General features: G+C 72.1%; 51 protein-coding genes and 1 tRNA gene (1 of these 52 cut by a window edge). 33 read left to right on the forward strand and 19 right to left on the reverse strand.

Features of this window, described 5'->3' with window-relative positions; translation table 11 throughout:
- Nucleotides 1–125 carry the beginning of a hypothetical protein gene (locus tag OUY22_RS00885; RefSeq protein ID WP_270152705.1) on the reverse strand. The gene continues 319 nt to the left of window position 1, outside the view, so only the first 125 of its 444 coding nucleotides appear in the window; it begins with the start codon at nucleotides 123–125; its stop codon lies beyond the left edge, outside the window.
- A 139-nt stretch (nucleotides 126–264) separates the two neighbouring features.
- Here OUY22_RS00885 and qcrB point away from each other — a divergent pair, with 139 nt between their 5' ends.
- Complete coding sequence (gene qcrB / locus OUY22_RS00890; RefSeq protein WP_270152706.1) at nucleotides 265–1,806, forward strand: cytochrome bc1 complex cytochrome b subunit; 1,542 nt, start codon at nucleotides 265–267, stop codon at nucleotides 1,804–1,806.
- A gap of 96 nt (nucleotides 1,807–1,902) precedes the next feature.
- Nucleotides 1,903–3,060, forward strand: coding sequence for an NAD(P)/FAD-dependent oxidoreductase (locus tag OUY22_RS00895; RefSeq protein WP_270152707.1), 1,158 nt, complete (start codon nucleotides 1,903–1,905; stop codon nucleotides 3,058–3,060).
- Between the two features lie 10 nt (nucleotides 3,061–3,070).
- Here OUY22_RS00895 and OUY22_RS00900 read toward each other — a convergent pair whose 3' ends face one another.
- Both OUY22_RS00900 and OUY22_RS00905 read right to left on the reverse strand, forming a co-directional pair.
- Nucleotides 3,071–3,460, reverse strand: coding sequence for a DUF6204 family protein (locus OUY22_RS00900; protein WP_270152709.1), 390 nt, complete (start codon nucleotides 3,458–3,460; stop codon nucleotides 3,071–3,073).
- Nucleotides 3,448–3,693, reverse strand: a complete 246-nt coding sequence (locus tag OUY22_RS00905; protein ID WP_270152710.1) for a hypothetical protein — start codon at nucleotides 3,691–3,693, stop codon at nucleotides 3,448–3,450. The genes OUY22_RS00900 and OUY22_RS00905 overlap by 13 nt, the downstream gene beginning before the upstream one ends.
- Nucleotides 3,694–3,867: 174 nt before the next feature.
- On the opposite strand from OUY22_RS00905, the gene OUY22_RS00910 reads away from it, so the two are divergent.
- The 6 genes from OUY22_RS00910 to OUY22_RS00935 all read left to right on the forward strand — a co-directional run bounded on the left by OUY22_RS00910 (nucleotide 3,868) and on the right by OUY22_RS00935 (nucleotide 9,685).
- A complete protein-coding gene (locus tag OUY22_RS00910) occupies nucleotides 3,868–4,920 on the forward strand; it encodes an SMI1/KNR4 family protein (RefSeq protein WP_270152712.1) in 1,053 nt (350 codons plus the stop codon).
- 81 nt (nucleotides 4,921–5,001) lie between these two features.
- Complete coding sequence (argG, locus tag OUY22_RS00915) at nucleotides 5,002–6,444, forward strand: argininosuccinate synthase (protein ID WP_270152713.1); 1,443 nt, start codon at nucleotides 5,002–5,004, stop codon at nucleotides 6,442–6,444.
- Between the two features lie 54 nt (nucleotides 6,445–6,498).
- Nucleotides 6,499–7,452: a helix-turn-helix domain-containing protein gene (locus OUY22_RS00920; RefSeq protein WP_270152714.1), complete on the forward strand. Its 954-nt coding sequence runs from the start codon at nucleotides 6,499–6,501 to the stop codon at nucleotides 7,450–7,452.
- A 53-nt stretch (nucleotides 7,453–7,505) separates the two neighbouring features.
- On the forward strand, nucleotides 7,506–8,081 hold the full coding sequence (locus tag OUY22_RS00925; protein WP_270152715.1) for a dienelactone hydrolase family protein: 576 nt from the start codon (nucleotides 7,506–7,508) through the stop codon (nucleotides 8,079–8,081).
- Nucleotides 8,082–8,162: 81 nt separating this feature from the next.
- Nucleotides 8,163–8,642 carry a DoxX family protein gene (locus tag OUY22_RS00930; RefSeq protein WP_270152716.1) on the forward strand — a complete coding sequence of 160 codons (480 nt, stop codon included), beginning with the start codon at nucleotides 8,163–8,165 and terminating at the stop codon, nucleotides 8,640–8,642.
- A gap of 53 nt (nucleotides 8,643–8,695) precedes the next feature.
- Nucleotides 8,696–9,685: a hypothetical protein gene (locus OUY22_RS00935; RefSeq protein WP_270152718.1), complete on the forward strand. Its 990-nt coding sequence runs from the start codon at nucleotides 8,696–8,698 to the stop codon at nucleotides 9,683–9,685.
- 33 nt (nucleotides 9,686–9,718) lie between these two features.
- On the opposite strand, the gene OUY22_RS00940 is transcribed toward OUY22_RS00935, so the two are convergent.
- Nucleotides 9,719–10,294, reverse strand: coding sequence for a TetR/AcrR family transcriptional regulator (locus OUY22_RS00940; RefSeq protein WP_270152719.1), 576 nt, complete (start codon nucleotides 10,292–10,294; stop codon nucleotides 9,719–9,721).
- Between the two features lie 72 nt (nucleotides 10,295–10,366).
- Between OUY22_RS00940 and OUY22_RS00945 the strand changes: the two genes are divergently transcribed.
- The gene (locus tag OUY22_RS00945; RefSeq protein ID WP_270152720.1) at nucleotides 10,367–11,392 is read left to right on the forward strand and encodes an FAD-dependent oxidoreductase; all 1,026 of its coding nucleotides are present in this window, start codon (nucleotides 10,367–10,369) and stop codon (nucleotides 11,390–11,392) included.
- 7 nt (nucleotides 11,393–11,399) lie between these two features.
- Here the strand turns inward: OUY22_RS00945 and OUY22_RS00950 are convergent, their stop codons facing one another.
- The 3 genes from OUY22_RS00950 to OUY22_RS00960 all read right to left on the reverse strand — a co-directional run bounded on the left by OUY22_RS00950 (nucleotide 11,400) and on the right by OUY22_RS00960 (nucleotide 15,180).
- Nucleotides 11,400–12,206, reverse strand: coding sequence for an NAD(P)H-binding protein (locus tag OUY22_RS00950; protein ID WP_270152722.1), 807 nt, complete (start codon nucleotides 12,204–12,206; stop codon nucleotides 11,400–11,402).
- 47 nt (nucleotides 12,207–12,253) lie between these two features.
- Nucleotides 12,254–13,435 carry a hypothetical protein gene (locus OUY22_RS00955; protein ID WP_270152724.1) on the reverse strand — a complete coding sequence of 394 codons (1,182 nt, stop codon included), beginning with the start codon at nucleotides 13,433–13,435 and terminating at the stop codon, nucleotides 12,254–12,256.
- A 113-nt stretch (nucleotides 13,436–13,548) separates the two neighbouring features.
- Nucleotides 13,549–15,180: a dolichyl-phosphate-mannose--protein mannosyltransferase gene (locus OUY22_RS00960; protein WP_270152726.1), complete on the reverse strand. Its 1,632-nt coding sequence runs from the start codon at nucleotides 15,178–15,180 to the stop codon at nucleotides 13,549–13,551.
- Between the two features lie 83 nt (nucleotides 15,181–15,263).
- On the opposite strand from OUY22_RS00960, the gene rsmI reads away from it, so the two are divergent.
- On the forward strand, nucleotides 15,264–16,112 hold the full coding sequence (rsmI, locus tag OUY22_RS00965; RefSeq protein WP_270152728.1) for a 16S rRNA (cytidine(1402)-2'-O)-methyltransferase: 849 nt from the start codon (nucleotides 15,264–15,266) through the stop codon (nucleotides 16,110–16,112).
- A 10-nt stretch (nucleotides 16,113–16,122) separates the two neighbouring features.
- Nucleotides 16,123–17,709, forward strand: a complete 1,587-nt coding sequence (locus OUY22_RS00970; protein WP_270152730.1) for a dolichyl-phosphate-mannose--protein mannosyltransferase — start codon at nucleotides 16,123–16,125, stop codon at nucleotides 17,707–17,709.
- On the opposite strand, the gene OUY22_RS00975 is transcribed toward OUY22_RS00970, so the two are convergent.
- Nucleotides 17,603–19,138: a hypothetical protein gene (locus tag OUY22_RS00975; protein ID WP_270152732.1), complete on the reverse strand. Its 1,536-nt coding sequence runs from the start codon at nucleotides 19,136–19,138 to the stop codon at nucleotides 17,603–17,605. The two genes, OUY22_RS00970 and OUY22_RS00975, sit on opposite strands and share 107 nt — an antisense overlap.
- 151 nt (nucleotides 19,139–19,289) lie before the next feature.
- Between OUY22_RS00975 and OUY22_RS00980 the strand changes: the two genes are divergently transcribed.
- The 3 genes from OUY22_RS00980 to OUY22_RS00990 are packed head-to-tail and all read left to right on the forward strand — an operon-like array spanning nucleotide 19,290 to nucleotide 23,199.
- A complete protein-coding gene (locus OUY22_RS00980) occupies nucleotides 19,290–20,519 on the forward strand; it encodes a glycosyltransferase family 2 protein (protein ID WP_270152734.1) in 1,230 nt (409 codons plus the stop codon).
- Between the two features lie 39 nt (nucleotides 20,520–20,558).
- Nucleotides 20,559–22,340 (forward strand): methionine--tRNA ligase, encoded by a 1,782-nt coding sequence (gene metG, locus OUY22_RS00985; protein WP_270152736.1) that lies wholly within the window; start codon nucleotides 20,559–20,561, stop codon nucleotides 22,338–22,340.
- Between the two features lie 4 nt (nucleotides 22,341–22,344).
- Entirely contained in the window at nucleotides 22,345–23,199 is an 855-nt protein-coding gene (locus OUY22_RS00990; protein ID WP_270152738.1) for a TatD family hydrolase, read from the forward strand.
- A 66-nt stretch (nucleotides 23,200–23,265) separates the two neighbouring features.
- On the opposite strand, the gene OUY22_RS00995 is transcribed toward OUY22_RS00990, so the two are convergent.
- Nucleotides 23,266–24,459: a hypothetical protein gene (locus tag OUY22_RS00995; protein WP_270152740.1), complete on the reverse strand. Its 1,194-nt coding sequence runs from the start codon at nucleotides 24,457–24,459 to the stop codon at nucleotides 23,266–23,268.
- Nucleotides 24,456–26,384 carry a protein kinase domain-containing protein gene (locus OUY22_RS01000; RefSeq protein WP_270152742.1) on the reverse strand — a complete coding sequence of 643 codons (1,929 nt, stop codon included), beginning with the start codon at nucleotides 26,382–26,384 and terminating at the stop codon, nucleotides 24,456–24,458. Before OUY22_RS01000 ends, OUY22_RS00995 begins: the two co-directional genes overlap by 4 nt.
- Before the next feature lie 90 nt (nucleotides 26,385–26,474).
- On the opposite strand from OUY22_RS01000, the gene rsmA reads away from it, so the two are divergent.
- Entirely contained in the window at nucleotides 26,475–27,314 is an 840-nt protein-coding gene (gene rsmA, locus OUY22_RS01005) for a 16S rRNA (adenine(1518)-N(6)/adenine(1519)-N(6))-dimethyltransferase RsmA (protein WP_270152781.1), read from the forward strand.
- A gap of 9 nt (nucleotides 27,315–27,323) precedes the next feature.
- Here rsmA and OUY22_RS01010 read toward each other — a convergent pair whose 3' ends face one another.
- Entirely contained in the window at nucleotides 27,324–27,545 is a 222-nt protein-coding gene (locus OUY22_RS01010) for a DUF397 domain-containing protein (protein ID WP_270152744.1), read from the reverse strand.
- Nucleotides 27,538–28,347, reverse strand: a complete 810-nt coding sequence (locus OUY22_RS01015) for a helix-turn-helix domain-containing protein (RefSeq protein WP_270152745.1) — start codon at nucleotides 28,345–28,347, stop codon at nucleotides 27,538–27,540. Before OUY22_RS01015 ends, OUY22_RS01010 begins: the two co-directional genes overlap by 8 nt.
- Before the next feature lie 193 nt (nucleotides 28,348–28,540).
- On the opposite strand from OUY22_RS01015, the gene OUY22_RS01020 reads away from it, so the two are divergent.
- Complete coding sequence (locus tag OUY22_RS01020; protein WP_270152747.1) at nucleotides 28,541–28,960, forward strand: ATP-binding protein; 420 nt, start codon at nucleotides 28,541–28,543, stop codon at nucleotides 28,958–28,960.
- Between the two features lie 152 nt (nucleotides 28,961–29,112).
- On the forward strand, nucleotides 29,113–29,871 hold the full coding sequence (locus OUY22_RS01025; RefSeq protein WP_270152748.1) for an NlpC/P60 family protein: 759 nt from the start codon (nucleotides 29,113–29,115) through the stop codon (nucleotides 29,869–29,871).
- On the opposite strand, the gene OUY22_RS01030 is transcribed toward OUY22_RS01025, so the two are convergent.
- A complete protein-coding gene (locus OUY22_RS01030; protein WP_270152749.1) occupies nucleotides 29,844–30,668 on the reverse strand; it encodes an arginase family protein in 825 nt (274 codons plus the stop codon). The genes OUY22_RS01025 and OUY22_RS01030 overlap by 28 nt on opposite strands.
- Nucleotides 30,669–30,904: 236 nt before the next feature.
- Here OUY22_RS01030 and OUY22_RS01035 point away from each other — a divergent pair, with 236 nt between their 5' ends.
- The 3 genes from OUY22_RS01035 to OUY22_RS01045 all read left to right on the forward strand — a co-directional run bounded on the left by OUY22_RS01035 (nucleotide 30,905) and on the right by OUY22_RS01045 (nucleotide 34,692).
- The gene (locus OUY22_RS01035) at nucleotides 30,905–31,801 is read left to right on the forward strand and encodes a 4-(cytidine 5'-diphospho)-2-C-methyl-D-erythritol kinase (protein WP_270152751.1); all 897 of its coding nucleotides are present in this window, start codon (nucleotides 30,905–30,907) and stop codon (nucleotides 31,799–31,801) included.
- Between the two features lie 269 nt (nucleotides 31,802–32,070).
- Nucleotides 32,071–33,867 carry an ABC-F family ATP-binding cassette domain-containing protein gene (locus OUY22_RS01040; RefSeq protein ID WP_270152753.1) on the forward strand — a complete coding sequence of 599 codons (1,797 nt, stop codon included), beginning with the start codon at nucleotides 32,071–32,073 and terminating at the stop codon, nucleotides 33,865–33,867.
- 33 nt (nucleotides 33,868–33,900) lie between these two features.
- Nucleotides 33,901–34,692, forward strand: a complete 792-nt coding sequence (locus tag OUY22_RS01045; protein ID WP_270152755.1) for an inositol monophosphatase family protein — start codon at nucleotides 33,901–33,903, stop codon at nucleotides 34,690–34,692.
- A gap of 22 nt (nucleotides 34,693–34,714) precedes the next feature.
- On the opposite strand, the gene OUY22_RS01050 is transcribed toward OUY22_RS01045, so the two are convergent.
- Nucleotides 34,715–35,425 carry a TetR/AcrR family transcriptional regulator gene (locus tag OUY22_RS01050; protein ID WP_270152756.1) on the reverse strand — a complete coding sequence of 237 codons (711 nt, stop codon included), beginning with the start codon at nucleotides 35,423–35,425 and terminating at the stop codon, nucleotides 34,715–34,717.
- 82 nt (nucleotides 35,426–35,507) lie between these two features.
- Here OUY22_RS01050 and atpB point away from each other — a divergent pair, with 82 nt between their 5' ends.
- The gene (atpB, locus tag OUY22_RS01055) at nucleotides 35,508–36,287 is read left to right on the forward strand and encodes a F0F1 ATP synthase subunit A (RefSeq protein WP_270152758.1); all 780 of its coding nucleotides are present in this window, start codon (nucleotides 35,508–35,510) and stop codon (nucleotides 36,285–36,287) included.
- 6 nt (nucleotides 36,288–36,293) lie between these two features.
- Here atpB and OUY22_RS01060 read toward each other — a convergent pair whose 3' ends face one another.
- Nucleotides 36,294–37,472 (reverse strand): MFS transporter, encoded by a 1,179-nt coding sequence (locus OUY22_RS01060; protein ID WP_270152760.1) that lies wholly within the window; start codon nucleotides 37,470–37,472, stop codon nucleotides 36,294–36,296.
- 39 nt (nucleotides 37,473–37,511) lie between these two features.
- Complete coding sequence (locus OUY22_RS01065) at nucleotides 37,512–38,009, reverse strand: MarR family winged helix-turn-helix transcriptional regulator (protein ID WP_270152762.1); 498 nt, start codon at nucleotides 38,007–38,009, stop codon at nucleotides 37,512–37,514.
- A 68-nt stretch (nucleotides 38,010–38,077) separates the two neighbouring features.
- On the opposite strand from OUY22_RS01065, the gene OUY22_RS01070 reads away from it, so the two are divergent.
- Nucleotides 38,078–38,836, forward strand: coding sequence for a trans-aconitate 2-methyltransferase (locus tag OUY22_RS01070; protein ID WP_270152764.1), 759 nt, complete (start codon nucleotides 38,078–38,080; stop codon nucleotides 38,834–38,836).
- Here OUY22_RS01070 and OUY22_RS36830 read toward each other — a convergent pair whose 3' ends face one another.
- The 3 genes from OUY22_RS36830 to OUY22_RS01085 are packed head-to-tail and all read right to left on the reverse strand — an operon-like array spanning nucleotide 38,837 to nucleotide 41,291.
- Nucleotides 38,837–39,355 (reverse strand): hypothetical protein, encoded by a 519-nt coding sequence (locus OUY22_RS36830; protein WP_408638085.1) that lies wholly within the window; start codon nucleotides 39,353–39,355, stop codon nucleotides 38,837–38,839.
- 6 nt (nucleotides 39,356–39,361) lie between these two features.
- Nucleotides 39,362–40,309 carry a TetR/AcrR family transcriptional regulator gene (locus OUY22_RS01080; protein ID WP_270152765.1) on the reverse strand — a complete coding sequence of 316 codons (948 nt, stop codon included), beginning with the start codon at nucleotides 40,307–40,309 and terminating at the stop codon, nucleotides 39,362–39,364.
- Between the two features lie 43 nt (nucleotides 40,310–40,352).
- On the reverse strand, nucleotides 40,353–41,291 hold the full coding sequence (locus OUY22_RS01085; protein ID WP_270152767.1) for an acyl-CoA desaturase: 939 nt from the start codon (nucleotides 41,289–41,291) through the stop codon (nucleotides 40,353–40,355).
- Between the two features lie 191 nt (nucleotides 41,292–41,482).
- On the opposite strand from OUY22_RS01085, the gene OUY22_RS01090 reads away from it, so the two are divergent.
- The 11 genes from OUY22_RS01090 to OUY22_RS01140 form a co-directional block, all read left to right on the forward strand.
- Nucleotides 41,483–41,554 (forward strand) — tRNA-Gln (locus tag OUY22_RS01090).
- Between the two features lie 124 nt (nucleotides 41,555–41,678).
- Nucleotides 41,679–43,130 carry a bifunctional UDP-N-acetylglucosamine diphosphorylase/glucosamine-1-phosphate N-acetyltransferase GlmU gene (glmU, locus tag OUY22_RS01095; protein ID WP_270152769.1) on the forward strand — a complete coding sequence of 484 codons (1,452 nt, stop codon included), beginning with the start codon at nucleotides 41,679–41,681 and terminating at the stop codon, nucleotides 43,128–43,130.
- The gene (locus OUY22_RS01100) at nucleotides 43,127–44,104 is read left to right on the forward strand and encodes a ribose-phosphate diphosphokinase (protein ID WP_270152771.1); all 978 of its coding nucleotides are present in this window, start codon (nucleotides 43,127–43,129) and stop codon (nucleotides 44,102–44,104) included. The genes glmU and OUY22_RS01100 overlap by 4 nt, the downstream gene beginning before the upstream one ends.
- Before the next feature lie 179 nt (nucleotides 44,105–44,283).
- On the forward strand, nucleotides 44,284–44,910 hold the full coding sequence (locus OUY22_RS01105) for a 50S ribosomal protein L25/general stress protein Ctc (RefSeq protein ID WP_270152772.1): 627 nt from the start codon (nucleotides 44,284–44,286) through the stop codon (nucleotides 44,908–44,910).
- Between the two features lie 57 nt (nucleotides 44,911–44,967).
- A complete protein-coding gene (gene pth / locus OUY22_RS01110) occupies nucleotides 44,968–45,552 on the forward strand; it encodes an aminoacyl-tRNA hydrolase (RefSeq protein WP_270152773.1) in 585 nt (194 codons plus the stop codon).
- A gap of 91 nt (nucleotides 45,553–45,643) precedes the next feature.
- On the forward strand, nucleotides 45,644–47,113 hold the full coding sequence (locus OUY22_RS01115) for a sugar transferase (protein WP_408638086.1): 1,470 nt from the start codon (nucleotides 45,644–45,646) through the stop codon (nucleotides 47,111–47,113).
- Nucleotides 47,113–47,916 carry a 3'(2'),5'-bisphosphate nucleotidase CysQ gene (locus tag OUY22_RS01120; protein WP_270152774.1) on the forward strand — a complete coding sequence of 268 codons (804 nt, stop codon included), beginning with the start codon at nucleotides 47,113–47,115 and terminating at the stop codon, nucleotides 47,914–47,916. The genes OUY22_RS01115 and OUY22_RS01120 overlap by 1 nt, the downstream gene beginning before the upstream one ends.
- A gap of 20 nt (nucleotides 47,917–47,936) precedes the next feature.
- Nucleotides 47,937–48,851, forward strand: a complete 915-nt coding sequence (gene cysD / locus OUY22_RS01125; protein WP_270152775.1) for a sulfate adenylyltransferase subunit CysD — start codon at nucleotides 47,937–47,939, stop codon at nucleotides 48,849–48,851.
- A complete protein-coding gene (gene cysN / locus OUY22_RS01130) occupies nucleotides 48,851–50,113 on the forward strand; it encodes a sulfate adenylyltransferase subunit CysN (protein WP_270152776.1) in 1,263 nt (420 codons plus the stop codon). The genes cysD and cysN overlap by 1 nt, the downstream gene beginning before the upstream one ends.
- A 142-nt stretch (nucleotides 50,114–50,255) precedes the next feature.
- The gene (locus OUY22_RS01135; protein ID WP_270152777.1) at nucleotides 50,256–51,146 is read left to right on the forward strand and encodes a sulfotransferase family protein; all 891 of its coding nucleotides are present in this window, start codon (nucleotides 50,256–50,258) and stop codon (nucleotides 51,144–51,146) included.
- A partial coding sequence (locus OUY22_RS01140) for a glycosyltransferase family 2 protein (protein ID WP_270152778.1) occupies nucleotides 51,143–51,850 on the forward strand: 708 nt, incomplete at its 3' end. The genes OUY22_RS01135 and OUY22_RS01140, both read left to right, overlap by 4 nt.

Below are 51,850 nucleotides of genomic sequence, written 5' to 3' on the forward strand. Positions count from 1 at the left end.
GAGCCGCCGACGCGGGGCGCGTACCGGAGCCGGACGCCTCCGCGCCCGCTCGTCGTCAGCCTCGCCTGGGTCGCCTCCAGGACGATCCGCCAGGAGCCGGGCCCGAGGTGTGAGGACGTGGCCATGGATCACCTCGCGTGCTCGTACGTACGGGGTCTCTCTCTAGGACGCCTGCGCTCCCGTACCTGTGACATTCCCGCCTGATGTCACAATCTCCCGCTTCTGCCCGTCTTGATGATGACGCGGACATACAGGGAGAGAAGCATGCGAACCGGCGCCATCGCCCGGACATCCTCGTGGTTCGACGAACGCCTGGGAGCGGCTCGGTTCGTGAACCGCAACCTGCGCAAGATCTTCCCCGATCACTGGTCGTTCCTGCTGGGTGAGATCGCGCTGTACTCGTTCGTCATCCTCCTGCTCACCGGCACGTTCCTGACGTTCTGGTTCCAGCCGTCGATGGAGCACGTGATCTATGACGGCTCGTACGCGCCCTTGCGGGGCGTGCGGATGTCGCAGGCGTACGCCTCCACGCTGGAGATCAGCTTCGAGGTGCGCGGCGGGCTGCTCATCAGGCAGATCCATCACTGGTCGGCCCTGATGTTCATCGCGGGCATGATGGCCCACATGCTGCGGGTGTTCTTCACCGGCGCCTATCGCAAGCCGCGCGAGCTCACCTGGGTCATCGGGGTCACCATGTTCGCGCTGGCGCTGCTGGCGGGACTGACGGGGTACTCGCTGCCGGACGACCTGCTGTCGGGCGCCGGTCTGCGGGTGACCGAGGGCGTGCTCATGTCGGTGCCGGTGGTCGGCACGTACCTGACGTTCCTGCTGTTCGGCGGGGAGTATCCGGGGGAGGACGTCGTCTCCCGGTTCTACGCGCTGCACATCCTGTTGATCCCCGGGGTGCTGCTGGCGCTGATATCCGTGCATCTGGTGCTCATGTGGGTGCAGAAGCACACGCAGATGCCCGGAAAGGGCCGTACCCGCACGAACGTGGTGGGCGCTCCGCTGTATCCGGCGTTCATGGCGAAGACCGCCGCGTTCTTCCTGTTCATCCTGGCGGTGGTGGCCGGTCTGGGCACCTTCGCGCAGATCAACCCCGTGTGGCTGTACGGCCCCTACAATCCGGCGGACATCTCGGCCGGTTCGCAGCCCGACTTCTACCTGGGGTTCCTGGAAGGGGCGCTGCGGCTGATGCCCGCCTGGGAGGTCAACCTCCTCGGCGGCGCGCACGCGGGCACGGTGCCGTTGAGCGTGGTCGTCCCCGCGCTGGTGCCGCTGGGCCTGGTCCTGACCGGGATGCTGCTCTACCCGTTCGCCGAACGGTGGATCACCGGGGACAACCGTGAGCACCACGTCCTGGAGCGTCCCCGCAACCACCCGCACCGCACCTCGATCGGCATGACCGCCGTCGTCTTCTACGGCGTGCTGTGGCTGCTGGGCGCCAACGACGAGCTCGCGGCCGCCTTCCACGTCAGCCTGAACGCCATCACCCTCGCCGGACGCGTCCTGGTGATCGCCGGGCCGGTGCTCGCCTACGCCGTCACCTACCGGATCTGCCTCGGGCTGCAGCGCGCCGACGCGCGGCTCGTCGGGCACGGGGTGCCCAGCGGAGTGATCGTCCGCATGCCGGGCGGCGCGTTCACCGAGCGGCACACGCCGCTGTCGGAGGACGCCGAGGCGCACCTGCGCGGCAAGGAGCCCGTCCCGGTGCTCACCACGGGAGCGATCCGCGCCCGGCTGTCCGCCGCGTACGGGGGCGAGAAGGTGCCCCTGGACGAGGACGGCCGATCGCTGCCGCGCTGACGCCGGCCGGGGGAATGTGGCGGCGGTGTCGAGGTATGCGGCGGATAGCGTGCAACCCGTCGAAAAGGCGGGGAATCGCGCCTAACGTCGCGGAGCATGCAAACAGTGGACGTGCTCGTCGTGGGCGCGGGCCTGGCCGGCCTGCACACCGCCCGGCTGCTCGCGTTGCGGGGCCTCGACGTGATCGTGGTCGACCGCCGCAGGTCGCTGACGACCGGCATCCGCACGACGGGGATCTTCGTACGGCGCACCCTCGACGACTTCGACCTGCCGGACGAGCTGCTCGGGCCCGGCATCCGCGACGTGCTGCTGTACCCGCCGTCGCGGCGGTCCCCGATCCGGCTCACCAGCGACCGGGACGAGTACCGGGTGGCCGACATGGCGGCCGTCTACGGGCACGCGCGCGAAGCCGCGGAGTCGGCCGGGGCGCGGGTTCTCCTGGGCGTACGGTACGCCGGCGTGTCGGCGGGGCCGGTGCGGCACGCCGGCGTGTCGGCGAGCCTGGTGCGGTTCGCGGGCGCTGAGCCGGTGGCGGCCAGGTTCGTCGTCGGCGCGGACGGCGCGCGCTCCCGGGTGGCCCGCGATCTCGGCCTCGACGTCAACCGGCGGTTCCTGGTCGGGGCGGAGCTCGTCCACCCGATCGCGCCGGGGGCGGACGCCCCGGCGTTCCACTGCGTGCTGGATCCCCGGATCGCCCCGGGGTACCTGGGGTGGGTCGTCGACGACGGCCGGCACGCGCACGTCGGCGTCGCCGGCCATCCGGGGGCGATGCTCCCCGGCGTGCGCCGGACGCTGGACGCCTTCGCCGCGGACGCGCCCGGCCGCCCCGCTCCGGCCGGTCCGGTCGAGCGCAGGGGCGGGCCGATCCCGGTCGGCGGCGTGCTGCGGCGGCTCGCGTGTCCCGCCGGGCTGCTCGTCGGGGACGCGGCTGGCGCGGTCTCCCCGCTGACGGCCGGCGGGCTGGACCCGTGCCTGCGCCTGTCCGAACTGGCCGCGGCGGTGACCGCCGACTACCTGCGTACGGGCGACGAGAGCGTGCTCGGCCGGTACGACGGGGGCGCGCTGCGGAGCCGGTTCCGGGGACGGCTGCTGCTGCGCCGCGCGTTCGCCGGCATCCGCTCACCGGTGTTGGCCGAGGCGGCGGTGGCGGCGCTGCGCGGACGCGCCGGTCGTGCCGCGGCGGCACGCATCCTGTTCGGCGACGGCTCCTTCCCCGACGTGCCCCGACTGGCGGACTCGACCCGGAGCGCGTGACGGGCAGGAGTCAGTGTCCTCTGGACATGAGGGAAGATCTGGCTGAAATCTTGGGAGGCGAGCCGGGCGTCGTCGGGGCGCCCGCCCGTTCCAGCGCTGAGCCCGCGCGGCCTTTGCGGCGGACGCGGATCGTGCGCAGGTCCGTGACGGCGATCTTCAGCACCTCGTACGGGCACCCGTACGCTTCCAGCGCGGCCAGCGCCCGCAGGGCGGCGGCGTCCTCGTCGTCCTCGTCGTCCGGTCCGGCGGGCACCTGGCAGCGGAAGGTGAAGACCGAGACGGTCGCGTCGTGGGTGAACGTGCCGGCGTCGGTGTAGGCGGTGCCGCCCGCCGCCAGCACGGCGGCCCGCGCGGCGGCGTCCAGGCCCTGGAACTTGCCCCTGACCGTCACTCTCCACATGGCGTCTCCTCCCGTACGGCATAGCGCAGGACCCGGTCGCCGAGCAGGCTCTCGACGACGTCCAGCAGGGTCAGCACGGCGTCGGCGATCGCGTCGGGGGGCTCGCCCGCCGCCGACTCGCCCGGCCGGCGCCGCCGGACGATCTCGGCCAGCCGTTGTGATGAGGCCTCGTCCGGCGGCAGGACCAGGTCCTCCTTGGCGTCGAAGTAGTTGTAGACCGTGTTGACCGACACCTCGGCCGCCGCCGCGACCTCGGCGAACGTCGCGGAGATCGGGCAGCTCAGGCTGCTGCGCGCCGCGGGCCGCTGAGCCGATCGGTCGCCGGGGTGAGGACTGCAGTTCGATCACCGTACGGGCTGATTCCGGATACTCTGCCGGGCGTGCGGCGATTAATCAGGTCTCGTGGGGTGTGGCTTGCGCTTGTCGCCGCCGTCGCGGCGGCGGTGGGGATCGCGCTGCTCGCACGGTCGCGCCGCGCTGAGCCGTCCGGCGTGCCGGCTCCTCCCGAGGAGCAGCCGGCCGTGGCGTCGTGGCCGCCCGCGCCGATCCTGGGCACTCCCACCGCCGAGGACCTCCGGCGGTACGCGCACCGGCCCTCCGTGCTCGACCGTCCCGCGGTCTCGCGGTTCCTGGAGCCCCGGGAGCCGCGGGAGCCGCTCGACCGGGCCACCCGCCGCCTGGTGATCCGCTGGGGCGTCGCCGCGCTCGCGCTCGTCGTGCTGGCGGGCGGCACCCACCTGCTGGAGTCCAGGGTCTTCCCCGAGGGCGACGGGGTCACGCAGGCGATGACCAGCGACGTCTCGTGCGGTGCTCCCGGTGTCAGGTGCGAGGTCGAGACCGAGGAGGTCCACGCGCCGCCTCCCGACGCCGACTGCCGGCCGGGAGGCGCCGCCCCGCGCGTGCGCAGGCCCGACCCGAAGGTGACCAGGGCCGTGAACCGGCAGTGGCGGCGGATCGAGACCTGGCTGAGGACCAACGCGCCCAGGAGCCACCGCGCGCTCGGCAGACCCGCCGAGGCCGGGACCATCGCGGTGGCGGAGGCGCAGATGGGCCTGCGCTTCCCCGACGACCTCAAGGCCTCGCTGCTGCGTCACGACGGCGGGCTGGCCCTGCTGGGTCACTGGACCCAGGGCGTCAGGGACATCCGCGACACCTGGCGGATGCTCTGTGAGAGCGACGACATGGACATGGCCGAGGACCCGCGGGGCGACTGGTGGGACGGGCGGATGATCCCCTTCGGCGCCGACGGGAGCGGCAACCATCTGGTGGTCGACTCGGTGCGGCGTGACGTCGGTGAGACCGATCACGAGGGCGGTATGGGGTTCCGGCCCGCCGAGACCCGGATCCGCTCGTACCACGCCCTGCTCAAGGCCACCGCGGACGCGCTGGAGAGCGGCGGCTCGATCGGTTACTGGAAGCCCGGGGCGGTCTCCGGCTCCCTGGACTGGCAGATCCTTTAGAACCGTCACGCGGGACGGATGAAGGGTCACTTGGGAGGCTGACTTTGCATGACCATGCGTCTCAATGCATACTCTTCTCTTATGTCCAAGGTTCTCACCTCTCTGCCCATCGGCGAGCGGGTCGGCATCGCCTTCTCGGGTGGTCTCGACACCTCCGTCGCGGTCGCGTGGATGCGTGACAAGGGCGCGATCCCCTGCGCCTACACGGCCGACATCGGCCAGTACGACGAGCCTGACATCGCCTCGGTGCCTGGGCGTGCGCTGGCGTACGGCGCCGAGATCGCCCGGGTCGTCGACTGCCGCGCGGTGCTGGTGGAGGAGGGGCTGGCCGCGCTCGCGTGCGGTGCGTTCCACATCCGCTCCGGCGGGCGGGCCTACTTCAACACCACGCCGCTCGGCCGCGCCGTGACCGGGACCCTCCTGGTGCGGGCGATGCTCGAGGACGAGGTGCAGATCTGGGGCGACGGGTCGACGTTCAAGGGCAACGACATCGAGCGGTTCTACCGCTACGGGCTGCTCGCCAACCCGCACCTGCGGGTCTACAAGCCCTGGCTCGACGCCGCCTTCGTGTCCGAGCTGGGTGGCCGCAAGGAGATGTCGGAGTGGCTGCTCGCGCACGACCTGCCCTACCGCGACAGCACCGAGAAGGCGTACTCGACCGACGCCAACATCTGGGGCGCCACCCATGAGGCCAAGACGCTGGAGCACCTCGACACCGGCATCGAGACCGTCGACCCGATCATGGGCGTGCGGTTCTGGGACCCCGAGGTCGAGGTCCCGGCCGAGGACGTGACCATCGCCTTCGAGCAGGGCCGTCCGGTGACGATCAACGGCAAGGAGTTCGCCACCGCGGTCGACCTGGTGATGGAGGCCAACGCCATCGGCGGCCGGCACGGCCTGGGCATGTCCGACCAGATCGAGAACCGGATCATCGAGGCCAAGAGCCGTGGCATCTACGAGGCGCCCGGCATGGCGTTGCTGCACGCGGCGTACGAGCGGCTGGTCAACGCGATTCACAACGAGGACACGCTGGCGTACTACCACACCGAGGGCCGGCGGCTCGGCCGGCTGATGTACGAGGGCCGCTGGCTCGACCCCCAGTCGCTCATGCTGCGCGAGTCGCTGCAGCGCTGGGTCGGCACGGCGGTCAGCGGCGAGGTCACGCTGCGCCTGCGGCGCGGTGAGGACTACTCGATCCTGGACACCTCCGGCCCGGCCTTCAGCTACCACCCGGACAAGCTGTCCATGGAGCGCACGGAGGACTCGGCGTTCGGCCCGGTCGACCGGATCGGCCAGCTCACCATGCGCAACCTCGACATCGCCGACTCGCGCACCAGGCTGGAGCAGTATGCGAGCCTCGGCATGGTCGGCACCTCCCACTCCGCGCTCATCGCGCCCCCGGCGCCCGCGACCGAGCTGATCGGTGACATGCCGGAGGGCGGCGCCGAAGCCATCGCCTCGCGCGGCGACGTCGCGGACGACGAGCTGCTCGACCGCGCCGCGATGGAGTTCGGCACCGACTGAACCCGCGCCTCGGGGGCGGGCGTCCGTAAGAGCGGTATGCGTACACTTCCGGACATGCACACCGTGGCGCTCGCCCTGTACGAGGGGGCCATGCTCTTCGAGGCCGCCGCGGCCTGCGAGGTGTTCGGGGTCGACCGGTCCGAGCTGGCCGATCCGCCCGACCCGTGGTACGAGTTCCGCGTGTGCGGGCCCGGCCAGGGCCGGGTGGGCGACTGGCTGCGGGTCGACACGCCGTACGGGCTGGACGCGGTCGCGGACGCCGACACGGTGGTGGTGGCCGCCTGCGACGTGGAGACGGGGCCGCCGGGCGACGTGGTGGAGGCCGTGCGCGCCGCCCACGGGCGCGGGGCCAGGATCGTGGCGCTGTGCACGGGCGCGTTCGTGCTCGCCGCGGCCGGGCTCCTGGACGGGCGGCGGGCGACCACCCACTGGATGCACGCCGAACTGCTCGCCACCCGGTACCCCCGCGTCCGGGTCGACCCCGACGTCCTCTACATCGACGAGGGGTCCGTCCTGACCTCGGCGGGCAAGGGGGCCGGGCTCGACCTGTGCCTGCACGTCGTCAGGAAGGACCGGGGCGCCGCGGTGGCCAACGCGCTGGCCCGCCGCCTCGTCGTGCCGCCGCACCGGGCAGGCGGGCAGGCGCAGTACGTGACGGCGCCGGTGCCGGACGACGCGGGACGGTACGGGCTCGCCGACGTCCTCCAGTGGGCGCTGGCCCGGCTGCACGAACCGCTGACCGTGGCCGACCTGGCCGGCCGCGCCGGGATGAGCCCCCGCAACCTGGCCCGCCACTTCAACCGCGCGCTGGGCATGACCCCGCTGCACTGGCTGCACGCCCAGCGGGTGCACCGGGCCCAGGAACTGCTGGAGACCACCGACGCCGGCATGGAGCAGATCGCGGCCCGTACCGGCATGGGCACGGCGGCGACGCTGCGCAGGCACTTCACCCGTGCCGTCGGCGTGGCCCCCGACACCTACCGGCGGACCTTCCGCGGCTCCCGCTGACTCCCGGAACTGTCTGTGCCGCAGGGCATGCTGGGGGCGGCGAAAGGGGAGACATGGCTGAGGTGCTGATGTTCCACCACGCTCACGGGCTGACGTCCGGGGTGCGGGAGTTCGCGGAGGAGCTGAGGCGGGCGGGCCACACCGTCCACGTGCCCGACCTGTACGAGGGGCAGGTCTTCGCCTCGCTCGACGAGGGCCTGGGCTACGCGCGGGAGGCGGGGTTCGGCGCGATCGTCGAGCGGGCCCGGTCGTTCACCGCGTGGCTGCCGGGCGAGGTGGTCTACGCCGGGTTCTCGCTCGGCGTGCTGGCGGCGCAGCAGCTGGCCCAGACCCGGGCCGGGGCCAGGGGAGCGCTGCTCTACCACGCCTGCGTGCCGGTCACCGAGTTCGGCGACTCCTGGCCGGAGGGCGTGCCGGTGCAGGTCCACGGCATGGCGGGCGACCCGTTCTTCGCGGGCGAGGGCGACCTGGAGGCGGCCCGCGCCCTCGTGGAGTCGGCTCAGGACGCGGAGCTGTTCCTCTACCCGGGCGAGGAGCACCTGTTCACCGACCGGAGCCTGCCCTCCTACGACGAGCGGGCGGCCGGGCTCCTCCTGGAGCGGACCCTGGGGTTCCTCGCCAAGGTCTGACGTCAGGGCGCGGTTGACGCTTCATTGAAGATAGTGGCACTATCTAATCACTGGATAGCTCCACTATCTAAAGGAGTCCGCATGTCACTCGTTCTGATCATCGCCACGCTCGTGTTCCGGCTACTGGGCGCGTTCGGGGTGCGGCGGTTCGCGACCTGGCGGGTCAGCGCGGCGCACGGGCTCGCGCTGTTCCTCGTGGTGACGGCGAGCGCCCACTTCGCCCCCGAAGGCAGCGCCTTCACCACCACCCACGCCGACCTGGTGGCGATGGTGCCGCCGTTCGTGCCGTTCCCGGCCCTGATGGTGTACGCGACCGGCGTGCTGGAGCTCCTCGGCGCGGCCGGGCTGGTCCTGGCCCGCACCCGCCAGGCCGCCGGGCTGTCGCTGGCGGTGCTGTTCGTGCTGCTCCTGCCCGCCAACGTGTACGCCGCGCTGGCCGGTCAGGACGTCAGCCCGCTGTGGCTGCGGGTGCCCGAGCAGATCCTCTACATCGCGGTCGCGCTGTGGGCCGCCCTCGGAGCGCGTACGGTGGAGCGTGCCGGAGATCGCGTCCCCGCCTGACGCGTCCCCCCGACTCTGGAGGCGTTGGCAACGTGGCTGCCGGGACACCGACCATGCGCGCGAGCACCGCACTGGCCTGGGGGGTCGGCGCCAGCGCGGTGCTCACCGGGCTCGTCTGGCTGGCCGGGCAGCGGCTGACGGGCCTGGAGCCGCTCCCCGACCAGGGGGCGTCCTGGTACTACTGGAAGCTGCCCGAGCCGACCGTGTGGACGCGGCTGTCGGCCTGGCTCTGCTACGCCGCCCACCAGGTCACCCTCTGGGGGCTGATCTACTACGCGCAGACCCGGGTCCGCCGCTACACCGGCGGCCTGCACCGGGTGAACATCGTGGCCCTGGCGGTCAACTTCGGCTTCATCCTGCTGCACCAGGCGCAGACCCAGGTGTTCTACGACGGGCTGGCGCAGGACGTGTCCATCTTCAGCTCGCAGGCGTCGGTGGTGCTCCTGCTGATCGTGGTGCTGCTCATGGAGAACCGCCGGCGCGGCCTGTTCGCGGGCAGACCGGCGCCGATCTCGGCGGAGGTCACCTCCTTCGCCCGGCGCTACCACGGCTACCTGTTCAGCTGGGCCGCCGTGTACACGTTCTGGTACCACCCGATGGAGACGACCAGCGGCCACCTGATCGGGTTCTTCTACATGTTCCTGATCCTGCTGCAGGGCAGCCTCTTCCTCACCCGCGCGCACACGAACCGCTGGTGGACCCTCACCCTGGAGCTCCTGGTGGCCGCGCACGGCACGCTGGTGGCCTTCATGAACACCGGCCCCGACGGGGCGTGGCCGATGTTCCTCTTCGGCTTCCTGGGCGTGTTCGTCCTCACCCAGATGCACGGGCTCGGCCTCGGCGCGACCACCAGGTGGGTCCTGGCCGCCTGCTACGCGGGCGCGGTGCTGGCCGTGTACGCGGTGCGCGGCCTCGGCGAGGTGACGGAGGTGGTGCGCGTGCCTGCCATCGAGTATCTGCTGGTGGGCGTCGTGGCGGTGCTGCTGTGGCTGGTCGTGCGGTGCCTGCGGTGGCTGCCGCGCGGCGGCACCCCGCGGTCGTGAGCTAGGCGGCGGCCCGTACGGCAGGCGCGACGCTCAGCCCGCCGGATAGGCCGACTCCAGGACGCCGCGGACGAACGCGTCGAGATCGTCCAGCCCGGCCGCCGCCAGCGTGGCCGGGCCGCCCGCCAGCAGGTGCGGGATGGCCGCGTGCATGGCCAGCGTGACGGCGGCGGCCCTCTCCGGCGTGACCGGCAGCCCGGCCGCCCGCTGCGCCGCCTCGAACGCGGCGAAGTCGGCGGCCGCGATCGGGTCGAGCACGGTGGACAGCCACGGCCGCCGCGCGGCCTCGGCCTGCAGCTCCAGGTAGGCGAGCAGGCGGGCGCGGCCGGGGCCCGCGACGTCCGCGAGGAGCGATCGCAGCAGCGCCACCAGCCCTTCCCGGTCGCCGGGGGGAGCGGCGGCGGCCCGCCGCGCCTCGTGGTAGCGCTCCAGGCATCGCTCGGCCGCCCCCGCCAGCAGCGCCTCCCTGGTCGGGTAGTAGTTCTTCGCCGTCCCCGCCGGCACGCCGGCCTCGGCGTCGACCGCGCGGTGCGTCAGCCCGCGCCCGCCGGCGGCGGCGAGCACCTCGATGGCCGCGTCGCGCAGGCGGTCCCGTCGCTCCGGATTCACCCGCGCACGCTACCACGCCCCGGAGTAGTATCACCACAAACGTGGTACCACAGATGTGGTGAAGGAGTGGTCATGACGAAGACAGCGGTGATCGTGGGAGCCGGCGTCGGCGGGCTCGCCGCCGCGATCGGCCTGCGCAGGGCCGGCTGGCACGTGTCGGTGCTGGAGCGGCGGGCCGAGCTCGAAAGGTACGGGACGGCGTTCGGCATCCACCCCACGGCCCAGGCCGCGCTCGACCACCTGGGCGTCGGCGAGGCGATCCGGGCCCGCGCCGTGCCGTACCGGCACGCCAGTATCCGCAGACCGGACGGCGAGCCGCTGGGCAGGCTGCCGCTGGAGCGCATCGAGCGCAGGGCCGGGCGTCCCGAGCTGCTCATCTCCCGCCCGTACCTGCTGGACGCGCTGCTCGGCGCCCTCGGCGACGTGCCGCTGCGGTTCGGCACGGCCGTCACCGACGTGCGCGACCTGATCGACGGCCATGACCTCGTCGTCGGCGCCGACGGCATCGGCAGCGCCGTGCGGCAGGCCGCCCTGGGCCGGCGCAGCGGCCCCCGGCACGTCGGCTCCGTCGCCTGGATCGGCATCGCCGACTTCGAGACCGGCGCGTACGGCGAGACGTGGGGCGAGGGCCGCCTCTTCGGCATGACCCCGATCGAGCCCGGCCGCACCAACTGGTACGCGACCGCCCCGCGCGCCGACACCGCGGACGAACTGCGCGCGCAGTTCAGGCACTGGCACGACCCGATCCCGCTCCTCCTCGCCGAGACCGACCCGGCGACCTGGATCCGCTACGAGATGCGCCACCTGTATCCGGCGCTGCCCTCGTTCGTCGCCGGCCGGGTCGCCCTGGTGGGGGACGCGGCCCACGCCATGACGCCGAACCTGGGGCAGGGCGCGTGCACCGCCATCCTGGACGCCGAGGCGCTCACCCGCCACGTGGCGGGCGAGCCCGACCTGCCGCGGGCGCTGCGGGCCTACGACGCCGAACGGCGGCGCAGCGCCCAGCGGGTGGCGTTCGGCTCGCGCACCCTGCACCGGTTCGTGTCGTCGCGGCGCACGCTGCTGCGGGACTCGTTCGTACGGCTGGCGCTGCGGTGAGGCCCCGTCACCAGGTGGATCTGACGTACTCGGCGAAGTCGCGCGGGTCGCGGCCCAGGACCTGCCGGACGCCGTCGGACAGGTGGGCGTTGACGCCCGCGGCGATCGACGTCAACAGCCGGTTCACCAGCCTGATCTCGTCGGCGGCGTAGCCGCGGGCGGAAAGCCGGGCCGCGTACTCCTCGGGCGGGACGGGCACGTAGGCGATCCTCCGGCCGGTCGCGGCGGCGATCTCGGCGACCGCGTCGCCGAACGACAGCAGCCGCGGCCCCGACAGCTCGTACGTGCGCCCGGCGTGGCCGTCGCCCAGCAGCACCTCGGCCGCCACGTCGGCGATGTCGCCGGCGTGCACGAACGGCTCAAGCCCGTGCCCGGCGGACAGCTCGACCCGGCCGGCCTCGACCGGATCGCTGAGCATCGGGTCCTCGCTGAAGTTCTGGGCGAACCAGGTCGGGCGCAGGATGGTCCACGCGCCGCCGGACCTCTTGACCGCCCGCTCCGAGGCCAGCAGGCGCTCGTCGCCCAGCTTGGGCCAGTCGCGCGACGACAGCAGCACCAGCCGCCGCACCCCGCGGGCGATCGCCGCCCCGGCGAACGCGGCCAGCAGCTCCGCCGCCTCAGGACCCTGGGAGTCCACCAGGTAGGCGGCCGAGACGCCCGACAGGGCCGGCGCCCACGTGTCGTGGTCGTGCCAGTCGAAGGGGGTCTCCCCGCGGCGGGAGGCCGCGCGCACGCGGACGCCCCGGGCGCGGAGGGCGGCGGCGACCCGCCGCCCCGTCTTGCCGGTGCCGCCCAGGACCAGGATCGTCGCCATGACCTCAGTCAACACGCCGGCGGACCCCGCAGGAAGCCGGTGATCGGTCAGGCGGCGTTGACGTACTTCCTCGGCCGCAGCGCGTGCGCGCGCAGCGCCGCCAGCGCCGCGAACCGGCCGGCCCAGGTCAGCCGCACCGCCAGCGGGTCGGCGAAGGCCAGGTCGAGCGCCGCCAACTGGTCGATCAGGCGCGCCAGCGCGGCCGCCACGTCCTCAGGACCCGAGGCGGCATGCCAGCCCTCGCCGCCGACCACCTCCGCGACCTTCTCGCGGAGCTCGGCGGGGGACATCAGCACGCCGTCGGCCAGCAGCATGAGCGCCGCCTCCCGCACCGACAGCTCGAACTCGTCGCCCCGGGCCAGCAGCAGCCTGGTCACCGCGTCCCACATCAGCTCGGGGGAGGCGAGCAGCTTGCGCCCGAACCCGGTCACGGTCAGCCGGGAGCCGTCGCGGCTCAGCGCGCCCAGCTCGTGCTCGGCCAGCTCGCGCAGCCGCAGCGCCTCGGGCGACGGCGCCAGCCGGAACGGCAGCGTGCCCTCGGCGGCGGCGACCGACAGCAGCCGGTGGAGCGCCGGGAGCGGTTGCGGGGCGACCGGGGCGTGCAGCCGCACCTCGAACGGCTGGGCCAGCTTCCGCCTGGCCGGGCCGCGGCCCAGCACCCAGCGGTTCAGCCGCTCGCCCTGGACCCGGTGCAGCCAGCTGTCGCCGCCCAGGTCGGCTCGGGGCTCGGTGAGCCAGCGGCGGGTCAGCGCCACCCGGTCGACGTTCTCGCCGGCCAGGATGGACAGCTCCAGCGCCGCGGAGCAGGCCACGTGGGCGCCCAGCTCCTCCGGCCCCATGATCATGCTCCACTGCAGCTCGGGCACGTCCGGAGGGAGCACGCCCGTCTCCTCCAGGGCGTGGTGGTAGGCGCGGGTGCCGGCGTCCTCGCCGTCTCGCGCGTACGTGCGCAGAATCCGGGCCGTGGTCGGCGAGACGCACAGCGCCGCGTAGCGTTCGAGGCCGCCGAGCTTCAGCAGCCGCCCCAGCGAACGGGCCAGCCGCTCGTGGTCACCCCCCACCTTGAGCGGCAGGGTGTACCAGAGGAACTCGCAGACATCGAGCTGCGTCACCGTCTCCAGCGGCTCGCCGCCGGTCAGCCACTCGACCGCGGTCCTGGCCTCGTCGGCGAGGTCCGGCTCGGACCGCTCCAACTCCGCCAGCAGCGCGGCGACGTCCGGTGCACTCATGCCTCGAAGTTTGCCGTATGGACCCCAGCCCTGACGATGACCGAATCCCGTGCGTATTGGGTCTAGCACAGCGACTACCCTATGAGATCACTATGTAATGGACGGTGACCGGACTAGATCCATCGTTCGCTGAAGAGCATTCTTCCCTTCCACTCCACGTAGGGGATCAGCTCGGCCGACAGTACAGGATGCAGCCACCAGAAGTTGATCAGCGTGAACAAGGCGAACGCGCCGACCGCCAGCGCCCCGTACATCCGCCGGGACGTGGGCCTGCCGTCAGGGCCCGGCGCGGCCGGGCCTATGATCCATCCGGCGCAGAGCGTGATCGCCAGGATCATGAAGGGCACCATCGGGATCGCGTAGAACAGGAACATCGTCCGGTTGCTCGCGATCGCGAAGTAGAACCAGGGCAGCCAGCCCATCGCGTAGGCCAGCAGCACCGCCCCGGCCCGCCAGTCGCGGGTCGCGAAGTACCACGCCACCAGCGCCACCAGCGCGGCCAGCCCGCCGAACCAGATGAGCGGCGTGCCGACCCCCAGCACCGCCTCCGAGCAGGCGGTGGCCCCGCAGCCGGTCTTGTCGCCCTCGTAGTGGAAGGCCACCGGGCGCAGCAGCAGCGGCCACGTCCACGGCTCGGACATGTAGGGGTGGGACGTCTCCAGGCCCTCGTGGAAGGTGAACACCTGCCACTGGTACTTCACCCAGGAGCGGGCCGAGTCGATGACGAAGAAGATCGGCCCTGACGAGGTGGCCTGGTCCCAGTTGCGGCCGTAGCCGGTCGCGTTCACGAACCAGCCGGCCCAGGTGACCATGTAGGCCGCGAACGGCGCGGCGGCCAGCCCGGCCAGCGCGTTGGACACGTCCTTGGTCAGCGCGCCGCGGTACGGGTCGCGCAGCCCGACGGCGCGGCGCGCCCCGAAGTCCCACATCACCGACATGGCGGCGAAGGCGACCGCGAAGAACAGCCCCGACCACTTGACCGACATCGCCAGGCCGAGGCACACTCCGGCGGCGATCCGCCACGGCCGCACCCCCAGCCGGGGCCCTTGGGGGGACAAGGGTGAGGTCTCATACCAGTCGACCAGCCGCTCGCGGGCCCGGTCGCGGTCGACGACCAGGCAGGCGAAGGCGGCCAGCACCCAGAACATGAGGAAGATGTCGAGCAGGGCGGTGCGCGAGAGCACGAAGTGCAGCCCGTCCAGCGCCAGCAGCAGCCCGGCGAAGCAGCCCAGCAGCGTCGAACGGGTCATCCGCCGCGCCACCCGGGCCAGGACCAGGATCGACAGCGTGCCGACCACGGCGGCGGCGAACCGCCAGCCGAACGGGTTCATCCCGAACAGCCACTCGCCCGCGCCGATCATCCACTTGCCCAGCGGCGGGTGGACCACGTAGGAGGCGCACTGGTCGAGGGCGCCGTCGGCGCACTTCTGGAAGACGTCCGTGTCGCCGGCCAGGATCGCCTTGTCGGCGTCCTTGACCGTGGTGCGCTCGACGCCCCAGGTGATCAGCGAGAAGGCGTCCTTGGCGTAGTAGGTCTCGTCGAAGACCACCGCCTGCGGATGCCCCAGGCCGACGAAGCGGAGGACGCCTCCGAAGACCGTGACGAGCAGGGGGCCGATCCAGCCCCACAGCACACTGCCGCGCATCGGCGGGATCACCCGGTCACGCACGGACAGCGCGCGGGGACTGCTCTCGCCAGACCCCGGATCGCCGGAGGTCTGGTACGGGAAATCGGTCACCGCCATTCGGACATCGTACGGGGCTCGGGCGGGTGTCCACCAAGAAACACGGCTCAATCGGACCTGACCCGGACTGCCACAATGGCCGGATGACTGGTGAGGGCAGGTTGGTGCTGGCGGGCGCGCCGATAGGACAGGCGGGCGACGTGTCGCCGCGGCTGCGCGAGGCGCTGGCGGGCGCCGACGTGGTGGCCGCCGAGGACACCAGGAGGCTGCGCAGGCTGGCCGGCGAGCTGGGCGTGGAGATCGGCGGCCGCGTGGTGTCCTACTACGACGCCAACGAGGCCGCCCGCGCCCAGGAGCTGCTGGAGACCCTCAGGGAGGGCCGCACGGTGGTGGTGATCACCGACGCGGGCATGCCGGGAGTCTCCGACCCCGGCTACCGGCTGACCCGCCTGGCCGTCGAGGCGGGCGTCACCGTCACCGCGCTGCCCGGCCCGAGCGCCGTCACGACCGCGCTGGCCGTCTCCGGGCTGCCCAGTGACCGGTTCTGCTTCGAGGGCTTCCCGCCGCGCAAGGCCGGCGACCGGGCCCGCCGCCTGGAGGCGCTGGCCCGCGAGGAGCGCACGATGGTGTTCTTCGAGGCGCCGCACCGGCTGGCCGGGTCGCTGGCCGCGATGGCGGAGGCGTTCGGCGCCGACCGCCCGGCCGCCGTCTGCCGCGAGCTGACCAAGACGTACGAGGAGGTGCGCCGCGGCGGGCTGGGCGAGCTGGCCGCCTGGGCGGAGGCGGGCGTCAAGGGCGAGATCACCGTGGTGGTCGCCGGACACACCGCCGTGGCGGCCGAGGCCGACCTGCCCGCGCTGGTGACCGAGGTGGACCGGCGGGTCGCGGCGGGCGAGCAGCGCAAGGCGGCCGTCGCCGACGTCGCCAGGGCGGCGGGCGTGCCCAAGCGTGAGCTGTACGACGCGGTTCACAGGCGTTCGGCGACCCCATAGGGTGCCCATCGTGAGGAACTGGGGGGTTTCGCGCCACAACCTGGTCCCGCCGATGCCGGGGAGCGCGCTGTGGGGCTGGCTGGGACCGATCATCGTCACGGTCTTCGGCGGGATCTTCCGCTTCACCGACCTCGCCCGGCCGCACGCGGTGGTGTTCGACGAGACGTACTACGCCAAGGACGCGTACGCGCTGCTTCTGTACGGTGCGGAGCGGGCCATGCTGGGCGACTCCGACAATCCCATCGCCGACAAGCGCCTCATCGCCGGCAACCTGGACATCTTCCGCCAGTGCGCCGACTACGACCAGTGCGCCTCCTACGTGTCGCACCCGCCGCTGGGCAAGTGGATGATCGGCGCGGGCGAGTGGCTGTTCGGGATGAACCCGTTCGGCTGGCGGTTCGCCGCCGCCGTGGTCGGCACGCTGTCCATCCTCATGCTCGCCCGGGTGGCGCGGCGGATGACCCGCTCGACGCTGCTGGGCTGCTTCGCCGGGCTGCTGCTGGCGCTGGACGGGCTGCACTTCGTGCTCTCGCGCACCGCCCTGCTCGACATCTTCCTCATGTTCTGGGTGCTGGCCGCCTTCGCCTGCCTGGTCGTCGACCGCGACCGGGCCCGCGAGCGGCTGGTCGACTGGTACGAGACCTCACCCTTGTCCCCCCAAGGGCCCCGGCTCGGGGCGCGGCCGTGGCGGATCGCCGCCGGGGTGTGCCTCGGCGCGGCCTGCGCGGTCAAGTGGTCCGGCGTCTTCTTCCTGCTCGCGTTCGCGGTCCTGAGCTTCGCGTGGGACCTGGGGGCCAGGCGCGCGATCGGGCTGCGCGAGCCGTACCGGGGGGCCCTCGCGCACGACCTGCCGCCGGCCGCGGCCTCTTTCGCCGCCCTGCCCGCGGTCGCGTACGTGCTGTCGTGGACCGGCTGGTTCGTCACCGACGCCGGCTACGGCCGCAACTGGGACCAGGCCACCTCGTCAGGGCCGATCTTCTTCGTGGTCGACTCGGCCCGGTCGTGGCTGAAGTACCACGTCCAGGTGCTCGGCTACCACAGCGGGCTCGACGACTATCACCCGTACATGTCGGAGCCGTGGACCTGGCCCGTGCTCTTCAGGCCCGTGTCGTTCCACTACCCGACCGGCCTGCCGCCCTCCGCGTGCGGGGCCGACGCCTGCTCCGAGGCCGTGATCGGGGTCGGCACCCCCGCCCTGTGGTACGGGTCCGCGCTCGCCCTGCTGGGCTGCCTCGTCTGGTACTTCTCCGGCCGCGACTGGCGGGCCGGGGCGGTGCTGCTGACGTACGCGGTCGGCTGGCTGCCCTGGTTCTACTACGCGATCACGCAGAACCGGACCATGTACCTGTTCTACATGGTCCCGGTGGTGCCGTTCATGGCGCTGGCCGCCACCCTCATGGCGGGGCTGCTGCTCGGCAAGGCCGCCGCGCCTCCACCGCGCCGGGCCGCCGGGGCGGCGGCCGTGGGCGCGTTCGCGCTGGTCGTCCTGATCAACTTTTGGTGGCTTCACCCGGTGTTGTCGGCGGAGACGGTGACGCAGTCGGAGTGGTGGGCTCGGATGTTGATGGGCTCGTGGGTGACCTCCGCTCCCAAGTGAGGCCGCGGCGCAGCGTGATGGCCGCGGCGATGCAGGCCAGCGGCACGGCGGGCAGCACGTAGCGGTAGTCGAACTCGGCCGTCGCGGCCGGCGCCAGCAGCAGCCCGAACGCGCCCAGCCAGGGCAGGACCACCGGCCCGCCCAGCTTGCGCCAGCGCACCGCGATGCCGTAGAGGCCGATCAGCATGATGCCGCCCAGCACGATGCCCCGCAGGTAGAACACCTTCTGGTAGCCGCTCATGATCTCCGCCCAGGGGGAGACGATGCGCGTCTCCGGCGGCCCCTGCTCGTAGGCGAACGCGTCGGTGTCGGTGCGGCCCTGGTAGGACGGCCAGTTGGGCAGCCGCTTGGGGTTCCCGGTGCTGTCGAGCTCGTAGTAGGGCTTGAACTCGTACATGTTGTAGGTCGCCGCGTCGGGGAAGCGCGGCCGGGCCCAGTGGAAGCTGCGCAGGAAGTCGCGGGCCACCACCCGCAGGTAGTCGCCCGGCTGCGAGGTGATGGCCCGCGTCGCGAACGCGCTCGCCGCCTCGTTGGTGATGTCGGTGAACTTCTTGCCGGTGCCCCAGCGGTGGAGCACCTCGCCGGTGCCCTCGCCGTCGCCGCTGCCCTGACCCCAGAGGTACCACTGCGCGTAGTCCTTGCGCTCGCCGACCGGGTCGTTGATGCAGAGCAGGACGAGCTCGACCTCCTTGTAGGGGTCGATGCTCATCTTCTCGCAGTCGGCGAAGATCGCGGTGCGCATGTAGAGGATGAGCCCGTCGCTGTTGGTCATCGCGAACTTGCCGTGCGCCGCGGCGAACCAGCCCATGTAGGCGGCCACCGGGACGGCGCAGGTGGTCAGGACGGCCACGACCGTCTTCCACCCGGTGCGCTTGATGAGCAGGTAGACCAGCACGAGCGCGAGGATCGGCAGGCCGATCGAACGGGTCAGCCAGGTCAGGGCCAGCAGCAGGCCGACCACGGCGCCCACCCGCCACGACATCCGCCGGTGCCACAGCACCAGCGTGATCACGCCCACCACGAGCAGCGTGAACTGCGTGTCGGACATGATCAGCTGTTCGAGCTGGATCTGGTACGCGTCGAACAGCATCGGCGCGGCGGCCAGCGTCGCCCCCCACTTGGGCAGCGCGAACTTCCGGCGCAGCAGCGCGTAGATCAGCACCGCCGTGGCCAGCCCCATCAGGTGCTGGGTAAAGGTCACCAGGGCGAAGCTGTGAAAAGGCTTGAGCAGGAACAGCCAGAACCCGTACCCGTCGGGCCGGATCGGGTGGGGCCGCGGGTGCAGCGCCACCGACACGTACTCGTAGGAGTCGTTGAACCACATCGCCGGGCCGTAGCCCAGCATGGTGATGACCCGCAGCACCGCGCCGGCGGCGAAAGCCGCGGCGAACACGCGATGACGGCGCGGCAGAGCCAGCACGCGTGCCATCCGACCTGGGGCGGAGTGGTCCACAGCCGTGCCCTCCGCGACGCTCACCATGCACTAAAGAATGCCAGTCGTTTGACTGACATGCCGCGACCATTGCCGGGCACACGGCATGATGGTGTGCCTGTGAGTGCCTTAACTGAAGGGTTGAGACGTGGAACTGACGGTGGTCATGCCCTGCCTCAACGAGGCCGAGACCGTGGAAGTCTGTGTGCGCAAGGCCCTGGCCTGCATGGAGGAGCACGGCATCGAGGGTGAGGTGCTGATCGCCGACAATGGCAGCACCGACGGTTCGCAACAGCTCGCCCGCGACGCCGGGGCCCGGGTGGTCCACGTCGACGAGAAGGGTTACGGCAACGCCCTCATGGGCGGCATCCGCGCCGCCCGCGGCAAGTACGTGATCATGGGCGACGCCGACGACTCCTACGACTTCGGCTCGTTGCTGCCCTTCGTCGAGCAGCTGCGCGACGGCGCCGACCTGGTGATGGGCAACCGGTTCAAGGGCGGCATCGCGCCGGGCGCCATGCCCCCGCTGCACCGCTACCTCGGCAACCCGGTGCTCTCGTTCGTCGGGCGGCTGTTCTTCCCGTCGAAGATCGGTGACTTCCACTGCGGGCTGCGCGGCTTCCGCCGCGACTCCATCCTGCGGCTGGGGCTGCAGACCGGCGGCATGGAGTTCGCCAGCGAGATGGTCGTGCGCTCCACGCTGGCCGGCTACGACGTGCGTGAGGTGCCCACCACGCTCGCGCCCGACGGCCGCTCCCGCCCGCCCCACCTGCGCTCCTGGCGCGACGGCTGGCGCCACCTGCGCTTCCTGCTCCTCTACAGCCCCAAGTGGCTGTTCTTCTACCCGGGCATCGCGCTGATGATGATCGGGCTGGTGGCCGGGACCGCGCTGACGTTCGGGCCGGTGCAGATCGGGGAGCTGGCGTTCGACGTCGACACGCTCGTCGGCGCGTCGGCCGCGGTGGTGATCGGCTTCCAGTCGGCGCTGTTCGCGCTGTTCACCAAGGTGTACGCGGCCGAGGAGGGGTTCCTGCCCGAGTCGCGCCGGGTGCGCAAGCTGATCGGCATGGTCACGCTGGAGCGCGGCCTGGTCGTGGGCGGCCTGCTGGCGCTCGCCGGGCTCGTCGGCCTGGTCATGTCGCTGGTCCACTGGCAGGTGCGCAGCTGGGGCGCGCTCGACCCGCGCGAGTCGCTGCGCATCGTGGTCCCGGCGGCCACCGCGCTCGTCATGAGCTTCCAGACGATCTTCGCGTCGCTGTTCGTCAGCATTCTGGGCATCCGACGCACCCGCGAGACCCCGGTGGACGTGGCGGCCCGCGCCGCCGAGGAGGCCGCCGAGGCCCTCACGCGCGAGCAGACGTCCGCGGGCAGCCACTAGCGGTTCGAGTCGCGCGGCGGCGGCCCGTAGGCTTGGACCATGTCCCAGCACATTCTGACCGCCGTCGCGTGGCCGTACGCTAACGGCCCCCGCCACATCGGGCACGTCTCCGGGTTCGGCGTGCCTTCCGACATCTTCAGCCGCTACCAGCGGATGGCGGGCAACAAGGTGCTGATGGTCTCCGGCACCGACGAGCACGGCACCCCCATCCAGGTGCAGGCCGACAAGGAAGGCGTCACGGCCCGGGAGCTGGCCGACCGCTACAACCGGGTGATCGCCGAGGACCTGACCGGGCTGGGGCTCTCCTACGACCTGTTCACCCGCACGACCACGCGCAACCACTACGCCGTCACGCAGGAGATCTTCAAGGGTCTCCACGACAACGGCTACATCTTCCCCAAGACCACGATGGGCGCCATCTCCCCGTCGACCGGCCGCACCCTCCCCGACCGCTACATCGAGGGCACCTGCCCGCTGTGCGGCTACGACGGGGCGCGCGGCGACCAGTGCGACAACTGCGGCAACCAGCTCGACCCGATCCAGCTGGTCAACCCGGTGAGCCGCATCAACGGCGAGACGCCGGTCTTCGTCGAGACCGAGCACTTCATGCTCGACCTGCCCGCCTTCGCCGAGGTGCTCGGCACCTACCTGCGCTCCAAGCAGGGCGAATGGCGGCCCAACGTGCTCAAGTTCGCCCTCAACCTGCTCGGCGACCTGAAGCCGCGGGCCATCAGCCGCGACCTCGACTGGGGCGTGCCGATCCCGCTCGACGGCTGGAGCGACCAGGCCAACAAGCGGCTGTACGTGTGGTTCGACGCGGTGATCGGCTACCTGTCGGCGTCCATCGAGTGGGCCAGGCGCTCCGGCGACCCCGACGCCTGGCGCCAGTGGTGGCAGAATCCCGACGCCCGCGGCTACTACTTCATGGGCAAGGACAACATCGTCTTCCACGCCGAGATCTGGCCGGCGATGCTGTTCGGCTACAACGGCCAGGGCGACAAGGGCGGCAGGCCGGGCGCGCTCGGCGCCCTCGACGTGCCCTCGGAGGTGGTCTCCAGCGAGTTCCTGACCATGGAGGGCCGGAAGTTCTCCTCCTCCCGGCAGGTCGTCATCTACGTGCGCGACTTCCTGGCCCGCTACGACGCCGACGCGCTGCGCTACTACATCGCCGTCGCCGGCCCGGAGAACCAGGACACCGACTTCACCTGGCAGGAGTTCGTCAACCGCAACAACGGCGAGCTGGTCGCCGCCTGGGGCAACCTGGTCAACCGGTCGATCTCCATGGCGGCGAAGAACTTCGGCGCGATCCCGGAGGCCGGCGACCTGTCCGACGCCGACCGGGCGCTGCTGGAGCGCTCGCGGGGCGCGTTCGCCCCTGTCGGCGCCGAGCTGGGCCGCTCCCGGTTCAAGAACGCCATCACCGAGGCGTTCGACGTGGTCCGCGACGCCAACCGCTATCTCGCCGAGCAGGAGCCGTGGAAGCTCAAGGGCGACCCGGAGCGGCAGAAGTCCATCCTGCACGTCGCGCTCCAGGTGGTCGACGACGCCAAGACGATGCTGACGCCGTTCCTGCCCGGCTCGTCCAACAAGGTGCACGCGATGCTCGGCGGCGAGGGCGTCTGGTCCGGCATGCCGGAGATCCACGAGGTCGACGAGGACGGCGGCGCCGCCTACCCGGTGATCACCGGCGACTACGACGGCGCGGCCCGCTGGGAGCACCGGCCGATCAAGCCCGGCACCCCGCTGGCGCCGCCCGTGCCGCTGTTCAAGAAGCTCGACCCGAAGGTCGTCGACGAGGAACTCGCCCGGCTGGAAGGCTGATCCCGTGACCAAGCGCCCCGCACCGCCCGAGCCGCTGTCCGCGCCGGTCTTCGACAGCCACTGCCATCTCGACGTCATGGTGGGAGACCGGCAGGCGTCCTCGGGCGATCCGGTGGCCCTGGCCGCGCAGGCGGCCTCGGCCAGTGTGAGCGGCATCCTCGACGACGCCCGCGCGGTGGGCGTCACGCGGCTGGTGACGATCGGCTACGACCTGCCGTCCTCGCGGTGGAACGCCGAGGTGGCGGCCGCCCACGCCGACGTCCACGCCGGCGTGGCGATCCACCCGAACGAGTCGCACTCGGCGACCGCCGAGACGCTGGCCGAGATCGAGGAGCTGGCCGGGCGGCCGGAGGTGCGCGCGGTCGGGGAGACCGGGCTTGACTACTTCCGCGACTGGGCGTCCAGGGACGACCAGCACGCGAGCTTCCGCGCGCACATCGAGATCGCCAAGCGTACGGGGAAGGCTCTGGTCATCCACGACCGCGAGGCGCACGACGACGTGCTCAAGGTGCTGGCGGCCGAGGGGGCGCCGCCGGTGGTGGTGTTCCACAGTTTCTCCGGGGACGCGGAGATGGCCAAGAAATGCACCGACGCCGGATATTTCATGTCATTTTCTGGGCCGGTCACGTACAAGAAGAACAGCGCGCTGCGCGAGGCCGCCCGCGTGGCGCCCGCCGAGCTGATGCTCGTCGAGACCGACGCCCCCTACCTCCCGCCGGTGCCGCACCGCGGCAAGCCCAACGCCCCCTACCTCATCCCGATCACCCTGCGCTGCCTCGCGGAGGTCAAGGGCGTCCATCCGGACGCGCTGTGCGCGGCCGTCGACGCCAACGGAGTCACGGTTTTCGGCGAGTGGTGACCAGGTCCCGGTGAGGTGACGACGGCCGGGCTGCGGCGCCCACCTGTCCGGCTGACAGGGCTCTGGTCAACCCAGCGAGGCGCCGAAGTCGGTCCCCTGGGACGGGCGCACCGGGCGCGACCGGTCGGAGTTGCGCGCCGCCACCGTGACCATCCCGCCCGGGGCCGCGTCCGGCGCACCCGCGAACAGCTTGTTGCCGCCGAATGCCACCGACCAGCCGAACAGCCCGTCAGCGGGCGGGAACCGCCGCTCGTCCTTGCCGTCCTCGGCCCTGACCACCCGGACGCCGCCACCCCACGGGGCGCCGATGGCCAGCCTGCCGTCGTCCGATGCGGCCAGCGAGAACCCGAACGCCCCCGGGCCCTCCTGCCGCACCCGGGCCGTCGGGGCCGGCTTCGCGTCGTACAGCTGCACGTACCCGGCGCCCGGCACGCCCACCGCCGGCCCGGCGCCGTCCACCCAGGCCACCGCGTACCCGTACTTGTCGCCCGCCTTGTCCGTGGGCGAGTCCAGCTTCGTGCTGACGATCTCCGTGGCCAGCACGTCCTGGATGACCACCACCGAACCCGAGTCGACCTTGCCGGAATCCACCTGCCGGCCCTGGCCGTCGTCGTTCTCGTAGGGCACGCCGACCACGACACTGTTCCCCGGCCCCACGGCCAGGGAGTGGCCGAACTGGTCGCCGACCTCGCTGTTGCCCCGCACCTCCACCGTGCCCTGCGTGACCCGCCGCAGCCCGCCGCGGTCGCCCTTGCGCACGTGGATCGCCCCGGCGTCCGTCAGCTCGCCTTCGTCCTCGTACGGCGCGCCGATCACCACGAGGTCGCCGCGCGCCGCCACCGCCCAGCCCAGCCGGGCGCCCCGCTGCGGCTGCTCGGCCACCAACCGTTCCTGCCTCGCCACGCCGCCCCCGTAGATCACGTACGCGGCCCCCGCGTCGGCGTCGCCGTCCACGTCCGTGTACGGCGCGCCGACGACCAGGTCGGCGCAGGCGTCGGCGTCCACCTTCGCCAGCCGCACCGACCAGCCGAACGCGTCACCCTCCGCGAGCCCCTCCACGGCCACCGGGATCGCCCTGTCGCCGGAGATCACGTGCACGGCGCCCTTCCCGCCCGCCGCGAACGGATCGCCCGCGGCGACGTCGTCCACGCCGTCACCGTCGAAGTCGCTCAGCCCGGCACAGGCGGACGCGGCCGCGTGCGGGGCCCCCAGCGCGGCCGTGGCCAGCAGCAGCGCCGGCAGGATCGCCCGGATCTTCACAGTTTGACCTCGATCTGCTCGCCGTCCTCCAGCATCGTCGCCGACAGCTCCACCGGCTTGCGGTACGGCGGCAGGTCGAAGACGAACACCCCGTCGATCCGGTCGCCCGGCGCGATGGCGGCGACCTTCGGCCCGCCGTCGAGCGCGTCGTGCCGGCCTCCCCGGTCGTCGCGCAGGCTCACCACGGGCTCGCCGATCTCCCTCGGCCGTCCGCCCGGGTTCACCATCACCCAGCCGAGCACGCAGAGCTGGCCCTGGGTCTGCGTCCTGCCCTCGTACTCCTGAAGCCCGCACCGCGGCGCCTCGGTGACGATCACCATCGGATCGTCGAACGCCCGCCCGACCGTGAACCGGCGGCCGACGTCGTTCGGCTGCGCGGTGGCGGCGGCGGGGGAGCCGGTCGCGGCGGTGCGGGACGCGGAGTCGCGGCCCGAGGTCACGATGAGCACGGCCCCGGTGATGGTGATCGCCAGGAGCGCGGCGGCGGCGGCGATCAGCCACCGGGTGCCACGCGGACGCTGGTAGGCCGGGTCGGTCGGCGGGTTGTCCGGGGGCGGGATGGTCGGGGTGGGCCGCTCCTGGAGGAAACCGGCGGACGGGCGGCGGACCTGCTCCTCCCACCTGGCCAGTTCGGTCACGGACACCGGCTCGTGCGCGTGCCGCTCCCCGACCGCCTGCCCGGGTGCGCCCTGTCCTGGGCCGTGCGGCGGCCCGTCCACCGTCGTGGGTGGGTCGGCCGGTCGAACGGGTGCGCTCGGGTCCCGTGCCGTTCCCGCGCCGCCCCGCGCCGCCTCGTCACGTACGGTGGCGTCCGCCCGCGGCGGAGCGCTCTCGTGGTGCTCTCCCGGGGGCTCGCCGCCGGGTAAGGAACCGCCCGGTAAGGGGTCGTTCATGGGGGGACCCTCCCGGCGGCGGGGCGGGATCGACCCCGCGCGCCCCTTCCCCGAAGGGTCCCGGTTCACCATCGTGTCACTGGGCGGCGGTGTGGTGAAGGTCGCCGTGATGTCCGGTTCGTCGAGGACGTTGCTGGGCGGCTCCCATTCCGCCATCAGGTCGGTCGCCACCAGCGTCGGCGGGTTCGCCGACGCGGCCGGGGCGGGCGCGTTGCCGCCGACCAGCGCGATGAGCAACTCCTGGGCCGTGGGCCGCTGCTCCGGCTCCATCGCCGTCGCCCGCCGCGCCAGCTCGTTCAGCGGCGCCGGCAGCGCGCCCAGGTCGGGTCGGCTGTGCAGCACCCGGGAGGCGAGCGTGATCGGGTCGCCCCGGCCGAACGGGTGACGCCCGTTGCCCGCGTAGGCGACCAGGCACCCCCAGGCGAAGATGTCGGCCGCCGGAGTGACCGTCTGGCCGCGTACCTGCTCGGGAGCCCACCACCCGGGGCTGCCCAGCAGCTCCCCGGACATGGTGAACCCCGTCTCCCTGTCGAGCGCCCTGGCGATGCCGAAGTCGATCACCCGCGGTCCCGACAGCGAGAGGATGACGTTGGCCGGCTTGAGGTCGCGGTGGACCAGCCCGGCCACGTGGATGGCCGCCAGGGCCGCCGCCACCCCCAGCGCCACCCCGTGCAGCGGCCCCGGGTCGAGCGCGCCGAAGCTGGAGATCTGGTCGGACAGCGCCGTGCCGGCGATGTACTCGGTCACCATGTAGGGCCGGCCGTCACCGGTGTTGCCGTTGTCGAGCACCTGTGCCGTACAGAAGGAGGCCACCCGCCGGGCGTTGTCCACCTCGGCGTGGAAGCGGGCCGCGAAGCCCTCCTGGTTGGCGAACTCGGCCCGCACCACCTTGACGGCGACGAACCTCCCCGTCGGCGCGCGGGCCAGGAAGACGGTCCCCATGCCGCCCTCGCCCAGCCGCCCGAGCAGCCGGTACGGTCCGATCTCCCGTAAGTCCGTCGGGCGAAGCGGGGCGGCGCCCGTTGGCTCCATGAGAGACGTCCCTTCCTGTTCCACCCATACTCCCCTCAGCCGCCCCCACACGCCATCGCAGGGTCCTCGATGCGCGACACTTATAGGATGATGAGGCTTCTGGGCCCAGCAGAAATACGTATTTTGGCGAACAAGCTAGATCTGCGCCCCACGAAAAAGCTAGGCCAGAACTTCGTGATCGACGCCGGCACCGTCCGCCGCATCGTCCGCGTGGCCGAGGTGACCTCCGACGACGTGGTCATCGAAGTGGGCCCCGGCCTCGGCTCCCTCACCCTCGCGCTGCTGCCGGAGGCGCGCCACGTGGTGGCCGTCGAGATCGACCCGGTGCTGGCGGCCCAGCTGCCGCTGACGGTGGCCGAACGAGGTCTCTCGGACAAGCTCACGGTGATCCACGCCGACGCCATGAAGGTGGCGCCCGGCGACCTGTCCGGCCACGCGCCCACCGCGCTGGTGGCCAACCTGCCCTACAACGTGGCGGTTCCGGTGGTGCTCCACCTGCTGGAGGCGCTGCCGTCGCTACGCAAGGGCCTGGTCATGGTGCAGGCCGAGGTGGCCGACCGGCTCGCCGCCGCGCCGGGCTCCAAGGTGTACGGGATCCCGTCGGTCAAGGCCGCGTGGTACGCCGACGTCCGCAGGGCCGGGCCCGTCGGGCGCTCCGTCTTCTGGCCGGCGCCGAACGTCGACTCCGGCCTGGTCTCCCTGGTGCGCCGCGACCCGCCGCCGACGACGGCCACGCGCGAGGAGGTGTTCGCGGTGATCGACGCCGCCTTCGCCCAGCGCCGCAAGACCCTCCGCGCGGCGCTGGCGGGCTGGGCGGGCAGCCCGGCGGCGGCGGAGCAGGCCCTGCGCGCCGCCGGGGTGACTCCGTCGGAACGGGGCGAGCAACTCGACGTCCACGCCTTCGCCCGCATCGCCGAACACAAGCCCTGATCGGCCGGGTCACTCAGGAAGGTCGAACTCCCCTTTCGACACCCCGTCCAGGAAGGCCCGCCACTCGTCCGGACTGAAGGTCAGGATCGGCCCCTTACCCTGGTCCTTGGTGTCCCTGAGGAGAACGCTGTCATCCGGTCGCCGCATCACCTCGACACAGCTCCCGCCGTTCCCTCCCGATGCCTTGGCCTTGGTCCACACACCCACGGCCAGACCGCCTGCGTCAGCCATGACTCAACATCACCTCACGAATCTTTTCCCGGCTCTTGTCCACGGGGTTCGCCATGCTGGAGAGCGCTTCCCACCGCACCATAAGCGTTCGCACCGTGGCCGCGCGATTGGACACCCGCCCCTCCTCCGCGCTCTCCAGGTAGGCGTGGTCGGGTCCTCCATCCCCGAGGGTCGCCACTTCGAAGGCGCCGAGGCAGCCGATCGTGAGCCCCGCTGAGAGAGGCACGATCCTTACCGTGATGTACGGAGGATTGAGCACGTCGAGGATTCTGCCCAACTGCTCTCGCATGACCTCGCTCCCGCCCACGGAGCGATGGAGGACGCTCTCGTCGATCAGGGCCGAGTACAGGGGCGGACGGGGCTGTGTGAATACAGCCTGCCTGTGCAAGCGGAAGCGGACGGCCTTCTGGGCCTCCTCCTCGACGGCCCCCGGCTCTCCGAGAAACACGTGCCTGGCATAGCTCTCCGTCTGGAGCAGACCGGGAATGAGCATGGGCTCCCAGATCCGGATCGTGTGGGCCAGAGCTTCGACCTTGGGCCACTCCCGGAACCATTTCGGCCCCATCATGTTGCCGTGGATCGGCGGCACCAGGCGCATGAGCTGCCCGTTCAGCCCCAGGGCCTTCTCTATCTCGCGGGTGTAGTGCTCGGTCGGCTTGCGCATGAGACGTTCGACGTGCCCCACCGCGCTCTCGCTGTAGGCCACCTTGTCCGCGAGGCGCTCCTGGCTCAGACCTTGTTCCGTCCGGTATTGGCGCTGCAGCCTGGCGAACTCCTGCCACGCCTGTCTGTCTTGCGCCATATCGCATCCTTTCGCGGATGGTCACTCAACGCAGTGGCCTACGCACTGTAAGGAACTGTACGGCCGATCAGGGCGGCGCGCCACCGGTATGGAATCCATGCTGTGAGGGATTCCGTCGTCCCCAGGACGTGGACCGCAGACAGGCGCGTACGGCTTCGAGCGAGCGATGTACGCCCGAGATTCGGAGGTGACCATGCGAAAGCCGCCGTACTCGGGCGTGAAGGTCTGGAGCCTGAGGGAGATCCCCGGGCTGGACCGGCTCCCCGGGCTGGCCCGTCAGGAACTTCGGGAGTGGATGGGGCCTGGCCACCCTGCTCTTGACGATCTGACCCTGATCGCCTCCGAGCTGGTGACCAATGCCATCGTCCACGTCCCCGCCGCCCCGTGGGTGCGGATGAGTCTGAACCTCACCCTGGAGGGCGCAGGACGCCACTGGCGTCTGGCGGTCACGGATCCGGGCGGCGCTCCCACCATCCCCGTGCCGCGCACTCCGGAGTTCTCCGAGCGGTCCGGCAGAGGGCTCTGGATCGTGGACGACCTCACCGGCGGCTGCTGGGGCACCCACCGCACGCGGGCAGGAGAACGAGTCGTGTGGGCTCTCGTGCCACGCTGATCCCGCGCCTCCGCTCGTGCCGTCGACGTGTCCTCCGAGTGCCGCCGGCCTGGCTGTGGACAACGCGGTGTCGTCCCCAGAACCCCGTTCGGCGCCTTGGCGGGCATGCCGCTCGCATGATCCTGGCCTCCCCGATCACGAGGAGGCCGACCATGAAGCCACGTATTCGCCTGATGGGACTCGCGCTCGCCGGTGGGCTCGTCTCCGTGCCCGCCCCCGCGCATGCCGCCGCTCCCTGTCCCACACCGGGCAGCGGCTTCTTCGATCCCACCTTCCTGTGCCGGCTCCTTGAGGAGGCCGAGTTGCCCGAGCCCCCTGAGCTGCCCGAGGCCGCCGAGCTGCCCGAGCCCGCCGGGCTACCCGAGCTGCCCGAGCCCGCCGAGGTGATCGGGTGGCCCGGGGCGGGACTGCTGCCGGGGCCGAGGGCCCGTCCTGACATGGGCGGCGTCGAGGCCGCTCCCGCCGCCGGACCCGGTGCCGCCACCAGATCGAAACGCAGGACCAGGGGCGGGATCGCGGCGACCGCCGCTCTGGCGCGGATCGGCACCCCGTTCTCCTGGGGCGGCGGCTCCCGGTCCGGGCCCACCAGGGGCGTCGGCAGGGGAGCGGGCACCGTCGGCTTCGACTGCAGCGGCCTGACCATGTACGCGTGGGGAAGGGCAGGGGTCCGGCTCGGTCACTACACCGGCACCCAGTTCCGGCAGGGGCGTCGCGTCCCCCTGTCCCGGCTCCGCACGGGCGACCTGCTCTTCTTCGGCGGCGGCGCCGGCGACCCCACCCACGTCGGCCTCTACCTGCGGGCCGGCCGCATGGTCCACGCGCCCAAGACCGGCGACGTGGTCAAGGTCGCGCAGTTCCTGCGCTCGCCCCACTTCCGCTCGGCCTATCGCGGCGCGGTCCGCCCGGGGTGACTCGTGCACGCCTCGACCAGCGCCGTGACCACGGGGGCGAGCACGTCCCGATCCCCGGGCCGGCCGGGCTCGTACTCGGTGATCCCGAGCCCGGCCACCGCGAACCGCTCGCCCAGGGCCGTCACCATGCGCGTCAGCTCCTCCGGCGAGAACCCTCCGGCCACCGGGCTCCCCACGCTGCCGAACACCTCGGGCTCCAGCACGTCGAGGTCCACGTGCACGTACAGCACCACCTCGCCCGCCGGCTCCGGAGGGCTCGCGGCGGTCACCGCGCGGATGAGCGCTTCCGGGTCGGCGGCGCGGACGTGCCCGACCCCGGCCGCCGCCACGAACGCGGCCTCGCCGGGGTCGAGGTCGCGCGCCCCCGCCAGCACCACGCGCCGGGGATCGACGGCCGGATCGGCGGTCAGCCCGCGCGGCCCCTCACCCGTCAACGCCCGCAGCACCATCCCGTGGAACGCCCCAGAAGGAGAGGACTGCGGAGTGTTCAGATCCCCGTGCGCGTCGAACCAGACCACGACCAGCCGATCCCCGTACGCGCGCCGCGCCGCCGCCACCGGCTCCAACTCGACCCCGCAGTCACCGCCCACGGTGACCACGAAGCCGTCGCCGGCCGCCGTCAGCGCTTCCCGCACCCGTGCGGCGGTCACCACGAGGTCGTCGCCGGCCTCGACCCGTACCCTCCGCTCCGCGGGCACCATCCCGCTCAGCAGCCAGGCTCCCTCCACCAGCCGCTCCGCCGTCGCCGCCCCGGACCCACGCCACTGCGGCACCTCGACGACCGTCACCGCGCCCACACCACACCTCCCACCTCACCCGGCCGCCGTTCCTGCCATACCGGAGGCCGGCGGCGGCTCCCATCCCGTCATCCCGGGCCGGTCGGTCCTGTCATCCCGAACTGGTCCGTCCCATCATCCCGGGGCCGGTCCGCCTGCGTCACCGGGTTTCCGGGCGCGCGCCGGTACGCGGGGTGTGCGGGCGCGGATACGATCGAGTGTCCTCAACCTGCGGCGACGGAAGTGGCAGAAGATCGATGAGCTCGGTGACCGTACGGGTGCCCGCCAAGGTGAACGTGCAGCTGTCCGTCGGCCCGCTCAGACAGGACGGCTTCCACGACCTGGTCAACGTCTTCCACGCCGTGTCGATCTACGACGAGGTGGTGGCCAGGCCGGCTCGCTCGGTCACGGTCTCGGTGACCGGAGGGTGGGCCGCTGAGGTGCCGCTGCACGACGGCAACCTGGCGGTCAGGGCCGCTCGCGCGCTGGCCGCTCGGGCGGGCTGCGACGAGGGCGCCGAGCTGGTCATCCACAAGACGATCCCGGTGGCGGGCGGCATGGCGGGCGGCAGCGCCGACGCGGCGGCCGCCCTGGTGGCGTGCGACGAGCTGTGGGGGCTCGGGCTGTCCCGCGAGGAGCTGATGGAGATCGGCGCCGGGCTGGGGAGCGACGTCCCGTTCGCGCTCATGGGCGGCACCGCGCTCGGAACGGGCCGCGGTGAGCTGCTCCGACCGCTGCCTGTCGGCGGTCCCTTCCACTGGGTGTTCGCCGTGGCCGATGCCGGGCTCAGCACCGCCCACGTCTACAAGGAGTGCGACCGTCTGCGGGAGGGCTCGCCCGTCCCCGAGCCGCGAGCCGACGAGGAGCTGCTGGCGGCGCTGCGCGACGGTGACGCCGCCGAGCTGGGCCGTCGCCTCGTCAACGACCTGGAGCCGGCCGCGCTCGCCCTCCATCCGCCGCTGGCCGGCACCCTGCGCGCCGGTCGCGACGCGGGAGCCCTGGGCGCGATCGTCTCCGGCTCCGGCGCCACCTGCGCCTTCCTGGCCGGGGACGAGGCGCACGCCGCAGAGCTGGCCGGGGTGCTCGCCACGACGCCCGGCACCCGCGCCGCCGTCGTCGCGGAAGGCCCCGCCCCCGGCGCCACCTCCCTCTGAGCCGCCGCCGGGAGCCACCCCACCTGAGCCGCCATTCGACCCCCGGACGCCGGGACGCCCGTACCTCAGACGGCGGGACGCCCGTACCCCCGGATGCTGGGCAGTCCGTACCCGGACGCCGGGACGCCGTACCCCGGGAGACCCGAACCCCGTACCCCGTACCCCGTACCCCGTACCCCGGACGCCCGTACCCCGGACGGTGGGTTGCTCGGACGGTGGGTTGCTCGGTCAGACGGGGTGCTCGTTCGAGCCGATACCCTGGGAATGCGATGAATCTGGTCAATCTCGAGTCGGTCTCCCACGCCTACGGCCCCAAGCCGCTGCTGTCTGACGTCTCCCTCGGCATCGAGGATGGCGAGCGCATCGGCGTGGTGGGCCGCAACGGCGGCGGCAAGACCACCCTGCTCGGTGTGATCGCGGGCGACGTCATCCCCGACAGCGGCCGTGTCACCCACACCCGCGGCTTGCGCGTCGGCTTCCTGTCCCAGCAGGATCTGCTCGACCCCGGCCTGACCGTGCGCGCCCTCGTCCTGGGCGACATGGCCGAGCACGAATGGGCCGGCGACCAGCGCGTCCGCGAGATCCTCGGCAACCTGATCGGCGATCTCGACCTCGACGCCAAGGCGGGCGACCTGTCCGGCGGCGAGCGCAGGCGCACGGCGCTGGCCCGGCTGCTCATCGGCGACCACGACCTGATCATGCTCGACGAGCCGACCAACCACCTCGACATCGAGGCCATCGCCTGGCTGGCCGCTCACCTGTCCGGGCGCAAGAGCGCGCTGGCGGTGGTGACCCACGACCGCTGGTTCCTCGACGCCGTCTCCACCCGCACGTGGGAGGTCGTCGACGGCCGCGTCGAGCGCTACGAGGGCGGTTACGCCGCCTACGTGCTGGCCAAGGCGGAGCGGGCGCGCATCGCCCAGGCCGCCGAGGAGCGCCGCCAGAACCTCATGCGCAAGGAGATCGCCTGGCTGCGCCGCGGCCCGCCCGCCCGTACGTCGAAGCCCAAGTTCCGGGTGGAGGCGGCGCAGGCGCTGATCGCGAACGAGCCGCCGGCGCGGGAGACCGTCGAGCTGCTGAAGTTCGCCGCCGCCCGGCTCGGCAAGACCGTCTACGACCTGGAGGACGTCACCCTCCACGCGGGCGGCCCCGGCGTCGGCCCGAAGGTGCTCGACCGCTGCACGTGGCAGTTCGGGCCCGGCGACCGGGTCGGGCTCATCGGCGTCAACGGCTCCGGCAAGTCGTCGGTGCTCCGCCTGCTCGCCGGCACCGTCGCCCCTGACTCCGGCCGGGTCGTGGAGGGCCGGACGGTCCGCCTGGCCCACCTGTCGCAGGAGCTGGCCGAGCTGGACCCGTCCCGGCGGGTGCTGGAGACGGTCGAGGAGATCCGCAAGTACGTCCAGGTCGGCAAGAAGGAGTGGACCGCCTCCCAGCTGCTGGAGCGCCTCGGCTTCAAGGGCGAGGCGCAGTGGAAGGTCGTCGGCGACCTGTCGGGCGGCGAGCGGCGGCGGCTGCAGCTGCTCAGGCTGCTCATGGACGACCCGAACGTGCTGCTGCTCGACGAGCCCACCAACGACCTCGACATCGAGACGCTGAACGAGCTGGAGGACCTGCTCGACGGCTGGCCCGGGACGCTGATCCTGGTCTCCCACGACCGCTACTTCCTGGAGCGGGTGACCGACCGGTGCGTGGCCCTGCTGGGCGACGGCAAGCTGGCGCTTCTGCCGGGTGGCGTGGACGAATACCTGGAGCGCCGGGCCGCGGGCACGGCGTTGACGGCTCGCGTCGCCGAGCGTCCCGCGGACGTGCCGCAGGCGTCCGGGGCCGCCGTTCCGCCGGGGCTGTCGGCCAAGGAGGAGCGGGAGCTGCGCAAGGAGCTCAACCGTCTGGAGCGGCAGCTCGACAAGCTGGCCGGCCAGGAGGCCGGGCTGCACGCCGAGATGGCGGGCGCGGCCGGCGACTACGAGAAGCTCGGCGGCCTCGACGCGCGGCTCCGTGACGTCCTGGCCCAGAAGGAGACCGTCGAGACCGCGTGGCTGGAGCTGGCCGACCGCCTCGGTGACTGACGCCGCGACCGCGGGGCCGGTAGTGTGCAGGCCATGATCGACTCGTACGCGGCTCTGGACGACGCCGGGATCGCGGTCGCGGCGGCGGGCGCCGGCGCGGACGTGGTGCGCGGCATGTTCGGCCGGGAGCTGTCTCGTATCGACAAGGGCGACGGGGACTTCGCCACCGCCGCGGATGTGGCGGCCGAGCAGGCGATCGTCGACGTCATCCGCGCCGGGCGGCCCGGGGACGCGGTGCTCGGCGAGGAGGGCGGGCAGCGGGGCCCGGCCGGCGCGGCGCGGCAGTGGCTGGTGGATCCGCTGTGCGGCACGCTGAATTACGCCGCCGGCACCATGCTCGTGGCCGTCAACGTGGCGCTGCGCGACGGGGCGGCGGCGGTGGCCGACCCGTTCGGCGACGAGCTCTACCTCACCGACGGCGAGACCGCCTGGCTGCGGCGTCAAGGGGTGGACACCCTGCTGACTCCCACGTCCTCCGGCCGCCTGGTGGACGTCAACCTGGATCCGCCGTTCCCGGGCGCGCCGGGGTTGCGGGCCGTGGACCTGCTGGCGCACTCCGGGTTCGCCAAGAGGTTCCGGCCGCGGGTCGTGTCCACCTCGCTGGCGCTGGCCTGGGTCGCGGCCGGCAGGCGTGCCGCGTACGTCACCGATGGCGGCGACCTGGCGGGGAGCGTGCACTTCGCCGCCGGCATCGCCCTGTGCCGGGCCGCCGGCTGCGTCGTCACCGGGATCGACGGCGGGCCGATCGGGCAGGGGGGCCGCGGGCTCGTGGCGGCCGCCGACGCTGAGACCCACGACCTGCTGCTGTCGATGATCCGCGGCTGACCCGCGACCGGCCGGGTGCCGCCTAGCGGCTGACCGGGAGGGAGGCGGCGATGCCGTCGAGCAGGCGGTCCAGCCCGTAGCCGAAGCGCTCGTCGGGGTCCATGAGTTCGCGCCCGCTCTCGGTGACCACCCGGGCGAACAGGGGGTACTCGCCGGTCTTGACCAGCGTCTCGATGTAGGGGGCCTGGCGGGCCATCCACTGCTGGACGTCCAGCCCGGTCCTCCGCCGGGCCTCCCGCTCGCCCAGCTCGGCCGCCACGTACCCGTTGACGTACGCGATCACCGAGCCGACCACGGCGAGCATGGCGTCGACGCTCAGGCCCAGCCCGTCGACCATGGCGAGGGACCGGTCCAGGGCTCGCACGCCGTTGGGGCCGGCGGACTGCCGGGTGGCGGTCACCCGGGCCATCCACGGGTGGCGGTGCATCGTGCGCCGGCTCTGTACGGCCAGGGCGCGCAGGTCGGCCCGCCAGTCGCCGCTGGGGACGTCCGGCGGGAGGAAGTCCATCGCGACGGCGTCGACCATCAGGTCGATCACCTCGTCCTTGCCGGTGACGTACCGGTAGAGCGACATCGTGCCGGAGCCGATCTCGGTGGCGAGGCGGCGCATCGAGATGGCGTCTAGCCCTTCGGCGTCGGCGACCCGGAGGGCCGCCTCGGTGAGCTGGGCCCGGCTGAAGGCGGGCCGGGGCCCGCGAGCGGGCTGGTCGGGCCGCATCCACACGTTCTCCATATTGCGTACACCGTACCGGGCTGGTTACCCTCGACCGTACAACTGAGTACACCGTACTCGGTTCTCTTTCGAAGGAGTGTGCGTGGCATCCCCCGACTTCCGCGCCCCGACGCCCGCGGACCTGTTCGAGTTCCCGCCCCTGTGGCCGGGCGCGCCCTACTGGCTGACCAAGCCGGTGCTGCTCGCGGTCGTGGGCGCGCTGGTGGTGTGCGCGTTCGCCTGGGCGGCGTTCTCGCGGCCCAAGCTGGTGCCGCGCGGGGTGCAGAACGTGGGGGAGTACGCCTATCTGTTCGTGCGCGACCAGATCGCCAAGCCCTACCTGGGCCGGGACACCGACCGCTGGATGCCGCTGCTGTTCAGCCTCTTCCTGCTGACGCTGGTCTGGAACCTCACGGCGGTCGTCCCCGTGCTGCAGTTCCCGGTCACCGCGTACGCGTCGTTCCCGTGGGTGCTGGCCGCCGCCGTCTATCTGATCAAGCTGTACGTGGCCTTCAGCCGGCACGGGTTCTCCCGCTATCTCAAGGGCCTGATGTTCCCCCCGGGGCTGCCCAGGCCTCTGGCGATCGCCCTGTACGCGCCGCTCGAACTGGTCTACTTCTTCGTCACCGCGCCGTTCACCCATGCCGTGCGGCTGCTGGCGAACATGTTCGCCGGTCACACGCTGCTGGCGTTCTTCAGCGCCGTCGGCTTCTGGTTCATGATCGAACGGCCGACCCTGCCCGGCCTCACCCTGGGGGTGCTCGGCGTGGCCATGACGATCGTGATGACCGCGTTCGAGATCTTCATCCAGTTCCTGCAGGCGTACCTGTTCACCATGCTCGCGGCCCTGTACATCGGCTCGTCCCTGCACCCGGAGCACTGAGGCGCGTCAGCGGGGGAAGGCGTGGCGGCGGGCGAGGGCGACGGTGACGAGGGCGGCGGCCAGGAGCGGGAGCGCGGTCCACGGCAGGGCAGCGGCGCCCGAAGCGTCCAGGACGAGACCGCCGGCGAAGGAGCCCGCCGCGATCCCCAGGTTGTAGACGGTGGTCTGCATGGAGGTGGCGACGTCGGCGTTGGCCGCGCCGGTGGCGTTGATCAGGGCGGTCTGCAGGAGGGTGGGGATGCCGCCGAAGGCCACGCCCCACAGGATCGCGCCTCCCAGCAGGGCGGCGGGGTGGCCGGTGAGCCCGAGCAGCGTCATCGTGACGGCGACCAGGGCGAGCGCGGTCAGCAGGGCGCGACGCGGGTGGCGGTCGATGACGACGCCGGTGGCCCAGACCCCGGCGACCGTGGACAGGCCGAAGACCAGCAGCGTCACGCCCGTCCAGGCGGGCCCGGCGAGCGGCGCGAGGTAGGTGTACACGGCATGGTGGGCCAGGATGACGACCACGGTGACGGCCAGGGCGGTGCGGGCGCCGGGCAGCGTGGCGACGCGGCGCAGCGGGGTCCGTGACGCGGGCGGTTCTGGGGCCAGGGCGGGGGCCTGCCACCGTACGACGAGGGCGAGGAGCCCGGCGAGCAGGGCGAGCGCCGCGAAGGCGGCCCGCCAGCCGGTCGCGGCGGCCACGGCGGCGCCGGCGGGGAGCCCCGCGCAGAGGGCGAGGGTGATGCCCGCGGAGACGACGGCGATGGCCCGGCCGCGCCGCTCCGGGGGGACCGTCCGGGCGGCGTACCCGACGAGCATGGCCCAGAGCGTGCCGCCCATCACCCCGGCCAGCACCCGGGCGGCGAAGGTCAGCGGGTAGGCCGACGACACCGCGGTCACCAGGTTGAGCAGGGCGAACCCGCACAGCACGGCGACCAGCACGGGCCGCCTGGGCAGGCCGCGCACCGCGGCGGTGACGGGGATCGCGGTGAGGAAGCCGGTCACCGCGAACCCGGTGACCAGGAAGCCGATCCGGGCCTCGGACACGCCGAGGTCCGCGCTCATCGCGGGCAGCAGTCCGGCGGGCAGCAGTTCGGTGGTGACGGCGGTGAAGGCGGCGGCGGACAGCGCGAGCAGCGCGGGCCAGGGCAGCGCGGGCGCGGGCCGCGAGCCGGGCACGGTGGGGGAGGTCTGCGCGGACATGCGGCCATGGTGAAACCTTCACATCAGTGTGAAGGCAAGTCAGGTGTCGAAGGGCGCCAGCATCGTGCGCAACAGCCCCGCCAGGGCGCGCTGCTGGTCGGCGTCCAGGCTGCCTAGCAGCGTGTGCTCGCGCCTGATCAGGTCGGTGAACGCGGCGTCCACGCGGGCCAGCCCGGTGTCCGTCAGGGAGACCAGGACGCCGCGCCGGTCCTCGGGGTCGGGGCGGCGCCGCACCAGGCCCGCCTGGGTGAGGCGGTCGATGCGGTTGGTCATGGTGCCGGAGGTGACCAGGGTGGCGCGCAGCAGCGCGCCGGGGCTCAGTTCGTACGGCGGGCCGGTCCGCCGCAGGGCGGTCAGCACGTCGAACTCCCAGGGCTCCAGCCCGTGCTCGGCGAACGCGGCCCGCCGGGCCCGGTCGAGGTGCTTGGCCAGGCGGGAGATCCGCGAGAGCACCTGCAGCGGCTCGACGTCCAGATCGGGTCGCTCCGCCCGCCACGCCGCGACGAGCCGGTCGACCTCGTCCTGCGCTTCCGTCATGGTCCCGAGTGTACTGTCTTGACATCGAGATAAATAGCTCGATATCAATTATCTTTATGTCAAGAGATATGTGGGACCCTGACGTGTACGCCCGGTACGGGGACGAGCGATCGCGGCCCTTCTTCGAACTCCTGGCCAGAGTAAAGGCCGAGCGGCCCGCGTACGTCGTGGACGCCGGATGCGGCAGCGGCGAGCTGACCGCCACGCTGGCCGCGCGCTGGCCCGAGGCGGAGGTGCTGGGGTTCGACTCCTCGCGCGCCATGATCTCCAAGGCGCGGGAGCGGGGCGGCGAGGTCGCGTTCACCGTCGCCGACGTGACCACCTGGCACACTGACCGGCCGATCGACGTGCTCGTCTCCAACGCCGTGCTCCAGTGGGTGCCGGAGCACCGGGCCGTCATCGAGCGGTGGGTGGACGCGCTGAGCCCCGGAGGCTGGCTCGCCTTCCAGGTGCCCGGCAACCACGACGCCCCGAGCCACGCGGCCATCCGCGAGCTGTGCGCGTCCCCCGCCTGGGCCGACCGGCTCGGCGACCACGACCGGGGCAGGCCCGCCGGCGACCCCGTCGAGTACCTGGACCTGCTGAGCGGGCTCGGCTGCCGGGTGGACGCCTGGGAGACCACGTACGTGCACGTGCTGGAGGGCGAGGACCCGGTGCTCGGCTGGGTGCGCGGCACCGCGCTGCGGCCCGTGCTCGACCGGCTGGACGAGGACGAGCGCGAGCGGTTCACGGCCGAGCTGGCCGGACCGCTGGCCCGGGCCTACCCGGCCGCTCCGTACGGGACGCCGTTCCCGTTCCGCCGCGTCTTCGCCGTGGCGCGACGATGATCACGGGCCTGCACCACGTCCAGCTCGCCGCGCCGCCCGGCGCCGAGCCCGAGCTGCGCGCCTTCTACGCCGAGCTGCTCGGCCTGCGCGAGCGCCCCGCGCGCCGACGTCGAGCCGGGCACCGCCGGCCACACCGTCCTGACCTACCTGGCCGGTCAGGTGGCGGCCCTGCTCTCCCAGGACCACGGTGGCGATCCTGGCCGGCTCCTCGATCGGCTTGAGCCCGCTCTTGGTGCGCAGCAGCAGGCCGGTGGCCATGCGCCGTTTCAGGCCCGCGATCCGTACGCGGAAGAACTCGTCCAGGTTGCCGCCGAAGACGGCCAGGAAGCGGACCCGCTCCAGCAGCGGAGCGACGGGTCCTCCGCGGCTCCAGCACCCGCTTGTTGAACCGGAGCCAGCTCTCCTCGCGGTTGAGGAACCGCTCCTGCGGGAGCGGCAGGTCGTTGTCGGAGTGGACCGGCTCGACGGACATACCTGGAATATGCCCGCCGGGTTCGAACGGAACGTCACCCGTCCCACCAGGACTTATTCCGAGGGCTCGGCCTGCTCCAGCCGGGCCGCGCGCTCGGCCAGCCGGGCCTCGCGCTGGCGCAGCCGCTCCTCACGCTCGCGGACCTTCTCGGCCTCCCTGAGCACCCTCTCGCGTTCCTTCTCGGCCTCCTTGAGCTGCCGCTCGCGCTCCTTCAGCTCGCGCAGCCTGGCCTTCTCGGCCTCCTTCAGCTCGCGCTGGCGGGCCTTCTCGGCTTCCTTGAGCTCCTTCTCGCGCGCCTTCTCCAGCTCGCGCAGCTCCTTGTCGTTGACCCACTCGCCGGGCCGCGGCCTGGCCGCCTGCGCCTGCTGGCGCGTGGTGAGCGAGAGGGCGGGCTGCGGGTCGAGCCCGGTCAGGCCGTTCCAGGCCAGGTTGACCAGGTGGGCGGCGACCTCCTCGCGGGCCGGCTTGCGCGCGTCCAGCCACCACTGGCCGGTCAGCGCCACCATGCCGACGAGCATCTGGGCGTACATCGGCGCCAGCTTCGGGTCGTAGTCGCGCCCGGCGAACTCGTCGGCCAGGACGTCCTCGACCTGGCTGGCGATCTCGCTGATGAGGCTGGCGAACGTGCCGGTGCCGGAGGCCGCGTGGGAGTCGCGGACCAGGATGCGGAAGCCCTCGCTGCTCTCCTCGATGTAGCGCAGCAGCGCCAGGGCGGCGCGCTCCAGCTTCACCAGGGCATGGCTGGCGGCGAGCGCCTCGGTGATCATCGCCAGGAGCCTCTGCATCTCCCGGTCGACGACCACGGCGTAGACGCCCTCCTTGCCGCCGAAGTGCTCGTAGACCACCGGCTTGGACACCTGGGCCGTCGCGGCGATCTCCTCGATGGAGGTCCCGTCGAACCCTTTCTCGGCGAACAGCGTGCGGCTGATCGAGATCAGTTGCTCTCTGCGCTCTCTGCCGGTCATGCGCCTGCGCGATCGGGATTCGGTCACAGGTTCCATAATGGCGGTGGCAGACGAACCGCCGGCCACCGCAGCCGAAATATCAGGCAATCCGCTTCGCCGCCAGCCTCTCGGGCGACGGCCAGCGGACGTCGTGCACCCAGCCCAGCTTCTCGAACAGCCGGATGATGCCGGCGCTGATGTCGATCTGGCCCTTCAGCACGCCGTGCCTGGCGCAGGTCGGGTCGGAGTGGTGCAGGTTGTGCCAGGATTCGCCGAAGGACGGGATGGCCAGCCACCAGACGTTGCGCGACTTGTCGCGGACCTCGAAGGCCTCGTCGCCGAACACGTGGCAGATCGAGTTGATCGACCAGGTGACGTGGTGCAGCAGGCCGATGCGGACCAGCGAGCCCCAGAAGAACGCGGTCAGCGCGCCCTGCCAGGACCAGGTGACCAGGCCGCCGATGACCGCGGGCAGCAGGATCGAGGTGAGGGCCAGCGCCGGGAACCACTTGTGCAACTTCATCACGTCCGGGTCCTTGCACAGGTCCGGGGCGTACTTCTCGCGGTTGGTGCGCTCGGCGTCGAACAGCCAGCCCATGTGGGCGTAGAGCAGGCCCTTGGACATCGACCTGAAGCCGGGGCCGAAGCGCCAGGGGGAGTGCGGGTCGCCCTCCTTGTCGGAGAACTTGTGGTGCTTGCGGTGGGTGGCCACCCAGTCGAGCACGGACATCTCCAGCGAGAGGCTGCCGGCGACACCAAGAGCGATCTTGAGCGGCCGCTTGGCCTTGAAGGAGCCGTGCGTGAAGTAGCGGTGCAGGCCGACGGTGACGCCGAGCCCGGAGACCACGTAGAAGACGGCCGCGATGACGATGTCGGTCCAGCCGAGCCCCCAGCCCCAGGCGAAGGGCACCGCGGCCGCGATCGCGACGAGGGGGAGCCCGACGACGAGGCCGAAGGTCACGAGTTCGGCTCTGGTGCGGGGCTCGGGTTCGAATTCGGGCTTCGGTCCTGGGGTTGATCGCTCGGCGAGAACGGTCATGGGCTACCTCTCATGATGATCGGGGGAGGAATGTCCTCGGCTACGCCACCGTAACCTACGCCTTCGTAAGTTAGGAAGAGGGGCATGCCGCCGGGTTGGTCTCTGCCCGGGCACGCGGACGCTATTCGGGGAGCGCGTTCGGGCGCGGGGTCGGTATCGTAGGGATGTCAGCCGCGTTGCCGTCTGATCGATCCCGGATCGTCTAATTGGCAGGACAAGTGGTTTTGGTCCACTTTGTAGGGGTTCGAGTCCTCTTCCGGGAGCTGTGCCGCCGATCCCCGATAGGGTCCGCTCACAGCGGGCAGGTATTCTCACGGTGTCGGGGGGATGGCCGTGCGGTAGCCGCGCTTCGCCCCAGATCAGCCGATCCACAGGGAGCCTGAGTCCGTGAGTGTGCCGCGCCCGGCAGCAGTCGTCGTCCTCGCCGCGGGCGAGGGCACCCGGATGAAGAGCCAGACCCCCAAGGTCCTGCACGAATTGTGCGGCCGGGCCCTGGTCGACCACATGCTCGCCGCGGCCCGCGACCTCGGCCCCGAGCGGCTCGTCGTCGTCATCGGCCACGCGCTGGAGCGCGTCGGCGCCCACCTGGCCAGGACCAGCCCCGACGCCCGCGCCGTCGTCCAGCGCGAGCAGCGCGGCACCGGCCACGCCGTCCGCACCGTCCTGGAGGAGGTCGGCGCGATCTCCGGCACGGTCCTCGTCACGTACGGGGACGTCCCGCTGCTGCGCACCGAGACCATGGCCGAGCTGCTGCGGCGGCACGAGTCCGACGGCAACGCGGTCACCGTGCTCACCGCCGAGGTCCCCGACCCGACCGGCTACGGCCGCATCGTGCGCGCCGCCGGCGGCGCCGTCATGGAGATCGTCGAGGAGAAGGACGCGAGCCCCGAGCAGCGCGCGATCAAGGAGATGAACTCCGGCATCTACGCCTTCGACGGCGACCTGCTGGCCGACGCCGTCAAGCGCGTCTCCACCGACAACGCGCAGGGCGAGGAGTACCTCACCGACGTGCTGTCCATCCTGCGCGCCGACGGCCACCGCGTCGGCGCCCACGTCGCCGCCGACCACAACGAGGTCGAGGGCGTCAACGACCGCGTCCAGCTCGCCTTCGCCCGCCAGGTGCTCAACCGGCGGCTGCTGGAGCGCCACATGCGCGCCGGCGTCACCGTCGTCGACCCCGCCACGACCTGGGTCGACGTGGACGTCGTGATCGAGGCCGACGCCGTCGTCCACCCGGGCACCCAGCTCCACGGCCGCACCGTCATCGAGACCGGCGCCGAGGTCGGCCCCGCGACCACGCTGACCGACACCCGGGTCGGCCCCGGCGCCGTCGTCCGCAACACCGTCGCCGACCAGGCCGAGATCGGCCCGGAGGCAAGCGTGGGCCCCTACTGCTACCTGCGCCCCGGCACCGTGCTCGGCCGGGGGGCCAAGGCCGGCACCTTCGTCGAGATGAAGAACACCACGGTCGGCGAGGGCTCCAAGGTGCCCCACCTGACCTACGCCGGCGACGCCGACATCGGCGCCGGCGCCAACATCGGCGCCGCCGTGGTCTTCGTCAACTACGACGGCGTCGAGAAGAACCGCACCACCGTCGGCGACGGCGCCTTCGTGGGCTGCGACACCATGCTCATCGCCCCGGTGACGATCGGCGACGGCGCCTACACGGCGGCCGGCTCCGTCATCGACGGCGATGTGCCCCCCGGCGCGATCGGGGTGGCCAGAGCGCGACAGCGCAACATCGAGAAATGGGTCTTGCGCAGGCGCGCGGGCACGAAATCGGCCGCCGCCGCCGAGCGGGCGCTGGCCGAGAGGCAACAGCAGGAGAATGGCTCATGACCAGCATCAAACAACCCGGCGAGAAGAACCTCATGCTCTTCTCCGGCCGGGCACATCCGGCGCTGGCCGAGGAGATCGCCGAGCACGTCGGCGTCTCCCTCACCCCCACCAAACTGACCGACTTCGCCAACGGCGAGATCTACGCCCGCTACCTCGAATCCGTACGAGGCTGCGACGCGTTCGTGATCCAGGCTCACACCGAGCCGATCAACCAGTGGATCATGGAGCAGCTCATCATGGTCGACGCGCTCAAGCGGGCCTCCGCCAAGCGCATCACCGTGGTCATGCCGTTCTTCGGCTACGCCAGGCAGGACAAGAAGGGCCGGGGGCGTGAGCCCATCACCGCCCGGCTGATGACCGACCTGTTCAAGACGGCGGGCGCCGACCGGCTGATGTCGATCGACCTGCACACCTCGCAGATCCAGGGCTTCTTCGACGGCCCGGTCGACCACCTCTTCGCCATGCCGGTGCTGGAGAGCCACCTGAAGAACCGGCTCGACCTGGCCAGCACCACCGTGGTCTCGCCCGACACCGGCCGGGTGCGGCTCTCGGAGCGGTGGGCCGACACGCTCGGCACCCCGCTGGCCTTCATCCACAAGCGCCGCGACCTCGACGTGGCCAACTCGGTGAAGGTCAACGAGGTCGTCGGCAAGGTGCGCGGCCGCACCTGCGTGCTGATCGACGACATGATCGACACCGCCGGCACCATCTGCAAGGCCGCCGACGCCCTCTACGAGCAGGGCGCCACCAACGTGATCGTCGCGGCGACCCACGCGGTCTTCTCCGACCCCGCGGTCGACCGGCTGAAGAACTCCCGCATCTCCGAGGTCATCGTCACCAACACGCTCCCGCTGCCGCAGGAGAAGCTGTTCGACAAGCTGACCGTCCTGTCGATCGCGCCGCTCATCGCCCGCGCCATCACGGAGATCTTCACCGACGGCTCGGTCACGAGCCTGTTCGAGGGCGACACCTGACGGGCGAAGCCCGGCAGATGAAGCCGATCCGCAGCTGAGCGAGGACCTCGTCAAGATCTTCCGGGCGAAGTCCGGTGGAACAACGCTGCTAGACTGAGCAAGTTGCGCTCGTAACGCCTTCCGCTAGGGCGGGTGAGGGGGAGCGCAGTAATCCGATCTCTGCATCCCTAGGAGATGTCATGTCCGAAGTCCGCATCGCCGCCGAGCCGCGCACCACGTTCGGCAAGGGCGCCGCTCGCAAGATCCGTCGCGCCGCCAAGGTGCCCGCCGTCCTCTACGGCCACGGCATCGACCCCAAGCACCTCACGCTGCCCGGTCACGAGGTCCTCCTCGCGCTGCGCACCCCCAACGTGCTGATCCGCCTGAAGGGCGACGGCGTGGACGAGCTGGCGCTGCCCAAGGGCGTCCAGCGCGACCCGATCAAGGGCTTCGTCGAGCACGTCGACCTGCTCCTGGTCAAGCGCGGCGAGAAGGTCACGGTCGAGATCCCGGTCACCACGGTCGGCGACGTCAACTCCGAGGGCCTGCTCGACCAGCAGCTGACCACGCTGTCGGTGGAGGCCGAGGCCACCCACATCCCGACCGGCGTCGAGGTCGACGTCGAGGGCCTGGAGGTCGGCTCCTCCATCACCGCCGGTGAGATCGCCCTGCCCAAGGGCACCACCCTGGCCGCCGACCCGGAGGCCGTGGTCATCCAGGTGATCGCCAAGCCGACCGAGGAGCCCACCGCCGAGGAGGAGGAAGCCGCCGCCGAGGGCGAGGCCCCCGCCGCCGAGGGCGAGAGCGCCGAGACCCCCGCCGAGTGACGTCCGGCGACAGGGCGGCCGGCGTCGCCGGCCGCCCTGTCCCGCTTGGAGGAACGCATGGACCGCTGGCTGATCGTCGGGCTCGGCAACCCCGGTCCCGGCTACGCGGGCAACCGGCACAACGCGGGCTTCATGGTGCTCGACGAACTGGCCGCCCGGGCGGGCGCGCGGTTCAAGGCGCACAAGAGCCGCGCCGAGGTGCTGGAGACGCGGGCCGCCGTCCTGGCCAAGCCGCTGACCTTCATGAACCTGTCCGGCGGGCCGGTCAAGGCGCTGGCCGACTTCTACAAGATCGGGCCTGACCGGATCGTCGTCGTGCACGACGAACTCGACGTCCCGTACGGCGCGCTCCGCGCCAAGCTGGGCGGGGGCGACAACGGCCACAACGGGCTCAGGTCGATCACCAAGAGCCTCGGCACCCGCGACTACCTGCGGGTCCGATTCGGCATCGGGCGCCCGCCCGGCCGCATGGACCCCGCCGCCTATGTCCTGAAGGACTTCGCCACGGCCGAGCGCAAGGACCTGCCCTTCCTCGTCGACCGGGCGGCCGACGTGGCCGAGTCGCTGATGGAACGCGGCCTCGAAGCCACGCAAAACGACTTCCATCGGGCGGATCTCAAAATTTCCGGCCCTCCTCGCTGATCGCCGCATAGGGACGTTCACCGGCTGTCGGCACGCACCCACCGCTACGCTCTGGTGACTGTCTGTTGATGTCGGTCACCTGGAGGCGCTCGTGCGAGAGGGACCTCGCGGCGAGGGACAGCTGACCGTCGCCGGAGCCGGCACCCCCGCCGCCTGGCGGACCGGCCCCCGCGTGCCCCCCTGGGTGCGCGCCTGCCAACTGCGCGCCCTGGCCGCCGACCTGCTCGCCGGGGCTCTGGCCGCGACCGCCGCCTTCTGCTTCCGGTTCGGCGACGTCACCGCCTACGCGCTGCCGTACCTGCTGCTGAGCGCGGTGCTGCCCGGGGTCTGGGTGGGCTCGGTCGCGCTCAACCGGGCGTACGAGCCGCGCATGATCGGCGTCGGCTCGGAGGAGTTCCGCACGGTCGTCCGGTGCGGCGTCGGGCTCACCGCCGCCCTGGCCGTCGGCTCGTACCTCACCAAGGCCGACGTCGCCCGCGGTTACGTGGTGCTCGCGCTGCCCCTGGTCACGCTGCTGACGCTGGTGTTCCGGTACGCGCTGCGCCGCCGGCTGTACCGGCGCAGGGCCCGCGGGGCGTGCATGCGGCGGGTGGTGGCCGTGGGCCACGGGCCGTCGATCGACGAGCTGGTGCGGCTGTTCCGGTTCGAGCGCTACCACGGGCTGGACGTCGTGGCGGCCTGCCTGCCCGACGGCGCCTCGCCGGACGACGTGGCGGAGGTGCCCGTGGCCGGCCACTTCAGCGACGTGCCGCTGGTCGTCGACCAGGTGGGGGCCGACACCGTGGCCGTGCTCGCCTGCCCCGAGATGGACGGCACGGCGCTGCGCCGGCTGGCCTGGCGGCTGGAGGCCACCCACACCGAGCTGGTGGTCGCCCCCGCGCTGATGGAGGTGGCCGGGCCGCGCACCACCATCAGGCCCGCCGCCGGGCTGCCGCTGCTGCACGTCGAGCACCCCGAGATGGCCGGCGCCAGGCAGCTCGTCAAGAACGTGTTCGACCGCCTGGTCGCCGCCTCGTTGCTGGTGCTGCTCGCGCCCGTGATGGCCGGGCTGGCGATCGCGGTGCGCGCGACCAGCCCGGGGCCCGCGCTGTTCCGTCAGACGAGGGTCGGGCGCGACGGCGGCCTCTTCACGATCCTGAAGTTCCGCACCATGCGGCGCGGCTCCGAGCGGCAGAAGCTCACGCTGGTGAGCGACGGCGACGGCCCGCTGTTCAAGCTGCGCAACGACCCGCGGGTGACCCCGCTCGGCGCCTACCTGCGCCGCTACTCCCTCGACGAGCTGCCCCAGCTCATCAACGTGCTGTGCGGTCACATGTCGCTGGTGGGGCCCCGGCCGCCGCTGCCCGAGGAGGTCGCCCGCTACGGTGACGACGTGCGCAGGCGGCTGCTCGTCCGGCCGGGGCTCACCGGGCTCTGGCAAGTCAGCGGCCGGTCCGATCTGTCGTGGGAGGAATCCGTCCGGCTCGATCTTCGTTACGTGGAGAACTGGTCGCTCATGCTGGACCTGCAGATCCTGTGGAAGACTTGGTCGGCCGTCGCACGTGGGCAAGGAGCATATTGATGACGAACCGCGACGACCACGCCGTCGCAGCCGACCTGGCGACCGAGGCGGGAGCGCTGCTCCTCGGGGTCCGTGAGCGTGAGGGATTCGGCGACGCCGGCGCACTGCGCGCCAAGGGCGACCGCGCCTCGCACGAGTTCCTGATGGAGGCGCTGGCCCGGGTCCGGCCGGACGACTGCGTACTGTCCGAGGAGGCCACCCGCGAGGAGCGGCTCGATCCGCGCAGGCTACGCGCCGACCGGGTGTGGATCGTCGACCCGCTCGACGGCACCCGCGAGTTCTCCGAGGAGGGCCGCTCCGACTGGGCCGTGCACGTCGCCCTCTGGGAGCGCGACGGGAAGCGCGACGGGAAGCGCGACGGCGAGGAGGGCGGCCGGCTGACCGCCGGCGCGGTGGCCCTGCCCGCGCAGGGGCGCACGCTCACCACGGCCGAGCCGCCCAAGCTGCCCGCCGTCCCCCAGGGCCGCTTCCGCATCGCGGTGAGTCGCACCCGCCCGCCGGAGTTCGTGCAGCGGCTCGCCGAGCTCGTCGGCGCGGATCTGGTGCCCATCGGCTCGGCGGGCGCGAAGATCTCCGCCGTGCTCACCGGGGAGGCCGAGGCCTACGTGCACGCCGGCGGCCAGTACGAGTGGGACTCCGCCGCGCCGGTGGCCGTCGCGCTCGCCGCCGGGGCGCACGCCAGCCGCATCGACGGCTCGCCGCCCGCCTACAACCAAGCCGACCCCTCACTACCCGATATCCTGGTTTCCCTACCCGACTTGGCAAGATCCCTGCTCGACGGGATCCGGGACCTGCACCGCTGAACCGCCGGAGGAACACCCTCATGCTCCAGCGCGACTACACCACGTCGCAGCTCGACGTACTCGAGGCCGAGGCCATCCACATCATGCGTGAGGTGGCGGCCGAATTCGAGCGACCCTGTCTGCTGTTCTCCGGCGGTAAGGACTCGATCGTCATGCTCCGCATCGCGGAGAAGGCGTTCTGGCCGGCCCCCATCCCGTTCCCGCTGATGCACGTCGACACCGGGCACAACTTCGAGGAGGTGATCGAGTTCCGCGACCGGAGGGTCGCCGAGCTCGGCGCCCGCCTCGTGGTGGCCAGCGTGCAGGACGCGATCGACGCCGGGCGGGTGACGGAGGAGACCGGCAGGCGGGCCTCCCGCAACCGGCTCCAGACCGTCCCGCTGCTCGACGCCATCGAGGAGCACGAGTTCGACGCCGTCTTCGGCGGCGCCCGGCGGGACGAGGAGAAGGCCAGGGCCAAGGAGCGGGTGTTCTCCTTCCGCGACGACTTCGGCCAGTGGGACCCGAAGAACCAGCGGCCCGAGCTGTGGAACCTCTACAACGCCAGGATCCGCAAGGGCGAGCACATCCGGGTCTTCCCGCTGTCCAACTGGACCGAGCTCGACGTCTGGGACTACATCCGGCGCGAGGGCATCGAGATTCCCTCGATCTACTTCGCCCACACGCGCAAGGTCTTCGAACGCGACGGCATGCTGCTGCCCGACACCGACGTGGTCCAGCGCGGCGAGGACGAGCCGCTGTTCGAGACCGTGGTGCGCTACCGCACCGTGGGCGACATGACCTGCACGGGCGCCGTCCAGTCCAAGGCCGCCACGGTCGAGGAGATCATCGAGGAGATCGCGGTCACCCGGATCACCGAGCGCGGGGCCACCAGGGCCGACGACCGCGCCTCGGAGGCCGCGATGGAAGACCGCAAGCGAGAGGGCTACTTCTGATGGACATTCTTCGCTTCGCTACCGCCGGGAGCGTCGACGACGGGAAGTCCACCCTGATCGGGCGGCTGCTGTTCGACTCCAAGGCGATCTTCGAAGACCAGCTGGAGGCCGTCGAGCGCACCTCCCGCGACCGCGGCACCGAATACACCGACCTGTCGCTGCTCACCGACGGCCTGCGCGCCGAGCGGGAGCAGGGCATCACGATCGACGTGGCCTACCGCTACTTCGCGACGCCGCGCCGCAAGTTCATCATCGCCGACACGCCCGGCCACATCCAGTACACCCGCAACATGGTGACCGGCGCCTCCACCGCCGACCTGGCGATCGTCCTGATCGACGCCCGCAAGGGCGTGCTGGAGCAGTCGCGCCGCCACGCCTTCCTCACCTCGCTGCTGCGGGTGCCGCACCTCGTCCTCGCGGTCAACAAGATGGACCTGGTCGACTACTCGCAGGAGCGCTTCGACGAGATCCGCGAGGAGTTCACCGCCTTCGCCTCGAAGCTCAACGTGAGCGACCTGACCTTCATCCCCATCTCGGCGCTGCACGGCGACAACGTGGTGTCCCGCTCCGAGAACACGCCCTGGTACCAGGGCTCCTCGCTGCTGCACCACCTGGAGAACGTGCACATCGCCTCCGACCGCAACCTGGTCGACGTGCGCTTCCCCGTCCAGTACGTGATCCGCCCGAAGAAGGCGACCGACCACGCCTTCCACGACTACCGCGGCTACGCCGGCCAGGTGGCGGGGGGCGTGCTCAAGCCGGGCGACGAGGTCGTCCACCTGCCGTCCGGGCTGACCACGAGGATCGCCGCCATCGACACCTTCGACGGGCCGGTGGAGGAGGCGTTCCCGCCCATGTCGGTGACGCTCCGCTTCGAGGACGACCTCGACATCTCGCGCGGCGACATGATCGCCAGGCCCAACAACCAGCCGCAGGCCGCCCAGGACCTGGAGGCGATGATCTGCTGGATGGGGGACGGGACGAAGCTCGGGCCGCGTTCGAAGTTCGCGATCAAGCACACCACCCGCACGGCCCGCGCGCTGGTGCGCGACCTGCAGTACCGGCTGGACGTCAACACGCTCCACCGCGACGAGGAGGCCACCGCGCTGGGGCTCAACGAGATCGGCCGCGTCACGCTGCGGGTCACCCAGCCGCTGTTCGTCGACGACTACGCGCGCAACCGGCTCACCGGCGGGTTCATCCTGATCGACGAGTCCACCAACGGCACGGTGGGCGCCGGCATGATCATCGACGCCCGCTGACCTGCGCCCCGAGCCCGGGTCCCTTCCTGCGAAGGGGCCCGGGTTCTTCGCGTTCAGGTAGATCCTTTGACGTTCCGCGTTCGGCCGGTCACGCTCCGCGTTAGAGTCTCGGGGTTCCGTGCCCCCGATGTGGAGCCCTGCCGTGACCCTGCGCGTGATCTTCCTGGGCGGCCTCGGCCGCAGCGGCACCACCCTGCTCGAACGGCTGCTCGGCGAGCTGCCCGGGGTGACGCCCCTCGGCGAGGTGGTCCATCTGTGGGAGCGGGGGGTGCTCGCCGGTGAGCCGTGCGGCTGCGGGCGGGCGTTCCCTGAGTGCCCGTTCTGGCGGGAGGTGGGCGAGCGGGCCTTCGGCGGATGGACGCGGGCGCTGGCCGGTCGGGTGCTGACGCTGCGCCGCAGGGTCGACCGGACCCGCAGGCTCGGGCGCGCCCACGCCGACCTGCCCGAGTACGTCGAGGTCTACCGCACGCTCTATCAGGCCGCGGCCGACGTCGCGGGGGCGGGTTCGGTGGTCGACTCCAGCAAGCACGCCTCGCTCGCGTACTGCCTGCTCGCAGGCGGGGTGGACCCGCACGTCGTGCAGGTCGTGCGCGAGCCGCGCGCCGTCGCGCACTCCTGGGCGAAGACCGTCGAGCGGCCCGAGGACGGCCGGCCGATGACGCGCTGGGCCCCCGGGCGCACCGCCGTCCACTGGACGGCGCAGAACCTCGCCCTGGAGGCGCTCGCCCGCCGGGGCGCGAAGGTCACCCGGGTCCGCTACGAGGACCTGATCGCGGCGCCGGGCGAGACGCTCGGGGCGCTGGCGGGCGAGCTGGGGCTGCCGCCGTCCGGGCTGCCGTTCCTGGACGGCGCCACCGCCCACCTGACCAGCGCGCACACCGCCTCGGGCAACCCGATGCGGTTCGGCGTCGGGCCGATCGAGCTCTCCCGCGACGACGGCTGGCGGCTCGGGCTGCCGCGCCGCCAGCAGAGCCTGGTCGCCGCCCTGACCTGGCCGCTGCGAGCCCACTACGGGTACGGGAGCGCGGCATGACCCCCTCGGACACCTCGGTGGGGGTGGTGATCCCCACGCGCGGGGACCGGGCGGAGTGGCTGCGGGAGGCCGTGCGGGGGGCGCTGGACCAGGAGCACGTCCGCGACGTGGTGGTGGTCGCCGACGGGGTGGACGCCCTGGCGGTGGCGGACCAGGTGGACGGGCTGCCGGTGCGCGTCCTGCCCAACCGGCTCAGCCCCGGCCTGCCGGGCGCGCGCAACACCGGCATCGCCGCCTGCGCGACCGGCCTGGTCGCCTTCTGCGACGACGACGACGTGTGGCTGCCGGGCAAGCTCGCCGCCCAGGTCGCCGCGATGGGCGCCGGGGCGTGGTTCGCCGGCTGTGGCATCGAGGTGGAGTACGGCGGGCGCGTGGTCCCCCGCACGGCGGGGACCGCGACGGTGACGGCGGCCGACCTGGTGCGGTCGCGGATGGTGATGGTGCACTCCTCGACGTTCCTGTTCCGGCGCGGCGCGATCTGGGTGGACGAGAGCGCGCCCGGCGGCCAGAACGAGGACTGGGACCTCGCCCTGCGCGCCGCCAAGCGCCGGCCCATCGCCTGCGCCGACCGCCCGCTGGTCCGGGTCCGGTGGGGCGGCTCCCACTATGCCGCCCGCTGGGCCGACCGGATCGCCGGGCTGGAGTGGATGCTGGCCCGCCACCCGGAGCTGGCCGAGGACCCGCGTGGGGCCGCCCGCGTCTAC

Source organism: Nonomuraea corallina, assembly GCF_027620315.1.
Taxonomy (GTDB): Bacteria; Actinomycetota; Actinomycetes; order Streptosporangiales; family Streptosporangiaceae; genus Nonomuraea; species Nonomuraea corallina.

What these genes read in the sequence shown, in the direction of transcription:
- OUY22_RS01045 (WP_270152755.1), top strand. Translation starts at nt 33,901, where the DNA reads ATGATCGACTCGTACGCGGCTCTGGACGACGCCGGGATCGCGGTCGCG.
- cysN (WP_270152776.1), top strand. Translation starts at nt 48,851, where the DNA reads ATGGACATTCTTCGCTTCGCTACCGCCGGGAGCGTCGACGACGGGAAG.
- OUY22_RS00900 (WP_270152709.1), bottom strand. Translation starts at nt 3,460, where the DNA reads ATGTGGAGAGTGACGGTCAGGGGCAAGTTCCAGGGCCTGGACGCCGCC.
- OUY22_RS01015 (WP_270152745.1), bottom strand. Translation starts at nt 28,347, where the DNA reads ATGGCGCAAGACAGACAGGCGTGGCAGGAGTTCGCCAGGCTGCAGCGC.
- OUY22_RS00960 (WP_270152726.1), bottom strand. Translation starts at nt 15,180, where the DNA reads ATGGCGGTGACCGATTTCCCGTACCAGACCTCCGGCGATCCGGGGTCT.
- OUY22_RS01010 (WP_270152744.1), bottom strand. Translation starts at nt 27,545, where the DNA reads ATGGCTGACGCAGGCGGTCTGGCCGTGGGTGTGTGGACCAAGGCCAAG.
- pth (WP_270152773.1), top strand. Translation starts at nt 44,968, where the DNA reads ATGGACCGCTGGCTGATCGTCGGGCTCGGCAACCCCGGTCCCGGCTAC.
- OUY22_RS00935 (WP_270152718.1), top strand. Translation starts at nt 8,696, where the DNA reads ATGCGCGCGAGCACCGCACTGGCCTGGGGGGTCGGCGCCAGCGCGGTG.
- OUY22_RS01040 (WP_270152753.1), top strand. Translation starts at nt 32,071, where the DNA reads ATGAATCTGGTCAATCTCGAGTCGGTCTCCCACGCCTACGGCCCCAAG.
- OUY22_RS00975 (WP_270152732.1), bottom strand. Translation starts at nt 19,138, where the DNA reads ATGGCACGCGTGCTGGCTCTGCCGCGCCGTCATCGCGTGTTCGCCGCG.
- OUY22_RS01065 (WP_270152762.1), bottom strand. Translation starts at nt 38,009, where the DNA reads ATGACGGAAGCGCAGGACGAGGTCGACCGGCTCGTCGCGGCGTGGCGG.
- OUY22_RS01120 (WP_270152774.1), top strand. Translation starts at nt 47,113, where the DNA reads ATGACGAACCGCGACGACCACGCCGTCGCAGCCGACCTGGCGACCGAG.
- OUY22_RS00895 (WP_270152707.1), top strand. Translation starts at nt 1,903, where the DNA reads ATGCAAACAGTGGACGTGCTCGTCGTGGGCGCGGGCCTGGCCGGCCTG.
- OUY22_RS01070 (WP_270152764.1), top strand. Translation starts at nt 38,078, where the DNA reads ATGTGGGACCCTGACGTGTACGCCCGGTACGGGGACGAGCGATCGCGG.
- OUY22_RS01000 (WP_270152742.1), bottom strand. Translation starts at nt 26,384, where the DNA reads ATGGAGCCAACGGGCGCCGCCCCGCTTCGCCCGACGGACTTACGGGAG.
- qcrB (WP_270152706.1), top strand. Translation starts at nt 265, where the DNA reads ATGCGAACCGGCGCCATCGCCCGGACATCCTCGTGGTTCGACGAACGC.
- OUY22_RS01020 (WP_270152747.1), top strand. Translation starts at nt 28,541, where the DNA reads ATGCGAAAGCCGCCGTACTCGGGCGTGAAGGTCTGGAGCCTGAGGGAG.
- OUY22_RS01085 (WP_270152767.1), bottom strand. Translation starts at nt 41,291, where the DNA reads ATGACCGTTCTCGCCGAGCGATCAACCCCAGGACCGAAGCCCGAATTC.
- OUY22_RS00950 (WP_270152722.1), bottom strand. Translation starts at nt 12,206, where the DNA reads ATGGCGACGATCCTGGTCCTGGGCGGCACCGGCAAGACGGGGCGGCGG.
- OUY22_RS01060 (WP_270152760.1), bottom strand. Translation starts at nt 37,472, where the DNA reads ATGTCCGCGCAGACCTCCCCCACCGTGCCCGGCTCGCGGCCCGCGCCC.
- OUY22_RS01105 (WP_270152772.1), top strand. Translation starts at nt 44,284, where the DNA reads ATGTCCGAAGTCCGCATCGCCGCCGAGCCGCGCACCACGTTCGGCAAG.
- OUY22_RS01050 (WP_270152756.1), bottom strand. Translation starts at nt 35,425, where the DNA reads ATGGAGAACGTGTGGATGCGGCCCGACCAGCCCGCTCGCGGGCCCCGG.
- OUY22_RS00930 (WP_270152716.1), top strand. Translation starts at nt 8,163, where the DNA reads ATGTCACTCGTTCTGATCATCGCCACGCTCGTGTTCCGGCTACTGGGC.
- OUY22_RS00925 (WP_270152715.1), top strand. Translation starts at nt 7,506, where the DNA reads ATGGCTGAGGTGCTGATGTTCCACCACGCTCACGGGCTGACGTCCGGG.
- OUY22_RS00955 (WP_270152724.1), bottom strand. Translation starts at nt 13,435, where the DNA reads ATGAGTGCACCGGACGTCGCCGCGCTGCTGGCGGAGTTGGAGCGGTCC.
- OUY22_RS01035 (WP_270152751.1), top strand. Translation starts at nt 30,905, where the DNA reads ATGAGCTCGGTGACCGTACGGGTGCCCGCCAAGGTGAACGTGCAGCTG.
- argG (WP_270152713.1), top strand. Translation starts at nt 5,002, where the DNA reads ATGTCCAAGGTTCTCACCTCTCTGCCCATCGGCGAGCGGGTCGGCATC.
- metG (WP_270152736.1), top strand. Translation starts at nt 20,559, where the DNA reads ATGTCCCAGCACATTCTGACCGCCGTCGCGTGGCCGTACGCTAACGGC.
- rsmI (WP_270152728.1), top strand. Translation starts at nt 15,264, where the DNA reads ATGACTGGTGAGGGCAGGTTGGTGCTGGCGGGCGCGCCGATAGGACAG.
- OUY22_RS00945 (WP_270152720.1), top strand. Translation starts at nt 10,367, where the DNA reads ATGACGAAGACAGCGGTGATCGTGGGAGCCGGCGTCGGCGGGCTCGCC.
- rsmA (WP_270152781.1), top strand. Translation starts at nt 26,475, where the DNA reads ATGAGGCTTCTGGGCCCAGCAGAAATACGTATTTTGGCGAACAAGCTA.
- cysD (WP_270152775.1), top strand. Translation starts at nt 47,937, where the DNA reads ATGCTCCAGCGCGACTACACCACGTCGCAGCTCGACGTACTCGAGGCC.
- OUY22_RS01080 (WP_270152765.1), bottom strand. Translation starts at nt 40,309, where the DNA reads ATGGAACCTGTGACCGAATCCCGATCGCGCAGGCGCATGACCGGCAGA.
- OUY22_RS01025 (WP_270152748.1), top strand. Translation starts at nt 29,113, where the DNA reads ATGAAGCCACGTATTCGCCTGATGGGACTCGCGCTCGCCGGTGGGCTC.
- OUY22_RS01100 (WP_270152771.1), top strand. Translation starts at nt 43,127, where the DNA reads ATGACCAGCATCAAACAACCCGGCGAGAAGAACCTCATGCTCTTCTCC.
- OUY22_RS00920 (WP_270152714.1), top strand. Translation starts at nt 6,499, where the DNA reads ATGCACACCGTGGCGCTCGCCCTGTACGAGGGGGCCATGCTCTTCGAG.